General features: G+C 33.5%; 65 protein-coding genes and 3 tRNA genes (2 of these 68 only partly in view). 29 read left to right on the top strand and 39 right to left on the bottom strand.

The genetic code is table 11. The features are described 5' to 3' along the window. Both ACGLWY_RS00860 and ACGLWY_RS00855 read right to left on the bottom strand, forming a co-directional pair. Window positions 1-113, bottom strand: the start of a protein-coding gene (locus tag ACGLWY_RS00860) for a DEAD/DEAH box helicase (protein WP_396617799.1). 1759 nt of this gene lie to the left of the window's left edge; the window shows 113 of its 1872 coding nt (coding positions 1-113); it begins with the start codon at window positions 111-113; its stop codon lies off the left edge, out of view. A gap of 143 nt (window positions 114-256) precedes the next feature. After that, complete coding sequence (locus tag ACGLWY_RS00855; RefSeq protein ID WP_396617798.1) at window positions 257-1153, bottom strand: LysR family transcriptional regulator; 897 nt, start codon at window positions 1151-1153, stop codon at window positions 257-259. Window positions 1154-1251: 98 nt separating this feature from the next. Between ACGLWY_RS00855 and hutH the strand changes: the two genes are divergently transcribed. The 3 genes from hutH to hutI are packed head-to-tail and all read left to right on the top strand — an operon-like array spanning window position 1252 to window position 5982. Then, window positions 1252-2742, top strand: coding sequence for a histidine ammonia-lyase (gene hutH / locus ACGLWY_RS00850; protein ID WP_396617797.1), 1491 nt, complete (start codon window positions 1252-1254; stop codon window positions 2740-2742). A gap of 7 nt (window positions 2743-2749) precedes the next feature. After that, on the top strand, window positions 2750-4747 hold the full coding sequence (locus ACGLWY_RS00845; RefSeq protein WP_396617796.1) for a urocanate hydratase: 1998 nt from the start codon (window positions 2750-2752) through the stop codon (window positions 4745-4747). Continuing rightward, a complete protein-coding gene (gene hutI, locus ACGLWY_RS00840) occupies window positions 4747-5982 on the top strand; it encodes an imidazolonepropionase (protein WP_396617795.1) in 1236 nt (411 codons plus the stop codon). The genes ACGLWY_RS00845 and hutI overlap by 1 nt, the downstream gene beginning before the upstream one ends. A gap of 224 nt (window positions 5983-6206) precedes the next feature. On the opposite strand, the gene ACGLWY_RS00835 is transcribed toward hutI, so the two are convergent. The 6 genes from ACGLWY_RS00835 to ACGLWY_RS00810 form a co-directional block, all read right to left on the bottom strand. After that, window positions 6207-6581 (bottom strand): hypothetical protein, encoded by a 375-nt coding sequence (locus ACGLWY_RS00835; protein ID WP_396617794.1) that lies wholly within the window; start codon window positions 6579-6581, stop codon window positions 6207-6209. A 19-nt stretch (window positions 6582-6600) separates the two neighbouring features. Beyond that, the gene (locus ACGLWY_RS00830; RefSeq protein WP_396617793.1) at window positions 6601-7833 is read right to left on the bottom strand and encodes a M48 family metallopeptidase; all 1233 of its coding nucleotides are present in this window, start codon (window positions 7831-7833) and stop codon (window positions 6601-6603) included. A gap of 73 nt (window positions 7834-7906) precedes the next feature. Next, window positions 7907-8221 (bottom strand): GIY-YIG nuclease family protein, encoded by a 315-nt coding sequence (locus ACGLWY_RS00825; protein ID WP_396617792.1) that lies wholly within the window; start codon window positions 8219-8221, stop codon window positions 7907-7909. 56 nt (window positions 8222-8277) lie between these two features. Further along, window positions 8278-9075: a TrmH family RNA methyltransferase gene (locus ACGLWY_RS00820; RefSeq protein WP_396617791.1), complete on the bottom strand. Its 798-nt coding sequence runs from the start codon at window positions 9073-9075 to the stop codon at window positions 8278-8280. A gap of 29 nt (window positions 9076-9104) precedes the next feature. Continuing rightward, on the bottom strand, window positions 9105-10172 hold the full coding sequence (locus tag ACGLWY_RS00815; protein WP_396617790.1) for a DUF3810 domain-containing protein: 1068 nt from the start codon (window positions 10170-10172) through the stop codon (window positions 9105-9107). A gap of 45 nt (window positions 10173-10217) precedes the next feature. After that, window positions 10218-10907: a hypothetical protein gene (locus ACGLWY_RS00810; RefSeq protein ID WP_396617789.1), complete on the bottom strand. Its 690-nt coding sequence runs from the start codon at window positions 10905-10907 to the stop codon at window positions 10218-10220. A 167-nt stretch (window positions 10908-11074) separates the two neighbouring features. Between ACGLWY_RS00810 and ACGLWY_RS00805 the strand changes: the two genes are divergently transcribed. Next, window positions 11075-12538, top strand: a complete 1464-nt coding sequence (locus tag ACGLWY_RS00805; RefSeq protein ID WP_396617788.1) for an aminoacyl-histidine dipeptidase — start codon at window positions 11075-11077, stop codon at window positions 12536-12538. A 71-nt stretch (window positions 12539-12609) separates the two neighbouring features. Here ACGLWY_RS00805 and ACGLWY_RS00800 read toward each other — a convergent pair whose 3' ends face one another. The 8 genes from ACGLWY_RS00800 to ACGLWY_RS00765 form a co-directional block, all read right to left on the bottom strand. After that, window positions 12610-12975 carry a DUF2200 domain-containing protein gene (locus ACGLWY_RS00800; protein ID WP_396617787.1) on the bottom strand — a complete coding sequence of 122 codons (366 nt, stop codon included), beginning with the start codon at window positions 12973-12975 and terminating at the stop codon, window positions 12610-12612. 155 nt (window positions 12976-13130) lie between these two features. Further along, window positions 13131-13352 (bottom strand): membrane protein insertion efficiency factor YidD, encoded by a 222-nt coding sequence (gene yidD, locus ACGLWY_RS00795; protein ID WP_396617786.1) that lies wholly within the window; start codon window positions 13350-13352, stop codon window positions 13131-13133. Between the two features lie 187 nt (window positions 13353-13539). Continuing rightward, window positions 13540-15021, bottom strand: coding sequence for a cysteine--tRNA ligase (cysS, locus tag ACGLWY_RS00790; protein ID WP_396617785.1), 1482 nt, complete (start codon window positions 15019-15021; stop codon window positions 13540-13542). 78 nt (window positions 15022-15099) lie between these two features. Further along, window positions 15100-15225, bottom strand: coding sequence for a hypothetical protein (locus ACGLWY_RS00785; protein WP_396617784.1), 126 nt, complete (start codon window positions 15223-15225; stop codon window positions 15100-15102). A gap of 24 nt (window positions 15226-15249) precedes the next feature. Next, window positions 15250-15363, bottom strand: a complete 114-nt coding sequence (locus ACGLWY_RS00780; protein WP_396618613.1) for a four helix bundle protein — start codon at window positions 15361-15363, stop codon at window positions 15250-15252. 80 nt (window positions 15364-15443) lie between these two features. After that, window positions 15444-16121 (bottom strand): GTP cyclohydrolase I FolE, encoded by a 678-nt coding sequence (gene folE / locus ACGLWY_RS00775; protein ID WP_396617783.1) that lies wholly within the window; start codon window positions 16119-16121, stop codon window positions 15444-15446. Between the two features lie 255 nt (window positions 16122-16376). After that, window positions 16377-17897 (bottom strand): OmpP1/FadL family transporter, encoded by a 1521-nt coding sequence (locus tag ACGLWY_RS00770; protein WP_396617782.1) that lies wholly within the window; start codon window positions 17895-17897, stop codon window positions 16377-16379. 33 nt (window positions 17898-17930) lie between these two features. Further along, window positions 17931-19049 (bottom strand): hypothetical protein, encoded by a 1119-nt coding sequence (locus ACGLWY_RS00765; protein ID WP_396617781.1) that lies wholly within the window; start codon window positions 19047-19049, stop codon window positions 17931-17933. Window positions 19050-19148: 99 nt separating this feature from the next. On the opposite strand from ACGLWY_RS00765, the gene proS reads away from it, so the two are divergent. The 4 genes from proS (at window position 19149) to ACGLWY_RS00745 (ending at window position 21710) form a co-directional block, all read left to right on the top strand. Then, entirely contained in the window at window positions 19149-20627 is a 1479-nt protein-coding gene (gene proS, locus ACGLWY_RS00760) for a proline--tRNA ligase (protein WP_396617780.1), read from the top strand. Between the two features lie 172 nt (window positions 20628-20799). Beyond that, window positions 20800-20871: transfer RNA gene (locus ACGLWY_RS00755), tRNA-Glu, on the top strand. 28 nt (window positions 20872-20899) lie between these two features. Continuing rightward, window positions 20900-21151 (top strand): 30S ribosomal protein S20, encoded by a 252-nt coding sequence (gene rpsT / locus ACGLWY_RS00750; protein ID WP_117172286.1) that lies wholly within the window; start codon window positions 20900-20902, stop codon window positions 21149-21151. 205 nt (window positions 21152-21356) lie between these two features. Next, window positions 21357-21710, top strand: coding sequence for a hypothetical protein (locus ACGLWY_RS00745; protein ID WP_396617779.1), 354 nt, complete (start codon window positions 21357-21359; stop codon window positions 21708-21710). A gap of 404 nt (window positions 21711-22114) precedes the next feature. On the opposite strand, the gene rho is transcribed toward ACGLWY_RS00745, so the two are convergent. After that, window positions 22115-23788 carry a transcription termination factor Rho gene (rho, locus tag ACGLWY_RS00740; protein ID WP_396617778.1) on the bottom strand — a complete coding sequence of 558 codons (1674 nt, stop codon included), beginning with the start codon at window positions 23786-23788 and terminating at the stop codon, window positions 22115-22117. 197 nt (window positions 23789-23985) lie between these two features. Here rho and ACGLWY_RS00735 point away from each other — a divergent pair, with 197 nt between their 5' ends. Then, entirely contained in the window at window positions 23986-24396 is a 411-nt protein-coding gene (locus ACGLWY_RS00735) for a DUF4293 domain-containing protein (RefSeq protein ID WP_396617777.1), read from the top strand. A gap of 177 nt (window positions 24397-24573) precedes the next feature. Here the strand turns inward: ACGLWY_RS00735 and ACGLWY_RS00730 are convergent, their stop codons facing one another. Both ACGLWY_RS00730 and ACGLWY_RS00725 read right to left on the bottom strand, forming a co-directional pair. Continuing rightward, window positions 24574-25002: a peptidylprolyl isomerase gene (locus ACGLWY_RS00730; RefSeq protein ID WP_396617776.1), complete on the bottom strand. Its 429-nt coding sequence runs from the start codon at window positions 25000-25002 to the stop codon at window positions 24574-24576. A gap of 466 nt (window positions 25003-25468) precedes the next feature. Continuing rightward, the gene (locus tag ACGLWY_RS00725; protein ID WP_396617775.1) at window positions 25469-25960 is read right to left on the bottom strand and encodes a metallophosphoesterase family protein; all 492 of its coding nucleotides are present in this window, start codon (window positions 25958-25960) and stop codon (window positions 25469-25471) included. Window positions 25961-26034: 74 nt separating this feature from the next. On the opposite strand from ACGLWY_RS00725, the gene truA reads away from it, so the two are divergent. Beyond that, a complete protein-coding gene (gene truA, locus ACGLWY_RS00720; RefSeq protein ID WP_396617774.1) occupies window positions 26035-26778 on the top strand; it encodes a tRNA pseudouridine(38-40) synthase TruA in 744 nt (247 codons plus the stop codon). Beyond that, complete coding sequence (locus tag ACGLWY_RS00715; RefSeq protein WP_396617773.1) at window positions 26778-28547, top strand: ABC transporter ATP-binding protein; 1770 nt, start codon at window positions 26778-26780, stop codon at window positions 28545-28547. The genes truA and ACGLWY_RS00715 overlap by 1 nt, the downstream gene beginning before the upstream one ends. Here the strand turns inward: ACGLWY_RS00715 and ACGLWY_RS00710 are convergent. From ACGLWY_RS00710 to folP, 3 genes are all read right to left on the bottom strand, one after another. Continuing rightward, window positions 28544-29329, bottom strand: a complete 786-nt coding sequence (locus ACGLWY_RS00710) for a diadenylate cyclase (RefSeq protein ID WP_396617772.1) — start codon at window positions 29327-29329, stop codon at window positions 28544-28546. The two genes, ACGLWY_RS00715 and ACGLWY_RS00710, sit on opposite strands and share 4 nt — an antisense overlap. A 252-nt stretch (window positions 29330-29581) precedes the next feature. Further along, window positions 29582-30271, bottom strand: coding sequence for a hypothetical protein (locus ACGLWY_RS00705; protein ID WP_396617771.1), 690 nt, complete (start codon window positions 30269-30271; stop codon window positions 29582-29584). Window positions 30272-30353: 82 nt separating this feature from the next. After that, window positions 30354-31178, bottom strand: a complete 825-nt coding sequence (gene folP, locus ACGLWY_RS00700; protein WP_396617770.1) for a dihydropteroate synthase — start codon at window positions 31176-31178, stop codon at window positions 30354-30356. Between the two features lie 161 nt (window positions 31179-31339). On the opposite strand from folP, the gene ACGLWY_RS00695 reads away from it, so the two are divergent. The 7 genes from ACGLWY_RS00695 to ACGLWY_RS00665 all read left to right on the top strand — a co-directional run bounded on the left by ACGLWY_RS00695 (window position 31340) and on the right by ACGLWY_RS00665 (window position 37039). Beyond that, on the top strand, window positions 31340-31876 hold the full coding sequence (locus ACGLWY_RS00695) for a DUF1599 domain-containing protein (protein ID WP_396617769.1): 537 nt from the start codon (window positions 31340-31342) through the stop codon (window positions 31874-31876). A 230-nt stretch (window positions 31877-32106) separates the two neighbouring features. Next, complete coding sequence (locus ACGLWY_RS00690; RefSeq protein ID WP_396617768.1) at window positions 32107-33201, top strand: BT_3928 family protein; 1095 nt, start codon at window positions 32107-32109, stop codon at window positions 33199-33201. A gap of 125 nt (window positions 33202-33326) precedes the next feature. After that, window positions 33327-34403, top strand: a complete 1077-nt coding sequence (locus tag ACGLWY_RS00685) for an ABC transporter permease (protein ID WP_396618612.1) — start codon at window positions 33327-33329, stop codon at window positions 34401-34403. A gap of 34 nt (window positions 34404-34437) precedes the next feature. After that, window positions 34438-34926 carry a TlpA family protein disulfide reductase gene (locus ACGLWY_RS00680; RefSeq protein ID WP_396617767.1) on the top strand — a complete coding sequence of 163 codons (489 nt, stop codon included), beginning with the start codon at window positions 34438-34440 and terminating at the stop codon, window positions 34924-34926. A gap of 41 nt (window positions 34927-34967) precedes the next feature. Further along, complete coding sequence (gene tpiA / locus ACGLWY_RS00675) at window positions 34968-35717, top strand: triose-phosphate isomerase (protein ID WP_396617766.1); 750 nt, start codon at window positions 34968-34970, stop codon at window positions 35715-35717. Window positions 35718-35873: 156 nt separating this feature from the next. Then, a complete protein-coding gene (prmA, locus tag ACGLWY_RS00670; protein WP_396617765.1) occupies window positions 35874-36719 on the top strand; it encodes a 50S ribosomal protein L11 methyltransferase in 846 nt (281 codons plus the stop codon). 44 nt (window positions 36720-36763) lie between these two features. Then, window positions 36764-37039, top strand: a complete 276-nt coding sequence (locus tag ACGLWY_RS00665; RefSeq protein WP_117172268.1) for an ATP-dependent Clp protease adaptor ClpS — start codon at window positions 36764-36766, stop codon at window positions 37037-37039. Between the two features lie 157 nt (window positions 37040-37196). Here ACGLWY_RS00665 and ACGLWY_RS00660 read toward each other — a convergent pair whose 3' ends face one another. From ACGLWY_RS00660 to ACGLWY_RS00650, 3 genes are all read right to left on the bottom strand, one after another. After that, on the bottom strand, window positions 37197-37403 hold the full coding sequence (locus tag ACGLWY_RS00660) for a DUF2892 domain-containing protein (protein WP_396617764.1): 207 nt from the start codon (window positions 37401-37403) through the stop codon (window positions 37197-37199). 95 nt (window positions 37404-37498) lie between these two features. After that, entirely contained in the window at window positions 37499-37912 is a 414-nt protein-coding gene (locus tag ACGLWY_RS00655; RefSeq protein WP_396617763.1) for a DUF6691 family protein, read from the bottom strand. A gap of 4 nt (window positions 37913-37916) precedes the next feature. Beyond that, on the bottom strand, window positions 37917-38474 hold the full coding sequence (locus ACGLWY_RS00650) for a YeeE/YedE family protein (protein WP_396617762.1): 558 nt from the start codon (window positions 38472-38474) through the stop codon (window positions 37917-37919). Between the two features lie 119 nt (window positions 38475-38593). Between ACGLWY_RS00650 and ACGLWY_RS00645 the strand changes: the two genes are divergently transcribed. The 9 genes from ACGLWY_RS00645 (at window position 38594) to ACGLWY_RS00605 (ending at window position 44003) form a co-directional block, all read left to right on the top strand. Next, window positions 38594-38667, top strand: a tRNA-Arg gene (locus tag ACGLWY_RS00645). A gap of 606 nt (window positions 38668-39273) precedes the next feature. After that, the gene (locus tag ACGLWY_RS00640; RefSeq protein WP_396617761.1) at window positions 39274-39504 is read left to right on the top strand and encodes a DUF2188 domain-containing protein; all 231 of its coding nucleotides are present in this window, start codon (window positions 39274-39276) and stop codon (window positions 39502-39504) included. A 3-nt stretch (window positions 39505-39507) separates the two neighbouring features. Next, a complete protein-coding gene (locus tag ACGLWY_RS00635; protein WP_396617760.1) occupies window positions 39508-40773 on the top strand; it encodes a nucleotidyltransferase in 1266 nt (421 codons plus the stop codon). A gap of 31 nt (window positions 40774-40804) precedes the next feature. Next, the gene (locus ACGLWY_RS00630; protein WP_396617759.1) at window positions 40805-41236 is read left to right on the top strand and encodes a hypothetical protein; all 432 of its coding nucleotides are present in this window, start codon (window positions 40805-40807) and stop codon (window positions 41234-41236) included. Beyond that, window positions 41229-42281 carry a CBASS cGAMP-activated phospholipase gene (locus tag ACGLWY_RS00625; RefSeq protein ID WP_396617758.1) on the top strand — a complete coding sequence of 351 codons (1053 nt, stop codon included), beginning with the start codon at window positions 41229-41231 and terminating at the stop codon, window positions 42279-42281. Before ACGLWY_RS00630 ends, ACGLWY_RS00625 begins: the two co-directional genes overlap by 8 nt. Before the next feature lie 220 nt (window positions 42282-42501). Then, window positions 42502-42610: transfer RNA gene (locus ACGLWY_RS00620), tRNA-OTHER, on the top strand. 95 nt (window positions 42611-42705) lie between these two features. Further along, window positions 42706-43449: a ribonuclease HI gene (rnhA, locus tag ACGLWY_RS00615; protein ID WP_396617757.1), complete on the top strand. Its 744-nt coding sequence runs from the start codon at window positions 42706-42708 to the stop codon at window positions 43447-43449. Between the two features lie 156 nt (window positions 43450-43605). Then, window positions 43606-43884, top strand: a complete 279-nt coding sequence (locus ACGLWY_RS00610) for a hypothetical protein (RefSeq protein WP_396618636.1) — start codon at window positions 43606-43608, stop codon at window positions 43882-43884. Beyond that, window positions 43800-44003 carry a helix-turn-helix domain-containing protein gene (locus ACGLWY_RS00605; protein ID WP_396617756.1) on the top strand — a complete coding sequence of 68 codons (204 nt, stop codon included), beginning with the start codon at window positions 43800-43802 and terminating at the stop codon, window positions 44001-44003. The genes ACGLWY_RS00610 and ACGLWY_RS00605 overlap by 85 nt, the downstream gene beginning before the upstream one ends. On the opposite strand, the gene ACGLWY_RS00600 is transcribed toward ACGLWY_RS00605, so the two are convergent. From ACGLWY_RS00600 to ACGLWY_RS00535, 14 genes are all read right to left on the bottom strand, one after another. Then, entirely contained in the window at window positions 43996-44685 is a 690-nt protein-coding gene (locus ACGLWY_RS00600; protein ID WP_396617755.1) for a hypothetical protein, read from the bottom strand. The genes ACGLWY_RS00605 and ACGLWY_RS00600 overlap by 8 nt on opposite strands. Continuing rightward, a complete protein-coding gene (locus tag ACGLWY_RS00595) occupies window positions 44678-45199 on the bottom strand; it encodes a hypothetical protein (RefSeq protein ID WP_396617754.1) in 522 nt (173 codons plus the stop codon). Before ACGLWY_RS00595 ends, ACGLWY_RS00600 begins: the two co-directional genes overlap by 8 nt. 805 nt (window positions 45200-46004) lie before the next feature. Beyond that, complete coding sequence (locus tag ACGLWY_RS00590) at window positions 46005-46313, bottom strand: hypothetical protein (RefSeq protein ID WP_396617753.1); 309 nt, start codon at window positions 46311-46313, stop codon at window positions 46005-46007. Window positions 46314-46333: 20 nt separating this feature from the next. Then, complete coding sequence (locus ACGLWY_RS00585; protein WP_396617752.1) at window positions 46334-46849, bottom strand: hypothetical protein; 516 nt, start codon at window positions 46847-46849, stop codon at window positions 46334-46336. A gap of 18 nt (window positions 46850-46867) precedes the next feature. Continuing rightward, window positions 46868-47269 carry a hypothetical protein gene (locus tag ACGLWY_RS00580; protein WP_396617751.1) on the bottom strand — a complete coding sequence of 134 codons (402 nt, stop codon included), beginning with the start codon at window positions 47267-47269 and terminating at the stop codon, window positions 46868-46870. A gap of 92 nt (window positions 47270-47361) precedes the next feature. Continuing rightward, entirely contained in the window at window positions 47362-47517 is a 156-nt protein-coding gene (locus tag ACGLWY_RS00575; RefSeq protein ID WP_396617750.1) for a hypothetical protein, read from the bottom strand. A gap of 4 nt (window positions 47518-47521) precedes the next feature. After that, the gene (locus ACGLWY_RS00570) at window positions 47522-48310 is read right to left on the bottom strand and encodes a hypothetical protein (protein WP_396617749.1); all 789 of its coding nucleotides are present in this window, start codon (window positions 48308-48310) and stop codon (window positions 47522-47524) included. 8 nt (window positions 48311-48318) lie between these two features. After that, a complete protein-coding gene (locus ACGLWY_RS00565) occupies window positions 48319-48981 on the bottom strand; it encodes a hypothetical protein (RefSeq protein WP_396617748.1) in 663 nt (220 codons plus the stop codon). Between the two features lie 9 nt (window positions 48982-48990). Beyond that, window positions 48991-49746: a hypothetical protein gene (locus ACGLWY_RS00560; protein ID WP_396617747.1), complete on the bottom strand. Its 756-nt coding sequence runs from the start codon at window positions 49744-49746 to the stop codon at window positions 48991-48993. Window positions 49747-49754: 8 nt separating this feature from the next. Next, the gene (locus ACGLWY_RS00555) at window positions 49755-50138 is read right to left on the bottom strand and encodes a hypothetical protein (RefSeq protein WP_396617746.1); all 384 of its coding nucleotides are present in this window, start codon (window positions 50136-50138) and stop codon (window positions 49755-49757) included. Window positions 50139-50383: 245 nt separating this feature from the next. After that, on the bottom strand, window positions 50384-50887 hold the full coding sequence (locus tag ACGLWY_RS00550; RefSeq protein ID WP_396617745.1) for a hypothetical protein: 504 nt from the start codon (window positions 50885-50887) through the stop codon (window positions 50384-50386). Window positions 50888-50965: 78 nt separating this feature from the next. Further along, on the bottom strand, window positions 50966-51622 hold the full coding sequence (locus ACGLWY_RS00545; RefSeq protein WP_396617744.1) for a hypothetical protein: 657 nt from the start codon (window positions 51620-51622) through the stop codon (window positions 50966-50968). Window positions 51623-51640: 18 nt separating this feature from the next. Further along, window positions 51641-54154, bottom strand: coding sequence for a DUF4132 domain-containing protein (locus ACGLWY_RS00540; RefSeq protein WP_396617743.1), 2514 nt, complete (start codon window positions 54152-54154; stop codon window positions 51641-51643). 4 nt (window positions 54155-54158) lie between these two features. After that, complete coding sequence (locus ACGLWY_RS00535; protein WP_396617742.1) at window positions 54159-54551, bottom strand: hypothetical protein; 393 nt, start codon at window positions 54549-54551, stop codon at window positions 54159-54161. A 962-nt stretch (window positions 54552-55513) separates the two neighbouring features. On the opposite strand from ACGLWY_RS00535, the gene ACGLWY_RS00530 reads away from it, so the two are divergent. Further along, window positions 55514-55825 carry a DUF6660 family protein gene (locus ACGLWY_RS00530; RefSeq protein WP_396617741.1) on the top strand — a complete coding sequence of 104 codons (312 nt, stop codon included), beginning with the start codon at window positions 55514-55516 and terminating at the stop codon, window positions 55823-55825. 94 nt (window positions 55826-55919) lie between these two features. Continuing rightward, window positions 55920-57193: the 5' end (the start) of a CusA/CzcA family heavy metal efflux RND transporter gene (locus ACGLWY_RS00525; RefSeq protein WP_396617740.1), read on the top strand. The gene runs 3058 nt beyond the window's last position; the window shows 1274 of its 4332 coding nt (coding positions 1-1274); its start codon is at window positions 55920-55922; its stop codon lies off the right edge, out of view.

Genomic DNA, 57193 nt, shown 5'->3' with positions numbered 1-57193 from the left:
TCTAATAAAATGGGGATGGCTTTGTCTTGGACTTCGCTTGGTGTAGTAAAACCTAAATCGGTAATAGCTCGTAAAAGGTCGTCATTAAGACCTAAATCTTGAAATGTGTTCATTCTTGTATAAGTATTCGATTATTTTATGTGGTGTTACATAAGAAGCGAATCGACATACTTAAACCTAAACTTCTAGCAACACATCCTCACTCTGAGGAATTTAATTTCAAGCGGCAAAGGTAAACAATTATTTGGTATTTCAGCTATATTATGATTTCCTTATGAATTATAGCTAAAATCTTATTCAAAATGGGGTTTTGATTGTCTTTGTTCCAAATGACAGAAAGCGTGGTTCTTTGTGGAATTTTGCTCAGTTCAATAAATTTGATATTTGAATTATTCTCCGTTTGAAGTGATTTAGGTACAATGGAAATACCGAAGTTATTTTCAACCAATTTATAAATGGAATCCGCATGAATAGTGTTGTGCGATACTAAAGGATTAAAACCGTTGTCATCAAAAATTTCCATTACTTTTTCGTAATACGAAGCGCTGTATTCGGGGTCGAATAGAATAAAATGTTCCTCTTTGCACTGTGATAATGTTTTGAAATTTGAAGCATCAATAGGGTGGTTTTTAGGAAGCACTAAACAAAACGGTTCTTTGACAATAGAATGGATTTCTAAACCTCTCGGTACTTTTTCTAATCGCACAAAGCCAATATCGATGTCTTGAGCCAGTAAACCTTCAATTTGTTTGTTGTTGTCCATTTCCTTTAAGCTAAACAAAATATTAGGATGTGTTTTTGTGAATTTTAATAGTATCTCTGGAATTATTTGTTGCATCGCTGAACCTACGTAACCAAATTTTAAATGGCCATCTTTACCATCTTCAAGCAATTTAGCATGGTGCAAAATGGCATCTAAGTTTTTCATGTTTTTGGCAAGTTCTGTCTTTAAATACACCCCAACAGGTGTCAGCTTTACGTTTCGGTTATGGCGTTCAAAGAGTTTAACTCCAAGACTTTCTTCCATTTCTTTTATTTGTCTGCTCAATCCGGGTTGCGAAATAAAAAGCGTTTCGGCAGCTTTTCTAAAATGTAAATGCTCGGCAACTGCCAAAAAATATTTTAAATGCCTGAATTCTATTTGATAACTCATAGTTATTAATATAGTGAATAAATAGTATTATTAGGTATCAAATTTATCAATAATTTTGTATAGAAAGCATTTATAATTAACTATTTATAATAAAAACCATGTTTGTTTACGGAACGGATAGATTAACAGCAGATAAAGTTATAGTGATAGCCAATGGGTCACTAAAAGGCGTATTGTCCGATTATGTGATATCAAAAATTAATGCCAGTAGAAGAAAGGTAGAGATTATGGCGGCTTCTAGTAAAGCTATTTATGGCATTAATACGGGGTTCGGACCTTTGTGTGACGTGAAAATATCACCGGATGAAACCAGTTTGCTTCAAAAAAATCTATTAATGACGCATGCAGTTGGAGTAGGTGATCCCATTTCGAAAGAGTTATCAAAAATTATGATGATTTGTAAGGTGCATGCTTTAAGCAAAGGGTTTTCGGGCATTCGGTTGGAAGTTATAGAGCGTATTATCTATTTTATAGAGAATGATTTGTTGCCTGTTGTGCCCGAGCAAGGATCTGTTGGTGCTTCAGGTGATTTAGCACCTTTGGCCCACTTGTTTTTACCATTAATAGGCGAAGGTGAATTTTGGAAGGATGACACTATGGTGCCTGTAAAAAACGTTTTAACGGCACATAACTTAAAGCCTATACAATTAGCCGCCAAAGAAGGTTTGGCATTAATAAATGGTACACAATTTATATTAGCCCACGCCATCACCGGACTGAGTAAAATGGCATATTTGCTCGATTTAGCTGATGTTGCTGGCGCCATGAGTTTAGAAGGTTATCAAGGTAGCGAATCGCCATTCAAAGCGTTATTGCATAGCATCCGTCCATTTAAAGGGAATTTAGAAGTCGCGAAGCGTATGCGTATGTTGTTTAAAAATTCTAAAAACATAAAATCCCATAAAAATTGTGCCCGTGTACAAGATCCGTATTCGATGCGTTGTATTCCACAAGTTCATGGTGCATCCAGAAACGCTTATTACCATTTAAGTGAATTGGCAGAAATCGAAATGAATGCCGTGACCGATAATCCCATTGTACTGAGTGAAACCGAAGCGATTTCTGGAGGTAACTTTCATGGGCAACCGCTCGCCATGGCATTAGATTATTGTTCCATAGCCGCATCAGAATTGGGTAATATTTCCGATAGAAGATGTTATTTGCTTATAGAAGGAAAATATGGATTACCACGTCTACTAACAGCTAGTGGCGGTTTGAATTCTGGGTTTATGATTCCGCAGTACACCACCGCAGCTTTAGTAACCGAAAATAAGTCGTTGTGTTTTCCGCCTTCGGCAGATAGTATTCCAACCTCGTTAGGGCAAGAAGATCACGTATCTATGGGAAGCATTTCGGGGCGTCAATTCAACCAGATATTAGGCAATATTGAAAAAATATTAGCTATCGAATTAATGTATGCTGCCCAAGCGATGGAATTTAGGCGTCCTAATACCTTTTCTGAAATTATAGAGAACAATTTTAAAATCATTCGAAGCAAAGTAGCTAAATTAGAAGAAGATCGGATGCTTAAAGATGACATTAATGCATTAATTATGTTGGTTAAAAGTCGAAAAATCATTGTGAAATAGAAAGGCTATGACGTTTAAAGAACAACTATTACAAGGGATTCCAAATGAATTGCCATCAAAATACAACTATCCGTTAGATGCTAACAGAGCGCCTAAGCGAAAAGATATTTTAACAAAAGAAGAAAAGCAATTGGCAATACGTAATGCGTTACGCTATTTTCCTAAAGATTGGCATCAGGAGTTGGCGGTAGAATTTGCCCAAGAATTACAGGATTTTGGGCGCATTTATATGTACCGTTTTAAGCCAAGCTATAAAATGTATGCAAGACCCATTTCTGAATATCCTGCAAATGGTGCGCAAGCTGCGGCCATTATGCTTATGATTCAAAATAATCTCGATCCTGCTGTGGCACAACATCCTGAAGAATTAATAACTTATGGTGGTAATGGGGCGGTATTCCAAAATTGGGCGCAATATTTATTGACTATGCAGTATTTGGCACAAATGACCCAAGAACAAACGCTTCATATGTATTCGGGGCATCCTATGGGGTTGTTTCCATCATCTAAAAATGCCCCCAGAGTGGTAGTGACAAACGGGATGATGATTCCTAACTATTCTAAACCAGACGATTGGGAAAAATTTAATGCCTTGGGCGTTACACAATACGGACAGATGACAGCCGGTTCGTTTATGTATATTGGTCCGCAAGGCATTGTACATGGTACAACCATTACCGTTATGAATGCCTTTAGAAAGGTATTGCCTAAAACCGAAACGCCAGCAGGCAAAATATTTTTAACCTCAGGCTTAGGAGGTATGAGTGGCGCACAGCCTAAAGCAGGAAATATAGCAGGTTGTATTACCGTTGCAGCGGAAGTCAACCCTAAAGCAGCCATGAAGCGCTATGAACAAGCTTGGGTAGATGTGTTGGTTGATACGCTAGACGCTTTGGTTTTGAGGGTTAAAAAAGCCCAAAAAAATAGTGAAGTAGTTTCCATAGTATTTATTGGAAATGTGGTGGATGTTTGGGAACGCTTTTATGAAGAAAACATATTTATTCATGTGGGTTCCGACCAAACTTCGTTACATATACCGTGGACAGGTGGGTATTACCCTGTTGGCTTATCGTATGAAGCGTCCAATAAATTAATCGCTGAAGCTCCGGAAATATTCAAGGAAAAAGTACAAGCATCGTTGCGAAGGCATGCTGAAATTATTAACAAACATGCTTCAAAAGGTACGTATTTTTTCGATTATGGAAATGCTTTCTTGTTAGAAGCCTCTCGTGCTGGAGCCCATGTGATGGCTGCAAACAATATCGATTTTAAATACCCATCGTATGTTCAGGATATATTAGGGCCTATGTGTTTCGATTATGGTTTCGGACCTTTTCGTTGGGTCTGTACATCGGGTAAACCTGAAGATTTAGATAAAACTGATGGCATCGCGATGACCGTTTTACAGGAAATCATGAAAAGTGCTCCTGATGAAATTCAACTGCAAATGCAAGATAACATCACATGGATTAAAGATGCCAAAAAGAATAATATGGTGGTTGGCTCACAAGCCCGAATTTTATATGCCGATGCCGAAGGGCGTGCTAAAATTGCGGAAGCATTCAATAAAGCCGTTGCGAAAGGCGATATAGGTCCTGTGGTTTTAGGACGTGATCATCACGATGTAAGTGGTACAGATTCTCCCTATCGGGAAACTTCCAATATTTATGACGGTAGCAAATTTACCGCAGATATGGCCATTCATAACGTCATAGGTGATAGCTTTAGAGGTGCTACTTGGGTGTCTATTCACAATGGAGGAGGTGTTGGTTGGGGCGAAGTCATTAATGGTGGTTTTGGAATGTTATTAGATGGCAGCAAAGAAGCCGAAATACGTTTAAAAAGTATGATGTTTTTTGATGTGAACAACGGCATAGCACGCAGAAGTTGGGCGAGAAATGACGAGGCTTTGTTCGCTATTAAACGTGAAATGGCACGCACGCCCAATTTAAAGGTAACCATCCCAAATTTAGTAGATAATCAATTATTGGAAAACTTATTTTAATGCGAATACTATTCAAAAATATAAAAGAATTACTGCAAGTAAGGGACCGAAGTGTTTCGTTTGTTTCGGGTAAAGACATGGCCAAATTACCTTCCATAAAAAATGCTTATTTATTAGTTGAAAGGGGGCTTATTAAAGATTTTGGTGCTATGGCAAACTGCCCAAATATAGAAGCCGACCAAACAATTGATGCTACCGGGAAAATGCTGTTGCCAGCGTGGTGTGATTCACATACCCACCTTGTTTATGCAGGAAATAGGGAAAGCGAGTTTGTCGATAAAATAAAAGGACTTTCGTATCAAGAAATAGCTGAAAAAGGAGGAGGCATTTTAAATTCAGCAAAGACACTCCAAGATACTTCAGAAAACGATTTATACGAACAAAGTAAAATACGCTTAGAAGAAGTCATAGCCTTAGGGACTGGTGCTGTTGAAATTAAATCGGGTTACGGGTTAACAGTCGAATCCGAATTAAAAATGCTTCGTGTTATTAAACGTTTGAAGGATAATTACCCCATACCCATTAAAGCCACATTTTTAGGAGCACATGCCGTTCCGTTGGCGTATAAAAATAATAAAGCAGGCTATATAAAGTTACTTGTCGAAACCATGTTGCCACAAATTGCAGAAATGCTATTAGCTGATTATATCGATGTGTTTTGTGAAACAGGTTATTTCTCTGCGGAAGATACCGAACGTATTTTAGAAGCAGGAAAGCAGTACGGACTCATGCCTAAGATACATGTTAACCAATTCACATCTATTGGTGGCGTGCAAGCAGGGGTAAAGCATCACGCACTTTCTGTCGACCATCTTGAAGAAATGCGTGACGCAGATATTGAAGCACTAAAAAGCACCCATACCATGCCTGTGGCTTTACCAGGTTGCTCGTATTTTTTAAACATCCCCTACACACCCGCACGGAAAATGATTGATGCTGGTTTACCCTTGGCATTGGCAACCGATTATAACCCAGGTTCATCGCCATCAGGAAATATGAATTTTGTAGTGTCAACGGCCTGTATAAAAATGAAATTAACCCCCGAAGAAGCCATCAATGCCGCCACCATAAATGGTGCGTATGCTATGGGATTGGAAAACGAAGTAGGCAGTATAACCATTGGCAAACAAGCCAATTTAATTTTAACCAAACCCATCAATTCCTATAATTTTATACCATATGCGTTTGGTACAGATCATATAGAAAAGGTGTTTGTAAATGGGGCTGAAATATAATTTTTGGGCGTTTTAACACGCTTTACTCTTGTAATATTATTTCAATATTTGGTAATCGTGAATAAAAATATTTCAACTACTCGCTCCCTCCCGCGTCGGGGAGCTCAAACAGACCGCTTCAAATGCAAAGCATTCACGAATTCAATAATTTAAAAATATAAACGAATGAGTAATCGTTAACGTGATTTCTGTTTAATAGGAAATTGAGCGAACTGAGAACCGTATTATAAATTAGTTTGCTTTTCAATTTCAACATATTTTTCGTTAAACAAATAAATTAAAATTCCAATTGAAGCAAATATGATTTTATTCAATAAATCAGCAATTATTATTTCATCTCCAACGAATATTTTAAAAAGTTTTGCTAATAAAGATATACTATGGCTTATAATAATTACTATCGCCCAAACTTTTATTCCAAATTTAGCATGTTTATTTTCCGTTAAAATAAAAAACAAAACCGTCGCTTGAATTGTAATTGGAATTGAAGCGTTTAAATTTCCACTTATTAAATTGAAGATATTCCAACTCAATAATGAAATGAGGTAGCATATTAGTAATAGGTGAAATAATTTACTTTTGAATACTGTTTTTCCCATTTGTTATTAAAACCTAAAATTACTTCTTCAAATTCTTAATCCGTTCCAACAACGTGGGATGCGAATAATGCATAAATACATACGCAGGATGTGGCGTTAAATTACTTAAACTATTTTTAGATAGTTTTTTAAGCGATGTAATAAGGGGTTCCCCTTTGTAAGTATTTTTGGCATAATCATCGGCTTGGTATTCAAATTTTCTGGAGAATAGGTTCATGATTAATCCTGTAATTTCTGAAATTGGTGCGTACAGTAAACCAAAAGCAATCAGTCCCATATGAAAACTAGGGATTTCAACACCCAAAGCTTGAGACAATAATGGGTTAGAGATAAATAATGATAAAATATAAAGTGTTAAACCAGTCAATAAAATAGAAGTAAACAGATTAAAAATAATATGCTTCTTTTTATAATGCCCAACTTCATGCGCTAAAACGGCAACAATTTCTTCATCATCTAAATCGTTAATTAGTGTATCATAAAGCGTTACGCGTTTTTCACTACCAAATCCTGAAAAATAGGCGTTGGCTTTGGTGCTGCGTTTGGAGCCATCAATTACAAAAATTTTATCGAGCTTAAAACCAACGGATTGTGCGTATTCCGATATTTTATCACGTAAACTACCTGCTTCCAAAGGAGTTTGTTTGTTGAATAAAGGCACAATAAGTTTGGAGTAAAACATGTTCATAAACAAGGTGAAAACCGCCATCAATCCCCAAGCATATAACCAAAAGTAACTTCCTGTGGATTGGTAAAACCAAATAATTAAAGCTAAAATACCCCCACCAACAATAGCCATCATAAGCCAGCCTTTTAGCTTATCTAAAAAGAATGTTTTAATGGTTGTTTTGTTAAATCCGAATTTTTCTTCAATAACAAAGGTACTGTAATAGGAAAAAGGTGTGGTTATAATATCACTACCAATCATAATAATTCCGAAGAAAATCAAAGCAATAATTATAGGGTTGTTGCTATAGCTTCGGGCTATGTTATCAACAAATTCAAATCCATCAAGAAACAGGAAACCTAAGGTTAAAACTAAAGAAAATGAGGAAGTGATGATACCAAATTTGTAATTGGTAGCTTTATAATTTTGCGATTTTTTATATTCGGTGTCATCATAAACATCTTGTAAATCTTTCGGCAATTTGTCGTTAAAATGCTTGGCGTTTAAGGCGTCTAATATTTTATCAACTATAAAATTGATAACGATTATGGCGATGATGATGTAGAAAAGCGTATTTGCAGTCATAATTTATTTAGAATGAAATTTTAATATGTACTATAATAGAAACTATTTGTCACACTGAGCGCAGTCGAAGTGCTTATTTATCAAAATATTTGTAATGTGTAGCATTCCTACATTCTGCTAATATTTGGAGCATATCAAAGTCTCCATTTATCAAGGCTTCTTTTTTGGCACGAGTCCATTTTTTTATTTTCTTCTCAAAATATATAGCCTGCAACACATCATTAAACGTTTCGTAAAACTTAACTTCTGTTGGTTGTCGATTGTATGTGTAACAATCTTTGTTTTTCCCAAATATATGTTCATTTATTCTTTTATCTAAATTATTTGTAATACCTGTATAATAAGAGTCATCAGAACATTTTAGAATATAAACATAATATGAGTGCATTTTGTTTTGGTTTTGTGAGGTCTTCGACAGCGCTCAGACTGACATTGACGTAAATTTCACTTAAAATCCCGTTGTCTTTTAGCTTCAAAAATAAGAATACCTGCGGCAACCGATACATTCATGGAATCTATATCGCCTTGCATGGGGATGATAATGTTTTGAGTTGCATTTTCTAACCATTCGTCACTTAACCCAGTTGCTTCAGTGCCAACAACGATGGCCGTTGGTTTGGTGAAATCTTGCGTATGGTAGGTTACCGAAGCCTGTAAAGCAGCACAATAAATGTTGATGTTTTTTGATTTTAAAAAGGCTATAATTTCGCTAGTCGTTCCAGTGGCAATTTGATTGGTAAAAACGCATCCCACACTAGATCGGATAATATTTGGGTTGTACAAATCGGTTTTTGGGTTGGCAATAATTACGGCATCTACACGGGCGGCATCGGCAGTTCTTAGAAGCGCACCAATATTACCTGGTTTTTCGGGAGCTTCAGCAATTAAAATTAACGGATTTTTGTTATTTAATTTTAAACTTTCAATACCGTGATTTTTGCTTTTAGCAACCGCTAGAATACCTTCAGTGGTATCACGATAGGCTAATTTTTGATATACTTCGGCAGTAATTTCGATGGTGTCAAGTTGTCTGGTCGTTAAGTCGTTTAGTTGTTCAGAACTAATTATCTCTGGATTAAATAAAATGGTTTCTAATTCGTAACCCCCTTTTAGCGCAAGCGTCATTTCGCGTACGCCTTCAATTAAAAATAAACCACTTTTTTTACGCTCGCGCGACTTGTCTTTTAATTGGACCAGTTGTCGAATAAATTGGTTTTGTGTGCTAGTTATAATTTTATTCATACCAAACAAAAGTAATTTTTTTAATGAGTTTAAATACTAGTCTTTTCAAAATAATTAACCAACAAAGCCACAACATAGCTGTAACTTTCCATGCCTTTTGCTTGTTTATTGGCTTTTAGGTACGAACTGTATGTGCTTTTGAAAAGTGGTTCCAAAGGATTTTCGTAGTTGTCCCAAAAATCACGGGCTTCTTTATAATTATTTAAAACACCTCTATTTACGGTTTGGTATAGTTCGTCAAATAAGGGTTCGTCACGTTTTGCAATTTCATTTAGACAAAAACGAAGCGCAAAAGTATAGCCTGAGTAATTGAAGTAAATATCGTCGTGGTTTATGGCGGCTAAACAACCAATAAAATTAGCTTCGTTTTCGGCAGCAAAACCTAATTGATGTGCCATTTCGTGAGAAGTCGTTGTGGGAAACAAATAAACAGGAATCAGCGCATCAACTTGCGCTTCGTTTGTTAATGGATTTAAATACCCGCTAAAGCCCATGTAAGTTAAAGGGTAACTAAACAACGATTTTTTAGCACTTTTTGGGTGGTATTCTAAATTAGGGAAGGTGTTTTTTAAGTTTGTATAGCCTAAAGGGGCCATTCTTAGAATGTTTTTTTTACTATATGGGATGTCAATTTTTAAGGTGTCGCTTCCAGCTATTTGTGTGTAAATGCTATTTGATTTTTCAATTAGTTTTTTGGTGACGTTAACCAGCTGCTCGGTGGTGTATTCAGATTTTAAACCCAAACTTTTATGCAGTGGTAAGCGGTAATAATTCAGCCCCCAAAACATATGAAATGCAAAATAGATTATAGATACTGCACATACCACATCAACAATCCACAATTTCGTGTCTTTTATTAGGCGTTTTTGGTTTATATAAAACCATCTAATGATGTATATAATAGCCATTGCATATACTAAATCGCCAAACGAAAACGGTATCCAACCCAATGTGTACCTAAGCGCTTTAGAAATATAGGGATAAACACCTTCGCTGTAATATGGTTCTATAAATTCGGGATAATTTGATAACCATTTTACCAAAAGGTATTGCGGTATCAATAAAAATGCAATAATCGTTTTTGTGTTTTTCAGCATGTGCCAAAAATAAACAAATGTTCATTAATGACGATTGATATATTATTAGTATTTAAAAACAGGATAATCGTTTTGGCATTCTATAGATGTAGGCTGTTGTGGAACATCACATGTTGATGAAATGGACCATTTAATATTATATTGTTTTTCAGCTAAATTGTATGCTTCAACTTTTTGCAAAAATTGCACGGTATCAATTTCATTTGAATAAGCAATAAAACCTTGAGGACCACCACATGCTTTTGTTCCGTAGGGAGTAAAGCTCCAGTTATTAGAATCTGTACAAGAAATACTATGAGATAGTGTACTAATCTCATCAAACAAATTCATTAAATTTTGATGGTCTATTTCTTGTTCTGATAACTCTCTTTTAACAATTAATTGGTTATTATCGAGAGAAATAATTCTCCACTGAAAATTTCCAGGAAAATTTTCAAGAGATATTAATATAAGGGATTCTTGGCTTTTCCATGTTCCTTGATTATCATAAAAAGTTAGTGGAGGCGTTCCACACCAGCCAGATGTTCTTTGTATAAAAACAGAATTTTCCTTAAAAGATATACCTGGAGCATTTTCATTTAAACTTACTGCTCGTTGAAACGTTATAGTTTCATTGTCATAACTTGAATCAATCCAATTACCAATTAGTAAATTTTCCGAGTTTATATCTATTTCAGTATTACTTTGACAAGCTAATAGAAGAAGAGCGATTAATAAAGTGTATCCAGTTTTCATCTTTTATGATTCTTTATAACTAGATGATAAAAGAATTAAAAGGTTGCGTTAGCTTACATTGATCTTTGGTTTCTATAATAGGTAAATTAATAGTTAATGAAATTTATTAGATTTTCAAGGAACCTAAATTGTAATACTTACCTTTGTAAAACACTATTGGAAATATTATGAATTCAGAAATAAGACAACTTCAACCCACACAACTTTGGAATAAATTTGCCGATTTAAACGCTGTACCCCGTCCTTCAAAAAAAGAAGCGCGTGTTATTGCTTTTATTAAGGATTTTGGAAAAAATCTAGGATTGGAAACCATTGAAGATGCGGTTGGCAATGTTATTATAAAAAAGCCAGCAACATCTGGTATGGAAAACAGAACTACGATTGTGATGCAATCGCATTTAGATATGGTGCATCAAAAAAATAATGATACTGAATTCGATTTTGACACACAAGGCATTGAGATGTATGTTGATGGCGACTGGGTACGTGCCAAAGGAACTACTTTGGGCGCCGATAATGGTTTGGGTGTTGCCACCATCATGGCCATTTTAGAAAGCAAAGACATCCCGCATCCTGCTATTGAAGCGTTGTTTACCATTGATGAGGAAACAGGTATGACAGGAGCTATGGGCTTAAAAGGCGGCTTACTTTCTGGTGGTATTTTATTGAATTTAGATACAGAAGAAGATGATGAAATTGGTGTAGGTTGTGCGGGCGGTATTGATGTAACGGCAACTAGAGCCTATCAAGAAGAAGAAACGCCCGAGTTTAAAATCGGGTTTAGAATAACTGTTAAAGGCTTGCAGGGTGGTCATTCGGGAATGCAAATCCATGAAGGTTTAGGGAATGCCAATAAAATTATGAATCGCTTAGTGTTTGATGGTTTTGAAAACTTCGGACTGCGGATTTCTGAAATTGATGGCGGTAGTTTGCGCAATGCCATTCCCAGAGAAAGTACTGCTGTTGTTGCTGTTGATGCCATTCATGAAGAAACCTTTGTTGCAGAAATTAATGAGTTGGCAGAAACCATTAAAATGGAGCTAAAAACCATGGAACCCGATTTAAAAATAGAAGTTTCTCATTGTAAAACACCTAAAAGCATCATGGATTTAGGAGTTCAAGAAGGCTTTACTAGAGCTTTGTATGCAGCGCAAAATGGTGTGTATAGAATGAGTGCCGATATTCCGGATTTGGTTGAGACCTCAAATAACATCGCTAGGGTTGTGGTTAAAGATGGAGAGATTCATGTGGGCTGCTTAACACGCTCATCGGTTGAAAGCTCTAAAATGGATCTGGCAAATGCATTGCGTGCCACTTTTGAATTGACAGGTTGCGAAGTAGAATTTTCGGGTGATTATCCTGGATGGACACCCCATATGAAATCACCCATTTTGCAAGTGCTTTCTAAAATTTATAAAGACATGAATGGAAAAGAAGCACATGTAGCAGCGTGTCATGCAGGATTGGAATGTGGTATTTTAGGGCAAAATTACCCTAATATGGATATGATTAGTTTTGGGCCTAATATTAAAGGCGCACATTCTCCAGATGAACGTGCTCAAATTTCATCGGTTCAAAAATATTGGAAGTTTGTGTTGGAGATTTTGAAGAATATTCCAGTGAAAAACTAATTTTTCGTCATTCTGAACTTGTTTCAGAATGACGAAAAAACAATCACTTGTCTAATTCTTATCAAGTAGATTTAAGAACCTCGCAATATTTTGTCCATCTTACGTCCTTTTGCCAATTCATCTACTAGCTTATCTAAATACCTTACCTGTTGTGTTAATGGGTTTTCAATGTCTTCTATGCGATAGCCACATATCACGCCTGTAATGAGTTGTGCATTAGGATTTAAGTCAGCACTCTGAAAAAATTGTTCAAAAGTCACTTTTTTTTCAATGAGTTCCTGGAGTTTTTTTTCCTCATAACCTGTTAGCCACTTAATGACTTGGTGTAACTCATCTTTCGTTCTGCCTTTCTTTTCCACTTTTGTGACATAATGTGGATATACTGAGGCAAATGTCATTTTTGCTATACGCTCATCGTGATGGCTTGTATCATTCATAATAGTCGTATTGTTGTTAAACGAATATAATTGAATTTTTTTATAGAGTCAAGGAAGAAGGTTGATGAAAAAATGAATCATAAGTCTATGATTTCAGATCCTTACCATTCAAATATATGATGTGATTCTGAAACAAGTTCAGAATGACGCTTTTATCAAGGCACCGGGTCGTAACCCGAACCACCCCAAGGGTGGCAACTAAAAATACGTTTTATGGCCAACCATCCGCCTTTAAATAAACCATGTTTTTGTAAAGCTTCTTTGCTATAGTGCGAGCAAGTGGGTTGGTATCTACACGTTGCAGGCATTAGCGGCGATATAAGCGTTTGATACACTTTTATCAAAAACAAAAATGGTGCAATGAGTAGTTTTTTCAAAGTTGTTGTTTATTTGTTTGTCGTTTATTTGTTGAGTCGAAAGCATACCTAGAAGTTAACAATAAACAATTTTCCGCCGTACTTATTTATTATTATTTGTTTATGTTTAGCTGTTAAGTCGAAACTATCTTCAACAATTCAACAATTCAACGATTCAATAATTCAACGGTTACACAATTCAACAACATTAAGACAAACTAAAAGTCGTACCTTCTTTTCCATCTTTTAACTGAATGCCCGCTTCTGCCAATTCATCACGAATTTTATCCGATAAAGCAAAATCTTTATTTGCTCTGGCTTCTTGGCGTAATTTTATTAAAATAGCAACGGCACTTGATAGTTTATCGGTTCCTGACTCTGTTTTTGTGGCATTTTCAAGACCTAAAATATCAAACACAAATGCATCAATAGTAACTTTTAAAAGCGACAAATCTTCTGAATTTATAGTTTCAGAACCATCTTTAATTTGATTGATATATTTTACAGATTCAAATAAATGGGCAATTAAAATAGGTGAATTAAAATCGTCGTTCATGGCATCATAACAAGTCTGTTTCCATGCATTTATATTTATTGAAGATGTTTCAGAAGGTTTTAACTCCTCTAAAAGATTAATGGCGTCCATCAATCTATAAAACCCTTTTTCGCTAGCCAATAAGCCATCATCTGTTAAATCAAGTACGCTTCTATAGTGGGCTTGTGCCATAAAAAAACGAATTACACTTGGTGCAAATGCTTTACTAAAGAATTTGTTGTTTCCTGAAAGCAATTCATCTGGATTTACCGTATTTCCTGTGGTTTTAGACATGCGTTGTCCGTTTAACTCCAACATATTGGCATGCATCCAATAGTTGACAGGCGATAGCCCTTTTGCGGCTTCGTTTTGTGCTATTTCACATTCGTGATGCGGAAATTTTAAATCCATACCACCACCATGAATATCAAATTGGTCGCCAAGATATTTGGTGCTCATGGCAGTACATTCTAAATGCCAACCAGGGAACCCATCACCCCAAGGCGAAGGCCAACGCATAATATGTTGCGGTTCGGCTTTTTTCCAAAGAGCAAAATCTTGGGGATTTTTTTTATCACTTTGTCCGTCTAATTCGCGTGTGTTATGAATTAAGTCTTCAAGTTTACGCTTGCTTAGCTTTCCATAATCGTTGGTTTCGTTAAACTTATGAACGTCAAAATAAACAGAACCGTTTACTTCATAAGCATATCCGTTATTTATAATGTCTTTAATAAGTTCAATTTGTTCAATAATATGTCCCGTAGCAGTTGGCTCGATACTAGGTGGTAAAAAATTAAAAGTATTTAAAATACTATGAAAGTCTACGGTATAGCGTTGTACCACTTCCATAGGTTCTATTTGTTCTAAACGGGCTTTTTTGGTTATTTTATCTTCACCAGCATCGGCATCATTTTCTAAATGACCCGCATCTGTAATATTCCTCACATAGCGTACTTTATAGCCTAGATGTTTTAGGTAACGAAAAATCATATCAAAAGACATAAATGTTCTCACGTTTCCTAAATGCACATTGCTATAAACCGTTGGTCCGCAAACATACATGCCTATATAACCTTCGTTAATAGGTTTTAAGATTTCTTTATTACCTGTAAGTGAATTGTATATTTTTATTTGGTTGCTTTGGAATAACTGCATGGGTGGTAAGTCGTGAGTTGTTTGTTGTTAAGTCTTAATATACTATGATTTGAGAAAATGATTTCGTAAAGCGTTTATTTAGTTGGTTATAGATTTAACTTCAAATCTAATAATTTTATAAGTTTTTTCAGAAATAAATTCAAATTCTTTTGAAATAATAGCTTGGTTTAAAGGCTCTAAGGAAGCACTATGAGATAAAGCCATAACATGTACTTTATCTGTATTGCTTCATTTAGCTGTGCCTTCGACAATGTTTGGTGGAATTGAAACAGAACATTGGCGCATTTGAGAAATTAATCCGAATTTTTCAAATGAATAGTCATGCATCTTATATTGTTTAATTATTTGTTGTTTGTCGTTTAGTCGTTAAGTTGATTTTTAGTTACGACTTAACAACATACAACTAAACAACTCACCTAAATTTAAAACTTAGTTTCTAACTTGATGTAATCTAAAAATTCTCTACGCGTAGTTTCTTCTTTAAATTTTCCTCCAAATTCAGAGGTTACGGTGCTACTATCAACATCTCTGATACCTCTAGAATTTACGCATAAATGTTTTGCGTCAATCACACAAGCTACATCTTGGGTTTTTAAAACTTCTTGAAGTTCTTTTACAATTTGGATGGTTAAACGTTCTTGCACTTGTGGACGTTTTGCATAATAATCTACAATACGGTTCATTTTAGATAAACCAACTACCGAACCACTTGAAATATAAGCAATATGAGCTTTTCCAACAATTGGTAATAAATGATGCTCACAAGTTGAATAAACCGTAATGTTTTTTTCAACGAGCATTTCTCCATATTTATATTTATTATCGAAGGTAGAAGCGCTTGGTTTTTTCTTTGGGTCTAAGCCTCCAAAAATTTCTTTAACAAACATTTTAGCAACGCGGTTTGGTGTGCCATTTAAACTATCGTCTGTTAGATCTAATCCTAAGGTTTCCATAATGTGGCGCACATCATCCTTAATAATGTCTATTTTTTCTTCATTGGAAAGTTTAAAAGCATCACTACGTAATGGTGTGTCAGACGATGTTCCTATATGGTCGTCTCCTAAAGATTCGAATTCTTCTATGTTATTTTCAATTTTCATGTGTTGTTATCTATTGTTTTTATTTGTCACATGTTACATCCATATTATCCTAAGTTAGTAGATATCTATTTATCGTTATGGATGTTTCATCTATCAACTAAATCACAATTTTGGTCTGCAAAGATACGTTTTTGATTTACGATTTACGACTTTTGATTTACGATTTTTAATCTTCTAAGTGTTATCTATGTGATTTAAAAAGCAAAAAGCTTGAATTTTTAAAATTCAAGCTTTTATTATTTAAAAAAATAACTTTTATATATTGAAGCTTAATGATAATGTTACGTTAGAGTTTGTTTTGTCTATAACCGCTGCATCTGTTAAACCAACATTGTATAATGGTGTTTCGTTACTGCGATTTGATTGGTCGAAAGTTACATCAAGTTTGGTGTTTCCGAAATTGTAACCAATACCTAGCGAATAACCAGTTAAATCGCCAACGGTAACACCATCTTTGTATGGGCTCTCTTCAAAACGGTATCCACCTCTAAAACTAAATTGTTTTACTTTATATTCGCCACCAAGTCGGTAGGTAGAGGCATCTGTAAGTGTGTTGGCAATTAGGGTGTTTTGGTCTGTAAAAAAGCTATCAGATTCTGGTTTAAACTTTGTTTTACTGTAATCTTTTCTAGAATAATCAAAACTTAATAACCCTTGTGTGCCAAATACATAGGCTAAACTTCCTGTTAATTTTGAAGGCGTTTGGAGTTTGTATTGTGGGTATACGTTTACTGTTTGCGGATTAACAACTTGAGTAATATTAGAACCACCATCGTCTCTAACCGTAGCTAAGTATTGGGAGGTTTGCTCTTCAATAGTGTACCAAGTTGGTGAATCGAAGGCAACACCTAATCTAAACTCTGGACTTAATTTAAAAATCCCACCTAATTGAAAAGAGAAGCCATTACCAGAGGTAGATAAGTTGTTTTCAAATTCAATGCTATTTACAATAGAACCTGCGTTTGAGTTATTTTCGAATAATAATGTTGAGCGGTGAAAGTCAATAAAGTGTGAGTTTAGGTTCAATCCTAAATATAAATTGTCTTCATATTGAGCGGCCATATTAAATGAAATTTTCCCGTTATAGCCTGTTGACGCATACGAATAATTATGATTAAAAGTACCGTTAGCTAAATTTGAAAAATAAGTAGTATTAGCATCATCATCAGCATCAGGTTCTAAAATATAAGACTCAAAACCTAAAAAGGCTTGTTGATGGGCAAAACCGTAAACATTGCCAATGTCTGTATATGCATCAGCCAAAGATTCACCTGATAGAGCAGAAATTTGATCCAATCGTTTTCCGTCTGCATAATTTAAAAAGTATAGATCGATAGATTGATTGTTAGGGTTTGTTCCCCTAGCATTCCAATTATCGTCATAATTATTGGCTCTATCGTAAGCGACACCTATTGTGAATTTCCGCCAAGGCGAATTACTTCGGCTTTCAAAAACAAAGGCTGCACCACCTTGGCTTATATCAAAATTTGATTCGCTGCTGGTAGTAAAACCATTAAAGTATTGTGTGTCATTGTTAGTGTCAACATTTGATAAAGTAAAAGAAGCATGGCTTTGTGCAAATACAGCTGAACTTGCAGGGTTGATGCTAACAGCACTCATGTCGCCACCAAGGGCACCAAACGCACCGCTTAAGGCTCTAAAACGAGCGGTCCCTTGAATTTCATCTTGCGAGTAGCGTAACGCATCCGATATGTCTTGGGCGTTTAATGCAGACACAGATAGTATGCCTATAAATAGTAGGTTTAACTTTTTCATATGTAAATAGTTATTTTTTTGTTTTTTTAAGATTTATCTACGTCTTCCGCCGCCACTTGAAGAACCTGAACTTCTGCTGCTTCCAGAACTACCACTAGAAGATCTTGTACTACTGCCTGAAGAAGAACTAGAACTTCTACTAGGCGTATATGTAGAATTGCTTGAAGATGATCCAGAGTATGTTCTTGAATTATTACTATTTGAAGGCGTATAAGTGCTTCCCGAGCTTCGTCTTACTGTAGAAGAAGACGATCTGGTAGTAGAATTCGCTGAAGGTGTACTATAGGTTGTTCTTCTTTGGGTATTTGTATAAACACGTGTGCCGTTAGAATTGTTTTGTCTCGAATTATAGGTTGAAGTTGGCGAACTTGCATTTACACCGCTTCTTCTGGAAGTATTATACTTTGAAGTATTTCCAGAACTGTTAGTGCTGCTTCGTCTTGAAGTGCTATAATTATTGTTACTTAAACTTCTAGAGTTGGTACTGTAATTGCTGCCTCTTCTGCTGGCACTGTAGGCAACGTTACGTCTGCTATAATATCTATTATTGCCGTAATATCCGTAGTTATTATAGCCATAGTATCTATAAGGATTCCCATAATAGCTATAATAGCCCCAAGGGTTGAAAAATGCCCAACTACTATAAAAGCCTCCATAATAAGGAGCATGCCAATATGGATCGTAATAACCCCAGTTGTTCCAACCATAACCATAACCCCAACGGTTGTAATAAGGACTGTTCCACCAATAATTATTGAAACCAAAACCATAATCAGAATGAATATTTATAGTGACATTTGATTGGTCTTGTCCCCAACCCCCATAACCTTGGTAGTTGTTGTTTAAAGAATCATTTTGAATATAGTTGTTGCCTTCATAGGCATCTATATCGGTAAAAATCTCGTTATTAGACGTCATGTACTCTGTTTCCAAAGATTTATTCTTAAAGTAATTTTGATAATAATTACTATTTGAATTTTGAGGCACTTCAACAACGGTTTCTTCATACTGAACGGTTCTAGGTGTGCTACCATAAATACCATCATTATCTACGCCAACATATTGATACGAACCACATGAGTATAAGCCAAATACTAAGCTAAGAATAGCCAAGTATGGCATTTTTTTTATAAAGTAGGTATTTAATTGCATATCTCTTGATTTTTATTGTTGAACATAACAAAAATAGTTAGTTTTGCTGAACTATTTTTTTATTTAACATAAGCACAATATTTGTGCCAAAACATATATATGAGTAAAAAACTTACTAGTAGAGCAGAAGATTATTCCAAGTGGTATAATGAACTGGTTGTTAAAGCAGACCTAGCGGAGAATTCGGCGGTTCGTGGTTGTATGGTTATAAAGCCGTATGGGTACGCTATTTGGGAAAAAATGCAGGCGGAATTAGATAGAATGTTTAAAGAAACAGGACATCAAAACGCGTATTTCCCCTTATTTGTCCCAAAAAGTTTATTCGAAGCTGAAGAAAAAAATGCTGAAGGATTTGCTAAGGAATGTGCTATTGTTACACATTATAGATTGCAAGCCGATCCAGATAAACCGGGAAAATTACGTGTAGATCCTGAAGCAAAACTGGAAGAAGAGTTGATCGTGCGTCCAACTAGTGAAGCCATTATTTGGAATACCTATAGAAACTGGATTCAATCTTACAGAGATTTACCAATATTAATTAATCAATGGGCGAATGTGGTGCGCTGGGAAATGCGTACCCGTTTATTTTTGCGTACCGCCGAATTTTTATGGCAAGAAGGGCATACGGCACACCAAACTAAAGCAGAAGCCATGGCGGAAGCTAGATTGATGAACAATGTATACGCAACTTTTGCTGAAAATTTTATGGCAATTCCTGTGGTGCAAGGAGTGAAAACCGAAAGTGAACGTTTTGCAGGTGCCGATGAAACATTTTGTATTGAAGCGTTGATGCAGGATGGGAAAGCGCTTCAAGCAGGAACCTCACACTTTTTGGGACAGAATTTTGCCAAAGCTTTTGATGTTAAGTTTGCTAATAAAGAAGGGAAACAAGATTATGTATGGGCAACTTCTTGGGGTGTTTCAACACGATTAATGGGTGCTTTAATTATGACGCATAGCGATGATAACGGATTGGTATTGCCTCCAAGTTTGGCACCAAACCAAGTGGTTATTGTTCCTATATATAAGAGTGAAGAAGAATTTGCAGCTGTTTCAGAGGTTGCTAAAGGCATTTTAAGCGATTTAAGAGCCAAAGGGATTACAGTTAAGTTTGATGATAGAGATACACAACGTCCTGGAGCTAAGTTTGCCCAACACGAATTACAAGGGGTGCCATTGCGCATTGCTATTGGGCCAAAAGATTTAGAAAACGGTACGGTAGAGTTGGCTAGACGCGATACTTTAACGAAATCGGTAGTTGCTTTAAACGATTTAACCAGTACCGTTGAAAGTTTATTAAAAGAAATTCAAGAGGCTCTATTTAAAAAAGCATTGAATTTTAGGGATTCCCACATCACAGAAGTTAATAGTTTTGAAGAATTTAAAGATGTTTTAGAAAATAAGACAGGATTTATTTCGGCACATTGGGATGGTACAAATGACACAGAAGAGAAGATAAAAGAGCTTACTAAAGCAACAATTAGATGTATTCCTTTGGAAATGAAGGAAGAAGAAGGTGTTTGTGTATATTCTGGAAAACCTTCAAAAGGCAGGGTTTTGTTTGCAAAAGCATATTAAATAAATTTTTTTCAAAAAAGTTTGCACAGCTATTGTGACATTTAAAAATAGTTGTATTTTTGCATCCGCAATGGAAACGTTGTGAGTTATTTGAAAAAAGTGATGTAAATTTTTAAATTTTTAAAGTTGTAATTTTAAAAATTAAATTTATCTTTGCGCACTCAAAACAAATGGCCCGTTCGTCTATCGGCTAGGACGCCAGGTTTTCATCCTGGTAAGAGGGGTTCGATTCCCCTACGGGCTACAATTTTTAAAAAAAAATAAAGTATAAAATGGCAAATCATAAGTCAGCATTAAAAAGAATTAGAAGTAACGAAGCTAAGCGTTTGGTTAACAAATATCAGCATAAAACAACTCGTAATGCTATTAAAAAATTACGTGAGTTAACTGATAAGAAAGAAGCTGAAGCGTTATTTCCTTCTGTAGTTTCTATGTTAGATAGATTGGCTAAGAAAAATGTTATTCATTCCAATAAAGCAGCTAACCTAAAATCTGGTTTAGCTAAGCACATTGCTACGCTTTAAGAATGTTTTCTTTATAATATTTAAAAGCTTCTCAATATCGAGAGGCTTTTTTTATGAACTTTTTGAACCTAAAGCAGTGTATTTAGAATTATAAAAGTGGTTAAAATTATAAATGTAAAATCATAGAATAAATAGCGGTATTTGATTTCTAAAAATTTAAATTTGCAAATACAAATAATTAATTATTCACCTAAATATTACCCTTTTGGAAAATAAAGCAGCACTTAAGTTAATAGATAAAATTCTGAATGATCTTGATAAAACAGGTATCAATACAGATACATTAATTAGCGATATTAAAGAATTAAGAACTTATGCCTTGGAAGAGCAAATTCCGCTAGTAGTAAAGGTTCTTAGGCTAACTTATGAGCATATTGAAGAGAACGACTCGTTTTTGATTCCTATGCTTGTTGATGAAGATGATGATGTTGAAGTTGAAACAGAGAACGAACCTGTTGAAAGCTTGAAGTACTTAATAGCACTTATAAAAAACCTTAATAACAGAATAAATATATCTGACTTAAAAGAATATAGAGATCTTTTGAATCAATATAATTAACAATTAGCAATTAGCAATTAATAATTAATCCTGAGCGTTTGCTTGGGATTTTTTATGCTTTGAAGTGGATGTGAATTGTTGTTGGTTGGTTTTTAGGTTCTGGGTCTTGGGTCTTTGGATTGTGAAACGTAAAAGGGTAGTTGGTTAGGTTTTGCTGTTGGTTTGTTAAGTTTTAAATTCTGAATTCTGAATTCTGAATTCTGAATCAATCTGTCAATCGTCAATCGTCAATCGTCAATCGTTAATCGGAAAACAACTCTGTTTATAAATAAAAAAGCCTTAACAGAAATTTGCTAAGGCTTTTTAGGTTTAGTTTAATGTTTAGTTAGTTAGTTAGTTCCTTGTGATTGAAGGAATACTATTGTATTGAATACTTTGTTTAAGTTGAAAGTATTCGTTTAAAATTATCCATTCATGGATATTAAAAATTCTTCGTTATTTCTGGTTTGTTTAAAACGTTCGTTGATGAATTCCATTGCTTCAACAGGGTTCATGTCGGCAAGGTACTTACGCATTACCCACATACGTTGTATGGTGTTTTCATCTAATAGTAAATCGTCACGACGTGTGCTCGAAGATGTTAAATCGATAGCAGGGAAAATACGACGGTTCGATATTTTTCTATCTAACTGTAATTCCATGTTACCAGTTCCTTTAAATTCTTCAAAAATGACTTCGTCCATTTTAGAGCCTGTATCTGTAAGTGCTGTAGCGATAATGGTTAAAGAGCCGCCGTTTTCGATATTCCTGGCTGCACCAAAGAAACGTTTTGGCTTGTGTAATGCATTGGCATCTACACCACCACTTAATATTTTACCAGAGGCCGGTTGCACAGTGTTATAAGCTCTTGCTAAACGTGTAATAGAATCTAAAAGAATTACTACGTCGTGCCCGCATTCTACCAAACGTTTTGCTTTTTCAAGGACAATATCGGCAATTTTAACGTGCTCGTGTGCTTCTTTATCAAAGGTTGAAGATATGACTTCGCCACGTACATTACGTTGCATATCGGTAACTTCTTCCGGACGTTCATCAATTAGTAAAATCATTAAATATACCTCGGGATGATTAGCAGCAATAGCATTGGCAACATCTTTAAGTAACATGGTTTTACCTGTTTTTGGTTGCGATACAATCATACCACGTTGTCCTTTTCCAATCGGAGAAAACAAATCCATAATTCGCGTAGAAATGGTGCTTTGTTTTTCAGCTAAATTGAATTTTTCTTTAGGAAATAACGGTGTTAAATGCTCGAAAGACACACGGTCTCTAACAACTTCTGGTTTCTGTCCATTAATTCTTATTACTTTAATTAAAGGAAAGTATTTTTCACCTTCTTTTGGAGGACGTACGTTTCCTAAAACCGTATCGCCTTTCTTTAATCCGAATAAACGAATTTGCGATTGTGACACATAAATATCATCAGGCGATGATAAATAGTTATAGTCCGATGAGCGTAAAAAACCATATCCATCTTGCATAACATCTAAAACACCTTCACTTTCAATAATGGCATCAAATTCAAAATCTGGCTCGCGGTAACGGTTTCTGGTATCTTTATTTCCAGCATCCACATTAACATTGCCATTTTTTTGGTTTTTATGTTGATTTTGATTTTTTTGAGGTTGGTTTGGGTTGTGCTCTCTTTTTTGGTTTACCGGTTTTTGCTGATTGTCGTTTGGACGTTCGTTTTGAACTCTAGGTTTTGGTGGGTTAACAGGCTTGTTATCTTCTTTGGTTTCTTGAGGAGCTTTTTCTGTTTTTTCTATAGGAGCAACGGCTTTTTCAACTACAGGTTTTTGCTCTTGTTTTATAGGTGTATTTTTTATAGGCTTTATAACACGTTGCCTAGGTTTTTTAGGTTCCTTTTTTTCTGTTTTTTCTGTAGTATTAGCGGTAGGTTGTGGAATTGGTTCTACAACGGCTTCAACAGCTTTTGGGTTTGCAGCTTGGTGGTCTAGTATTTGGTAAACTAAATCCGCTTTTTTTAAAGAACGGTATTTTGGGACGTTCAATTTCTGCGCAATCTCTTGTAAGTCAGAGAGTTTCTTTTCGTTTAATTGTGAAATTTCAAACATTGATGTTTAATATAATATGTGTTTAGAATATAAATTAGAGTTATTCTGAAAAAAAATGAATTTTATTCTGAAGAATTAACAACCTCTACGTGTGGTTGTTGAGAATTAATACTGCAATTATACAACTTTATTTTAATTTTTTACATTTATTTTACAAAAGAAACTATTATTTTTGCCATGAAGTATTATAAATTTATATGTTACAACGCATTCAGACCGTATACCTTTTAATCGCAGCTATTGTATCTGGTGGGTTAATATTTGTATTGCATTTATGGGTTACAAATGAAGGCGTTATAGTATATGCAAAAGATAGTTTGTTGTATTTAGGCTTGTTTCTTGGGTCGGCATTACTATCTTTGATAACCATATTTAAGTATAAAAACAGGAAGTCTCAATTTATGTTGGGACGACTTAACATCATATTAAACTTTATTTTACTAGGATTTTTTGTGTATCAATCTCTAAATGTATCTGGAGAAACGGCGGTTTCTGAGAAAGGTATTGGGATGCTTCTCCCTATTGTTTCTATCGTGTTTTTGGCTTTAGCCAATAAGGCCATCAAAAAGGATGAGGATCTCGTAAAATCTGTAGATCGATTGCGATAAAACCTAATATCTTAGTAGTATTAGTGCGTTAAAACCCAAGGTGAAAGCTTTGGGTTTTTTTATGCCCAACCCTAACCTTGCTAAAAGGAAAGGGAAATCGGGTGTGCTTTTAAAAAATAAGACAAAAAAAAGTCTGGAGTTTTTCCAGACTTTTTTGACTTTTACCGAAGTAAAGGGCTATTTTATTTCAACAAGTTCTAAATCGAATATTAAATCTTGTCCTGCTAATGGATGATTAGCATCTATAATTATGTGTTCTTCATGAACTTCTGCTACACGAAACTGTATTTCAGAACCATCAGGGTTTTGTGAAGCTAGTCCCATACCAACTTCCGGAGTCATGTCCTGTGGTAATTGGTCTTTTTTTACTTCATGAAACAATTCTTTTTGTATATCGCCGTATGCTTCTGCAACAGGAATATGAATTGTTTTTTTCTCATTAACCTTCATGTCTATCATACCTTTTTCAAAACCAGGAATCAGCATACCTTGTCCTAAAGTTATTTCTAACGGTTCTCTTTCTAGTGAACTGTCAAAAACTTGACCATTGCTTAATTTTCCTGTGTAATGAACTTTTACGGTATCATTCTCTTTTACTTGACTCATAAATAATTATGTTTTCTATTTTTAAATTATAACAAAACTACAATTTATGAGGCGATTGCCATAATATTAGCTGATTAAAGCTAAGGTTTGGGAAAACATTAACATAAAATGAGGGGTAAAATAGAAAGAAACGTACTTTTAAATCAATAGTGTTCGATGAAAGGTTCAAGGCTTTGGTAAAAGATAAAGAGACAAAGAGACAAAGAGACAAAGAGACAATAGATAATAGACAAGAGAAAAATAGAAAATTAGAGAAAATTGTACGCCCCCTGATTTTTGAAAATAAATGGAATAAATTGACATTCAAATATTTATTTGCACTTTTGTTTTAATAATTGCTAAATGACAAATTATTACAAAAAGCAAGGCCACAAATTAGTATTCTCTTTTAAAACCATTACCACTGTGTTTGCAGATAATTATAAAAGTTTTATTGAATAACCGTGCTTTAAATAAGTATTGTAGATTATTTCTGAAATTCAATCACTTCCAGGTTATCAATTTTACTGCCATCAATGGTAAAACGTAACATGGTACGCACTTTATGAAAGCCATAGTTACCCACAGCACCAGGATTCATGTGTAGTAAACCAAGTTTTTTATCTGGCATCACTTTTAAAATATGTGAATGTCCACAAATAAAAAGTTGAGGCGGATTTGCTCGAATTTCATCACGAACCCGAATATTATAAGCTTTTGGATAGCCGCCAATGTGTGTCATCCAAATATCAACACCTTCACACATAAACCGATTGTTCTCAGGAAATTCACCTCTAATTTTAGCATCGTCAATATTTCCGTAAACAGCACGTAGAGGTTTTAGTTTTTTTATGGCATCGGTAACTTGTAAATCGCCAATGTCACCCGCATGCCAAACTTCATCAGCTTGTTTTACATATTTTAAAATGGCATCATCTATATAGCTGTGTGTATCGGAAAGTAAAAGTATTTTTGTCATATAAAATGTTAATCGTAAATCTAAAATCGTAAATCTGTTTATCTTTGCTCTTTCAACAAAAGTATAAAAACAAATTGCGATATTTTATAGAACTTTCTTATAATGGCAGTGCTTATCACGGTTGGCAAAATCAGCCCAAAGCCATATCAGTACAAGAAGTTATTGAAAACGCCTTGACTTTACTTTTGAAAGAAGCCGTTTCCATTATGGGAGCTGGTAGAACCGATACAGGCGTACATGCCAAACAAATGTTCGCGCATTTTGATACGGATGTCCATTTTGACGAAGTTGATTTGGTTTTTAAACTCAATTCGTTTTTACCAAAAGATATTGCCATTCATGATATTTTTAAAGTGAAATCTGATGCCCATGCACGTTTTGATGCTTTAAGTAGAACTTATTTGTATAGAATTACTTTAAAAAAGAATGTTTTTAATTTTGATTCTGCTTACTACGTAAAGCAGGATTTAGATGTTGATAAAATGAAAGAGGCCTCAAAAATTTTATGCCAGTATAAAGATTTTCAATGCTTTTCAAAAGTAAATACCGATGTAAAAACGTATTATTGTGACATTATGAAAGCGGAATGGTTTTTTGAAAATGAAGAACTTCATTTTGTTATAAAAGCCGATAGATTTTTACGAAACATGGTACGTTCCATAGTAGGAACCATGATAAATATGGGGTTAGGTAAAATAGAAATGGAAGATTTACATGCTATTATAAAATCTAAGAATAGGAGTGAAGCTGGTTTTTCGGTACCAGCGCATGCCCTTTATTTAATAGAAGTAGAATACCCCAACGATATAAAATTATAATGACTAAAGTGAAGGAAAATATTTTTGATTTTACATTATTCAAACGCCTGTTTCAATATATAAAGCCCTATCAAGTTATCTTTTTTAGCTTATTGGCTTTGGTTATTTTGTTGGCAATTTTAAGTACGGCAACACCTTACATCACCAAATATGCTATAGATAATAGTATTGAGGTTAAAGAGCCTAAAAGCTTTTTGTTTTATGTACTTATTATGTTTGCTGTTTTAATTCTGCAAACCGTATTTCAATTGGCGTTTATTTATTATGCGGCGTGGTTGGGGCAGAATTTGGTGATGGATGTACGTGTCAAACTGTTCAATCATTTGCTGAGTTTTAAAATGAAGTATTACGACAATTCTTCGGTAGGTGTTTTAATTACCCGAGCAGTGACCGATATGGAACGTATTGCCGATATTTTTGGACAAGGCTTGTTTACCATTTTTAGGGATTTACTCGCCATGATAGTTGTTTTTGGAGCGATGATTTACATTAACTGGCGATTGAGTTTAATCGTTTTTATTATGTTACCGTTACTCATGTATGCCACCCGAATTTTTCAAAAGTATATGAAAGTAGCCTTTGAAGACGTTAGAAATGAAGTGTCTAATCTGAATTCGTTTGTGCAAGAACGTTTAACAGGTATGAAGATTTTACAGATTTTTACACGTGAAGATATTGATTATAAAAACTTTATTGCTATAAATGAACGACACAAAAGGGGTTGGTTAAAAACAGTTTGGTACAACTCCATTTTCTTTCCTTTAGCCGATTTGGTGTCGTCCATAAGTATAGGATTAGTGGCATGGTACGGTGGTTTAAACATTGTTTTAAGAGGTACCGAAGTGTCCCAAGGCGATTTGATTGCTTTTGTTATGTTTATTCCTATGCTGTTTAGACCGCTGCGTCAAATGGCTGATAATTTTAATACGCTTCAAATGGGCATGGTGGCTGCAAATCGGGTCTTTAAGATTTTAGATACCACGTCACATATAGACGATACGGGTACACATGTCGCCGAACATTTTAAAGGCAATATCACTTTCCACAAGGTATTTTTTAATTATGTTGATGATGAAGATGTTTTAAAAGGTATTTCTTTTGATGTAAAATCGGGTGAAACCGTCGCTATTGTTGGAGCTACGGGTGCAGGAAAATCTACCATCATTAATTTGTTAAATCGTTTTTATGAAATTAAGGATGGTATTATATCCATTGATGGTATAGATATAAAACAAGTTACCTTAGCATCGTTGCGTACTCAAATTGCGGTAGTTTTACAAGATGTGTTTTTGTTTGCCGATACGATCTTAAATAATATTACCTTAAATAACCCTGAGATTACAGAAGAAGTAGTAACCCAGGCAGCCAAAGAAATAGGGGTTCATGATTTTATTGTCAGCTTACCGGGAGGTTACCATTATAATGTAAAAGAACGCGGTGTGATGTTGTCTTCGGGTCAGCGCCAACTTATTTCGTTTTTAAGAGCTTATGTTACAAATCCTAGTATTTTGGTGTTGGACGAAGCTACTTCCTCGGTCGATTCCTATTCCGAACAACTCATTCAAAATGCTACCGATAAAATGACTAAAGGCAGAACCTCTATAGTTATAGCGCACAGATTAGCCACTGTAAAAAAAGCAGATAGAATCATTGTAATGGATGCTGGTGAAATTGTAGAAGAGGGTACACATGCCCAACTTCTTAAAAAAGAGAATGGGTATTATAAGAATTTATATGAAGTGCAGTTTTTAAAAGAAGAAGTGGTTTAAGCCAAATCTTTCTTAATCATTAAATTTAGTTCTGTTGTATCTTCAAAAACAACAAACTCTCCATCTTTGAAGTATGAAATAGTTCCTGTTTCTTCACTAACTACAAGTGCCAAAGCATCGGTTCTTTCAGTAACTCCAATGGCTGCTCTGTGGCGTAAACCAAAACGTTTTGGAATGACTTTTTCATTATTTAAAGGCAGAATAACTCGAGTTGCTTTTACAATATTATTACTCACTATTATGGCGCCATCGTGTAAGGGGCTGTTTTTAAAAAAGATACTTTCAATAATAGGTTGCGTTACTTTTATATTCATTTCATCACCACTGGCACTTAAAAAGTCTAAGTTGTTGTTGCGCTCAAAAACAATTAAAGCACCTGTCTTTGAATTCCCCATTTTAATACAAGCTGATACAATGGCATCTACATTGGTTTCGTCACTAGTTTCGGTTTTTAAGAAACTAAACTGTTTGAAAAGTTTCCCTCGTTTACTAAAATTTGTGGATCCAACCATCAATAAAAACTTTCTGATTTCTGGTTGAAATACTACAATTAAAGCAATAATTCCCACTTTCATAAACCCACCAAAAATACCCGAAAGCAGCTCCATGTTTAAGAAATTGGTAAGTCGCCACACTAAATAAATAATGATGATGCCTATAAAAATATTAATGGCTACAGTGCCTTTAACCAATTTATAAATATAATAAAGTAGCAGTGCTACCAGAATAACATCTATAACATCAACTACAGAGAATTTTAGGAGGTCATTAAAAATTTCCAAGGCACATTGGGTTTTGGTAAATTTAGTAAAATATGATTAGAACTTGTCTTTACTTTTTTCAATTGGCTGCAAAATAATCTTTTTACCTCATATTTTACCTGTTTTTTACTCCGTAGCACTGCTATGCAACTCTAAAAAGGCTTCGATTGAGTAAAATTGCCATTGCGCTGGCTGGCCCGTTCGCTAAAATAACCCACTGGGTTATTTTTTCACGCTCCGTCCTGCTTCAATCAAAAAAATCAAGACGAGTTCTTAATTTGAGATGAATTCGTGGTTTGATATGGTAACATCTTTTGAATCTAATGTTGATGTTATGGATTTAAAAGTAATGTAATCTTGAAATGTTAAATATTGGTTGAAGCTTAAGATGATTTCGACGGTGTCCAATTCGTTTGCAAGTACAAATTCAATGTCTTTTATTAAATTGGATTTTTTTGAGACCAAAGTACTTAAATCGAAAAGCGGAAACTCTATGTAAATGTCGTCAGAAGCATTAAATTCAATTTTCATTTTGTTTGAAAAGTCTAAATTTGAATTTGTTGACACATAATCAAGAAATGACATGTTATGATAAACCACATCTGTAAATTCAATAAACCCTAAGTTCTTTTTGCTAGTATCATTGCAGGTAAAATAGTTTTTGGCATTGTCATTTTTGTGGCCAGCATTTTGTTTTTTCTCTTGTAAAAATGTAATATGCGGCATGACTTGTTTCAATGTTAAGCGTTTATCAACGTTTACTAACCAGTTAGTAGTACTTATCAAATTTTTTCTATTGAATTCTAGGCTATCTGGCAATGTTTCATCATAAAATAAATAAGCAGCAGATACATCATTAATTTCTGAGATTTCAGAATGGTTTATTTCTGGTAGCTGTACTATTTTATCTTTTCCGCATGAAAAGACAGATAGTAAAATAATAAGTAGTGATATGTTTTTCATGGATTTAGACGGTTAGATGGTTAGACGGTTAGATTGTTGGATGGTTAGATGGTTAAATGGATAGAATAAATAATTAAACGATTCAACAATTAAACGATCCAATTAATTTAATGGTTTCCATAGCTTCTTTTACATCGTGAACTCTTAAGATAGATGCCCCTTTTTGTAAAGCAATAGTATTTAAAACGGTAGTACCATTAAGTGCTTCGTTAGGGGTAGTTCCTAAGGTTTTATAAATCATAGATTTTCTGGAAACACCAACTAAAATTGGTTTTTCAATCATTTTGAATAACTCTAATTGATTTAGCAACTGGTAATTATGTTCTAACGTTTTTGCAAAACCAAAACCGGGGTCAACAATAATATCTACAATCCCTATGGCTTTGGCGGCTGCGATGCGTTCAGAGAAATAAAATAAAATATCTTTGGTTAAATTGGTGTAATTGGCGTGTTGTTGCATGGTTTGTGGCGTGCCTTTCATGTGCATCATAATATAGGGAACATGTAAATTAGCTACGGTTGGCAACATGTTTTCGTCTAGTTTTCCAGCAGAAATATCATTAATTAAAGCAGCTCCAGCTTCAATACAGTGTTTGGCAACATGGCTTCTAAACGTATCAATGGATATTAAAGCCTCAGGAAAGTTTTTTAAAACGACTTCAACTATTGGCAATATGCGTTGTAGTTCAACTTCTTCACTTACAAAATCGGCATTTGGGCGCGAGCTATATGCACCAATATCTATAAAAGTGACACCTTGGTTGAGCATTGATTCTACATGCTTTAAAATGGAAGATTTATTTTTATGAGCGCCTCCATCATAAAATGAATCGGGGGTAATGTTTAAAATTCCCATCACTTTTGGTGATGATAAATCAATGAGCTTTCCTTTACAGTTTATGGTCATTTTGCAGTTCTAAATTCCAGTTCTAAAGCTCAAAGTTAAGTTAAATATCTAAAAATTTGTGCGTACATGAAACATTAAACGCTAAACATGAAACTTTAAATTGTATAAACTTTGAACTTTAAACTATTTAAGCGAAATTTACGCAAAATTCATTTTATTACATGCAAGATACTTCAAAACAATACGATGCCGTCATTGATATCTGTAAAAGTTTATTCACAAAGAAAATGTCCGATTATGGAAGTGCATGGCGCATCTTGCGTTTACCATCGCTTACCGACCAAATATTTATTAAAGCGCAGCGTATTCGTGGGCTTCAGCAAAATGCCGTTAGAAAAGTTGATGAAGGCGAAGAAAGCGAATTTATAGGTATTATAAACTATTGCATTATGGCTTTGATTCAGTTGGAAAAAGGCGTGGTAGAGCAACCCGATTTATCAACCAAAGAAGCCACCGAATTGTATGAAAAGCATGTAGCCATTACCAAAAAATTAATGGAAGACAAAAACCACGATTATGGTGAAGCGTGGCGTGATATGAGAGTAAGTAGTTTGACCGATTTAATTTTGCAAAAACTATTACGCGTTAAGCAAATTGAAGATAATAAAGGGAAAACGTTGGTAAGTGAAGGTATTGAAGCCAATTATCAAGACATGATTAATTATGCTGTTTTTGCTTTAATTCATTTAAAAAAGTAATAGTTTGAAAGGAATGTGCCTTGAGCACAGTCGAAAGGTTTATATAGAAATCATGAAATCGTTATTAACTATAAGTTTTCGTAAGCAAGCACTTATGAAAGAAAGCGATAATATATGATTTTTAAAAACAATAAAAACCCATATATGAAACACCCATGAGAATAGCATTCACACATACGAGGATGATTATTTAGGGGGTTCCATCTGATCAAATTAAAATATATAAACAGATGAAAGTATTAGTAAGTATCTCAAGAATTTTAGTAGGTGTTTTATTTATTATTTCTGGTTTAATAAAGCTAAACGACCCACTAGGGTTTTCATATAAGTTACAAGAATACTTTAGTGTCGATGTTTTAAATCTTCCGTTTTTGGAATCTTATGCCTTAATGATCTCGGTATTAGTTGTTGTTTTTGAAGTGGTTTTAGGGGTGTTTTTAATTATTGGATACAAACCTAAGTTTACTGTTTGGAGTTTGTTGGCAATGATTGTATTTTTTACATTTTTAACCTTTTATTCGGCTTATTTTGATAAAGTTAAAGATTGTGGCTGCTTTGGTGATGCTTTAAAGTTAACACCATGGGAAAGTTTTACCAAAGATGTGATTTTATTGATTTTAATACTCATTTTATTTATTGGTATTAAACATATAAAACCTGTTTTCAGTAAATTAACAACCACGGTTTTCGCGCTTTTAAGCTTTATTTTTAGTTTTTGGTTGGGTTATCATGTGCTCATGCATTTGCCTGTGGTAGATTTTAGAGCCTACAAAATTGGAAACAATATTTTAAAAGGGATGTCAATTCCAGACGATGCGCAAAAACCAGTTGTAGAATATTATTGGAAGTTTAAAATTAATGGTGAAGAAAAAATTATCACCACCGATGGTTCGTATCCAGATGTTGAAGGCGATTATATTGGGGTTGATACCAAAGTTATAGATGAAGGTTACAAACCACCCGTGGTAGATTTTTCAATAGAAAGTGACGATGAAGATTTAACTCAACAGTTTCTTTCAGAAGAGAATCTTATCATTATTGTTTCATACAACTTAGAAAAAATGGAAAAGGCAGGTGCAGAAAAATTAAAAGTGATGACTGATGAAGCTATTAAAAAAGGATATCAAGTTATTGGCTTAACTGCATCAGGTAAAGAAGCAAAACAACAAATAAAAAAGCAGTACCATTTAAATTTCGACTTTTATTTATGCGACGAAAAAGCTCTTAAAACAGTGGTGCGTTCAAATCCGGGCATTCTAGAGTTAGACAAAGGCACTATCAAACAGAAAGTACATTGGAATGATATAGACGATTTAAAGTTATGAGTTAAAAGTTATGAGTTAAAAAGTTAAAAAGTGTTTCGACTACAAGCTTTCAACTGAAAAACCAAAACCCAAAACCCAAAACCCAAACACCAACAACCAAACACCAACAATCAAAAACCAAAAACCTGATTACCTATCTACTAAATAAAATTACATACGCATTACTCACTTTATTTGGGGTAGTTACTGTTATTTTCTTTTTGTTTAACGTGCTTCCGGGAGACCCCGCACAAATGATGTTGGGACAGAACGAGGGCAGCGAACAATTGGCCATTGTAAAACAAAAATATGGGTTCGATAAGCCGATAAGCATCCAATATTTTTATTATTTGAATGACTTGTCGCTCATATCCTTTCATTCAAAAGACGTTCAAGATTATACCTTTTTAAAAACAGGGAAATACTCAGCAGCAAAACTGTTTTCAATTGGTAATACAACAACCGTTTTGAAGTTCCCATATTTACGCGAATCGTTTACCAAACAAGGTAAAAAAGTAAGTGAGGTTTTGGGTGAAACACTCCCAAATACGTTTGTATTGGCAGTTTCTGCTATAATAATAGCTATGCTGGTTGGTATCTTTTTAGGCATTGTTTCAGCACTTTACAAAGACCGTTGGGTAGATAAAACCATACAGGTATTCAGTACGTTTGGTATGAGTGTGCCATCGTTTTTTAGTGCCATTTTATTCGCATGGTTTTTTGGTTTTGTATTGCATAAGTACACAAATTTAGAAATGACAGGTAGTCTTTACGAATTAGACGATTTTGGAGAAGCCAATCATATGAAGTTAAAAAACCTCATACTTCCTGCTATTGTATTGGGTATTCGGCCGTTGGCAGTCGTTATACAGCTTATGCGTAACTCGTTGCTGGAAGTCTTTAATCAAGATTATATCAGAACCGCAAGAGCAAAAGGCTTGAGCGAGTTTCAGATTATAAAAAGACATGCTGTAAAAAACGCCTTGAATCCAGTAGTTACGGCTATTTCAGGATGGTTTGCTTCCATGTTGGCAGGTGCTGTTTTTGTGGAGTATATTTTTGGTTGGAACGGACTTGGGAAAGAAATAGTAAATGCTTTAAATACTTTGGATTTACCTGTAATTATGGGTTCGGTGTTAATAATAGCGTTATTCTTCATAATTATTAATATTTTTGTCGACGTCATTTACGTTTGGTTAGACCCTAAGGTGAAATTAGAATAGTTCCTAAGTAGACAGAAACCCCATAAATAGAAAAATGAAAAAAATAAACTATATATTAATCTTCGTCTTAAGTATTTTAAGCTGTAAAGCCCAAGAAGCGTCTACTAAGTTTTCCGAGACTGCATTAAACGACACCTTTATTACATTAGATGGAAACTCAATAAGCTTTAAAGAAATTTTAGAAGCAAATCAAGGCAAAACCATTTTGGTTGATGTTTGGGCATCGTGGTGTAAAGATTGTATTGGTGGTATACCTAAAGTTAAAAATCTGCAAAGAGCCCATAAAAATGTGACCTATGTATTTTTGTCCTTAGATAAAAACCAGGAAGCTTGGAAAAAAGGCATTGAGAGATATAATATGCAAGGACAACATTATTTTATGCAATCTGGTTGGAAAGGCCCTTTTGGTGAATTCATTCAATTAGATTGGATCCCCAGGTATATGGTAATCGACCAAAACGGAAAAATAAAATTATTCAAAGCTATTGAAGCTGACGATAAAAAAATCAAAAAGATATTATAAAACTTAATAAAAACCCTTCAATAAAAAAAGGTAAATTAAAAATGAGACAACAAATTGTAGCAGGAAACTGGAAAATGAATAATGATTTAGCGCAAACCGAATCATTAATTAGTGCTTTAAAAGCTAAATCGAAAACATCAAATGCCGAGGTTATGGTTGCTCCAACCTTTACAAACCTTTTTCAGGCATTTCAATCATTAAGAGACACCGGCATCGAAGTCATTGCACAAAACATGCATTTCGCAGAAAGTGGCGCTTACACAGGCGAAATTAGTGCGAGTATGCTTAAGAGTGTTGGTGTAAAAACCGTTATTTTAGGTCACAGTGAGCGTCGTGAGTATTTTGGTGAAACAGATGCGATTTTAGCTAAGAAAGTAGATGCAGCTTTATCAAACGATTTGCGTATTATTTTCTGTTTTGGCGAAGTTTTGGCCGATAGAAAATCGGGTAACCATGAAAATGTTGTTGAAAGCCAAATTAAAAACGCCTTGTTTCATTTAGAATCTTCGGCATTTAAAAACATCGTGTTAGCTTATGAACCAGTTTGGGCTATTGGAACTGGCGAAACTGCAAGTCCAGAGCAAGCACAAGATATGCACGCATTTATCAGAAAAACGTTGAGCAATAAATATGGTGCCGCTGTAGCAAACAGTGTATCCATTTTATATGGAGGAAGTGTGAAACCAAACAATGCACAAGAGATTTTCTCAAAACCAGATGTAGATGGAGGTTTAATTGGTGGTGCAGCACTTAACGCAGACGATTTTTTTGCCATTGTAAACGCATTTTAAAAATGTAATCTTTTAGGCGTTACCCAAGGGTCGCGCTATACACTGTATCTTTTTGGCGCTTTTGGCGCCAAAAAGGATGCCGTTTCTATCGCTAACGCAAATTCGTGAACCGTGAATTGTGAGTCATAAATCAAAAATCGTAAATCAAAAAAACACATGTCAAACATCATTTATATAGGCTACGAGTTTAAAGTAACTCCACTTCAACCTGGAGTGGAAATTCTTATTGCAGAACTTGGTTATGCAGGTTTTGAAAGCTTTGTAGAAACCGAAGAAGGTGTTACAGCCTACATTCAAAAAGAGGAATGGAACGAATCTATACTTGATGATGTACAAATATTAAATTCCGAAGAATTTAAAATCGATTTTGCGTTCAACGAAATTGAACAAACCAATTGGAATGAAGAATGGGAAAAGAACTTCAATCCCATTGTGGTAGATAATATATGCTCAGTTCGTGCACCATTTCATGAAAAACCAAACACCCCATACGATATTATCATAGAACCCAAAATGAGTTTCGGTACAGGACATCACGAAACCACCCACATGATGATTCAGCATATTTTAAAAAACGATTTCACCAATAAATCGGTTTTAGATATGGGTTGTGGTACTGGTGTTCTAGCCATTTTAGCCGAAATGAAAGGTGCAAATCCCATAGATGCGGTTGATTATGATAACTGGTGCTATTTAAATAGTTTAGAAAATGTAGAGCGTAATAATTGTAAGCATATCACTGTAATAGAAGGTGATGCCAGTGTTTTAACAGGTAAAAAATATGATATAATAATAGCTAACATTAATCGTAATATTTTATTAAACGATATGGAAACTTACGTATCGTGTTTAAATAAAGGCGGTCTTTTATTTTTAAGTGGATTTTACAAAGATGATATTCCGGTTATTCAAGAAACATGTGAAAAGTACATGTTAAAATTTGAAGAAAAATTGGAAAGAAACCATTGGGTTGCCTTAAAATTTTTTAAATTAGTACATTAATTGGAACTTTCCTCTTCGGGAAGTGTCTGTAAGACAAAGGGATTATGAGTACTCAAGAAAAAACATTGGAAGAAGTACTACTAAAAGAAAAAGTACTTACCCAAAACGAGATTGTGTTATATAACGATGATGTCAATACTTTCGATCACGTTATAGATATGCTTATTTATGCCTGCGAACACACTGCAGAACAAGCAGAGCAATGTGCACTCCTTGTGCATTATAAAGGCAAATGTACTGTAAAAACTGGCTTGTACGATGATTTAAAACCACGTTGCTCCATGCTACTTGAAGCAGGATTAAGTGCCGAAATAGTTTAATGTTAACTTACTTTTATTCAGCGAATAACATATACTAAGAGACTGTTTATGTTTTTACTTTGGCTCTTTTATATGCCTTTTTCCACCATACATCAGTTATTTTTCGGTCCATAGTTATGTACCTCTCCCTTGCGGCAGCCTGGCTCCTTGGTCGCTGTTATTTCTTTGTTTTGCAAGTGTTTATTCCAAAGGGTGCATAAAGTGGACAAAAACTAAAAAAACTTGTTAATAAGAATATAATGGCTAAGGCTATTAAAATGTATGCAAAAGTGCCTTTAACAATATCTAAATAATATAAAAGTGCTATAACAATAGCAATTGCTACTCTTATGCCTTTATCTGTTGAACCCATATTTTTTTTCATAAATCTATAATTTTATAATTATAAAATTATAGAACGAAAATGGTTAGTTATATGACATTTGTCACATAAGCTTTAATTCTGTTGATTAGAGAAAATTAATGGGGAAGTTTGTCTTTTAAAAGGCCGTAAATAAAAGTACCTAAAACAGCGGCAGCAATTACAATTAACATGCTGTAAACACCAGTGCCCAATAATATATACATAGGTCCTGGGCAAGCACCGATAAGCGCCCAACCAAAACCAAAAATGGTTCCACCTACAATATATCTAATAAATCCATTTTCTTTTTTAGGCGCAAATATATTGGCTCCTTTGATGCTTTTTATATAGCCTTTCTTTGAAATTTGAAGAAATAGAATGCCACAGGCAATGGCAGTTCCTATAATACCATACATATGGAAGGATTGAAATCTAAACATTTCATAAATGCGATACCACGAAACGGCTTCAGATTTAACTAAAACAATACCAAAAAATATACCTACTAGTAAAAACTTAAAATATTTCATTTGCTTAAAAAATTAATGGTAAAATAAAGTTAGCCATTAGCAATCCGCCAATAAAAAATCCAATAACGGCAATGAGCGAAGGTTTTTGTAAGCTACTAAGCCCGGTAATGGCATGACCAGAAGTGCATCCGTTTGCGTATCGCGTGCCAAACCCTACAAGTAACCCGCCAATAACTAATAGCAATAACCCTTTGGGGGATTTTATGACTTCTAGGTCGTATATTTCAGTGGGGACTAAATGAGTGCCTGCATTTTCAAATCCCATTTGTTGTAATTCTGTAATGGTACTTGGGTTTAAATCGGTGATACTATCATTTGATAAATAATGAGTAGCAATAAATCCACCAATAATAGCGCCTGCAACAACTGTCAAGTTCCACAATTGGTCCTTCCAACTGAACTTAAAAAAATTAGAAAATTTACCAGCTCCAAGTACGGTACACATGGTTTTTAAGTTTGAAGACATGCCAAATGTTTTTCCAAAATAGAGTAACAATGACATAACAAGGGCGATAAGTGGTCCCGAGATATACCAAGGCCACGGATTTAAAATATAGTTCATACCTATTGATTTAATGCAAATGTAAATAGAAGTTTTTTAAGAATTAAAAATGAATTATAAAATTAAAATAAATTTGGTGGTATTTTAATAAAATTATTATATTTGCACCCACTTTAAAAGGCCTCGTGGCGCAACTGAATAGCGCACTTGATTACGGCTCAAGAGGTTACTGGTTTGAATCCAGTCGAGGTCACGAATAAATAGCACAATAAGAAAAAACGCCAAGTTTACTTGAGCGTTTTTTTGTTTGTAATATTTTCAAAGCGGAGCTTTGTCTGACGACAATTATACGGATCAAGTAATAATATACCGCAACTTCTGAAAAAACAGTTAAGGATGCCTTAAATGATGATAATAGGTCAAAAGAATTGGCTGAATGGAGAAAAGCTAATCCTAATACTTCTATCAATGACTTTTATAAATCAAAAAAATTGCCTGTCATATACTGACACTTAGAATAGAATCCTTGTCATGGTCATGTTTTTTAGCCTTAAAAAATAGCGTTTTATCGAAAATTCCGCATTGACACTCTGTGAATTCTGACAAGCTGTCATTTTAAGATTTTTTTAAGAATTTGGCATAGTGATTGAAACTTTCCAAAAAGAAAAAGTCCTAACCTCTGACCGATAGGACTTTTTTAAAGTTGATAGAGCGGTTGCTTAAAAAGGAAAAACCGCTCTTATTTTGTGTGGTGCAAATATAGCAATTATTTCTTCCTAACAAAATTTCCTATTTTTTCCTTTTTCGGTTAACGTTAGCCCCGATAAATGCTGACTTTATTTAAATGATTAATAGCAAGATGAAAAATTATCATTTAGTCCATGAGGACGACAAGTACAAATTGAAAAAAGAAAATGCAGAAAGAGCTTCTAAAGTAATTGACGCAAACAAAGTTGATGCCATTAAGCAATCACGAGATTTTATTGAATCCCAAGGAGGAGGTTCTTTGAGAATCCATAAAAATAAAGGTGGATTTCAGGAAGAAAGAACATATCCAAAGTCTATTGACCCTAAAAAAAGTAAAGGATAAATTATGGAACTACTATACAAAGTTGAGATAAATAAAATTTTAGAGGAATTAGGGAAAGAACTTGATATTTCTAAGAAAGAATATGAATCAGCCGTAAAAAGCTATGAAGCCGTTGGCGACTGGTTATGCAGGGATACGTCGGATTTAAGATTTTATAATCCTAAAATTCTACCTCAAGGTTCATTTATGTTAGGCACTGTTGTAAAACCTATATGTGAAGAAGATGATATTGATGTTGATTTAGTGTGTAAACTTGAAAGGAAACCTGATTCATGGACTCAAAAGGATTTAAAGGACAAAGTTGGAGATAGACTTAAAGCGGATGGTAATTATGATAGGATGATAAAAAAACATAAAAATGGTGAAGATTATGAAGAAGGTGGGAGAAGATGCTGGACATTAAAATACTCAGATGGAGCAGGATATCATATGGATATATTGCCTTCGTTTGCAGATGAAAACTTAACCGTTTTAATGGAAAAAGCATTTGCCATCGGAAGTGACTTAAACACTGACGAGTTGGCAATTAAAATAACGGATAAAGAGATGGATAACTATTCAACTGATAATAATGTTGATAATTGGTTAAAAAGCAATCCTTTTGGATATGCGAAATGGTTTCTTGATAAAGCTACAATAGACGTTAGGAAGTTGATAATGTTAAGTGAATCAGTTGATCCGATAAGAGCATATGAAAAAGAAAAGTTGCCTTTACAAAGAGTAGTTCAACTTTTAAAAAGGCATAGAGATATAATGTTTTCATCTGACGAATATGATAGTGAAAATAAGCCTATCTCTATAATAATAACCACGTTGGCAAGCAGGGCATATGATAAAAGCGATAATATAATTGATGCCTACACCAACATTGTTAGAAGAATGAGAGCATTAATTGAAGAAAGAGTAAATCCATATACTGGGCAGATTGAAAAATGGGTGCCTAACCCAGTAAATAGTGAAGAAAATTTTGCCGATAAATGGGGTGAAGTAAAACAAAAAGAGGATTATTTTTATTTATGGCTTGATAAATTAGAAAATGATTTAGGCATATTGCGAGATAATCAAGGAAAAGGATTGCAGTTCTTAAATGAATCTATGTCTAATATTTATGGAGAATTTGTAACGAACAAGGCTTTCGCTAATTATGGCAATATTAGTACTGAATTAAGGGAAGATGGAAAAAGAAAGATGGCAAAAGGCACTGGGGTATTAGGAACAATAGGGACAAATATACCTAAGCATAATTTTGAAGGGTATAATGCGGAGTAAGTTCTTTCGAAAAAGTAAAAAACAATTAGGAATGCCTGCTTATTTGCAATTGTTGGCTATTAAGCAGGATTTTCCTGATGTCAAGGTATTAAGAAAAAATTGGAATAGTTTCGAGATTGTGCTTAAGCTGCAACCTACATTATTGAGCGAAACGTACAATGTTAAAATTGTTTATAAGGATAACATGTTCGTAAAAATATTTGTCATTGATAAAGTGCTCAAAATAGCACCAAATAGAACAAAATTACCCCACGTTTATAATACTAAGGCTCAACAAATCTGTTTATATTCTCCTTCAAAGAATGAATGGAAATCTATTAAGCTAATATCAAATACTATAATGCCTTGGGCAAGTGAATGGCTTTACTATTATGAGTTATGGCTTCCTGAAGGGAAATGGTATGGAGGTGGACATGACGAATATCCAAATGAAACATTGGATAAAATATTGAAAGATGAGTAAAGAAAAATTTAAAATATTATCAATAGATGGTGGGGGGATAAAAGGCGTATTTCCTGCCTATTATTTAGCTTTAGTTGAACAAGAGTTAGCAAATCGGGAGGATGGAAAAACCAAAATTAAAGACCATTTTCATTTAATAACAGGAACTTCTACTGGAGGTATAATAGCCTTAGCATTATCACTTGGTATTCCAGCTAAAGAAATATATGATTTATACATAGAAAATGCAGGTAGCATTTTTATGAATAAAAAATATTCAAGGCTTGGAAAGATTTTATCTTTTTTTAAGCAAATTATTTGGTCTACCCATGAAAGAGACACTTTAGAAGATTTAGTTAGAAATAAATTTAAAGAATCTTTTAATGGTGAAGATGACCCTCGATTAAATGATTGCTTAACTCATGTGGCGATACCTATTTACGATTTAATTAAAGGAAACCCAAGTGTACTTAAATCTCCTTATCATCCTAATTTTAAGAGAGATTTACATATACCAGCTTTTAAAGCTGCTATGGCAACTTCTGCTGCTCCAACTTATTTCGACCCTTATTCAACTGAATACATTGATATGGAGGGTATGACAAGACCGTTTAGCAATAAAGTAGATGGTGGCATAATGGCTAATAATCCAACACTTGTTGGAATAATAGAAGCCTTAAAAGCATTTAATAAAAATTTAGAGGATTTAGAAGTTTTATCTTTAGGAACAGGATATAAAAAATATACAGAAGGAGATTCAAACAGAAAAAAATGGGGTTTGTTTTACTGGATGGTTAAGAATGGAAGAAAAAGACTTATAGACCTATTTATGCAAAGCCAATCGCAATTAGTAGAAAACTATATTAGCTTATTGTACCAAGGTATTGATAAAACCGAAAGAGATAATCCGAATTTTATTTATGATAGGGTTAATGTCAATTTATGTGAAGACGATTTAATCGAAATGGATGAAAAAGACCCTAAAAGAATTAAAAACTTTGCGGAATTGGCTATGGCTGAATTTCATGAAAATAGAAGTCATATTTTAAAAAGCCATTTTTATTAATTTTTGCTCATTGAAATAATTTTAAAAATATTAAGACCTTGGGGTTAAAGGTCACTAAGTCTATTGATTTAGCGATGCTCATAGTTAGGATGTTTTGGACTCCTTTTTTAGAGTGTTTATTAATAATTACAAAACGGAATATTATGAAAAAAATAGATAGCATTAAGAAAATTAATTTAAAGAAGACTATTTTAAGTATAGTTATAGGAGCTGCATTCGTGGAGAAGATTGGTCCAAGCTTCCTGACTATAAGCATTAGATGAACAATATGTTTTTTTGACCTTCCAAGACTGAATGCAGAGGGGGTTCGATTCCCCCTTTCTCCACCATTTTTAAATTTTTTTCGCTGAAACTTTGGCAGTCGATCAAATATGGTTTGTTAGTTGATAATGTTTAATTATTATTTATTGAATTATTATACCAAATGAAAAAATGGGATGAAATACCTGAAATAAAACTCTATTCAGATGGTGGGGCAGAACCCAACCCTGGAAAGGGTGGATTTGGAGTAATCTTAACCTATAAAGGAAGAAAAAAGGAGTTTTTTAAGGGGTATAAGCTTACCACTAACAATCGGATGGAGTTAATGGGAGTGATTTTTGGACTTGAACAATTAAAGACTAAATCTAATGTAGAGGTGTTTTCCGATTCAAGATATGTAGTGAATGGCATTACTAAAGGATGGGTAGAAAAATGGAAGGCTAAAAACTGGATGCGAACCCAAAATAAAAAGGCTCTTAATAGTGATTTGTGGGATAGACTTTTAAATGCAATTTCTAATCATGATGTAAATTTTAATTGGGTTAAAGGTCATGCAGGACATAATGAAAATGAAAGATGCGATGAACTGGCTAATATGGGTATTAAATCCGAAACTTTACATGATGATGATGGTTATGAACCAATTGAAGAGGAAAGAAATGTTGTGATAAAAAGAGATTATCCTAATAACAAAAAAATAAAAATAAATAATGAAGGTGATGAGTGCAGAAAATGTGGGGATTTAGTAGTTAAAAAAACGCCTAAAAAGAAGAAAATAAAATCTAATCAGTCTTACTATTTTGAATATTATTTATACTGTCCTACATGTAAAACAATGTATATGGTAGATGAAGCAAAAATACAAATAGGTAGTGCTAATAATCTTTTCGGAAATGATAACGTGTAAAATCTTGAATAATAAATATAAAATTCTTAACCGCTCAATAGGGCGGTTTTTTTATGCCTTAAAAAAATTAACAATGAATTAACCTATTTAGCCAAACGAAAAAAAAGCTGGCTGGTATTATATATAAAATGAATGTTTAATTAAAAATCAGTAATAATGAAATCAAACGAAAAAGTATTATGTGAAAATTTGAGAAACTTTAAAGTGCATTATTTAAACACTTCCAGAAAATTAAAAAAAGACTTGTTAAGGCTTCAGGAAGAAAACGAACGGTTGAAGTCTTTAGATGAGCTTCTAACTATTAATGAAGTTGAAGTAGAGTTTAAGAAGAATAGAAAAACTATTGATAGATGGAGGATAAAAGGTTTGAAAGTTTACCAATCTGGACATGGCAAATCTATTCCAATAAAAATTGGAGAAAGAGACGCTACCTAAGAAAATCAAAAGGGCTTACTCAAACCCAGTTAGCTCAATTAGTAGGGAAAGACAGGCAATATTTGTACAAAAGACACTTAAGGTGCTATTTGTCAAATTGTTTGTCCCTTTTTAATTAATAATCATTTCTATTTTCTCCACCAACATTTTGAATCGTTCTTCACGAATGAATGGGTGGATATGCATGGCTATAATTTCATCAGCTTGCGGATGGTTTTTAATGGCTTTCAGTTCCTGTTTGATATACTGTTTTACGTTTTTTTGACTTGTTAGTATGTCTTTTACAATGGTTGTTCTGTTGTCCAATAAATAGATGATATCTTCGAAATCGTGACTGCCATAAAAATCATTTTTCCCTCTGTCTTTAAATGCTTCTATTTTGGTTGCTAGGAAATAGGGGGAAGGTAATATATTTATGGTTATGCCTTCGGGAAGTTCTATTTGTTGTATAAACTTGAAACCCGGTTTGTACCATGTGTTTGAAATGCCGATACTACTGTCTTCTGCCGGCATGATGTCTATAGCAATATCTTGAAATTTATAAGAACATATGGATTGCCCTTGTGGATCCGGATAAAATCTGAGTTCTGCCAATCTTTCTTGCATTTGTGACCATTCGGTATAATTTGCCAAATTGATGGTCATGTCAATGTCAGAAGTTGGACGAATTTCTTCAGCTGCTGGGTCATCTGTATATAAGCTGATTATGGCACCACCAATAAAGACCATTTTTTCGTTCAGCTCTTTTAGTCCTTTAGCCACTTGTGCTACTAAGGCGAGATTGATGACTTTGTTATGCATTTTGAATCCTTTTTTCCAGTTCTTTTTTTGCTATTTCTTTTTCTCTAGCCCTTCCTACTCTAATAGCATCGACCATTGTTAGTAACTCATACAACTCTTTATCCTTTAATGAAGCTTCTACTGCAGTGTGGTATAATGGTTCTATGGCTTGGCCTCTCTCTTGTCCCTTGGCATAGGGCCAAACGTATTTGTCACTGGAATTGATTATTTTATTTAATGGCTCTGCTGAATGTGCCGTTAGCACACCTCTTACTATGGGGCCTGGGTGTTGTGGAAAAGCATAAGCTACACCATGAATCAAAAATTCTGTAAATGCTAATTTGTTAACTTTTTTTCTTGCACCATCAATCAAGCCTGCATATTTGGAACGGTTTAAGGATTGACTTACTTCCGATTGGCTTATTCCCAATTCTTGAGCAATCGTATGATGAAACCATGATTGTTTACCTAAAGCTATTATTTTTAGGAGTATTACGATGTCTTGAGGTTTCAAATTATTTCTGGATTGTTGCATATATTTCATATTGCGATATGCAATATTACATGTTAAATTTATAAAAACCAAGGATTTAATTAATTGTATTGCATATTGCGATATGCGATATTGATTATTAAAACATACTTATCTAGTTTCAAATGGGGTCAATAATTGGGACAAAAATTATTTCGAAACGGTTCGCCAAACATTTTTATATCGTATGTATTAGTCCCACTTCCTGCCATTTTAAATTTCACAAGGTTTTTTAATCCACTTCCGAGCCATCACTGTCCCTTTTTTTTTTTTTGGCAGCAAAACAACAAGATTCATTCTTGGACGACGGCATAAAGCCAGACTCCCTTCGTCTACGCTCAGGCTAAACTCGCTCGCTCTTTTTTATACGTCTAACCAAGCCTGAATATTGGATCACAACAGGCATCAAAAAAAGATAACAGCTGACGGCTCTACGGGAAGTAAATCAAAATATTACAAGGGTTTTTTCGGAGTAAGAGGAACTACCCAAATTTTTATTTTTTTAGTATTTATGAGGTCTTCATGTAGGCTTCCCTAAAAATTTGGGTAAGGCTACAGCATCTATAAATTTTAGTGACACCGAATTAGTCCCTTTTTAACATTTTTTTAACCATTTTAAATTAGAAAGGGGCTGTAGCTTATAAATATGAAAATTAGTAAAATACTATTTATTGTTATTTCTTTTTATAACATTGGTTCAATCCACTGATTCATTTCGTACACAGCGTTAAATACTGGAAATTGTTATTCCTTTAAGCATTGAAACTTTCATTTTTTGTTAGCCTAATTCGTTCTCTCTAGGATTTTATTAAGTGAAAGCCTTATAAATATCAATAAAATTGGCAATAATTACAGATATAAATAGCATAACAATCCCCAAATTTATTATTATTCCAATGATCTTTTTAGATGTATTTGGTTCTTTTAATCCTTGCAATGATTTTACAAATCCTACAATGGCAAATATCCCAATAAAAAAAGCCAAAGCGCCTATTAATAAAGAATAAATATAAGATGAAAGGGTGTTCAGAACGAGAGTAAATGCTATTAAAAGTATAATCAAGATTAATCCGATCATACTAAACTTAAAGCCCTGATGGGAATATTTATTATTCATCGTAAATGTTTTTAAATAGTTTATTCAAACAATCTTCTTTTTTCTCTTTCAATTTTCATGTAATCAATGATTGCAAGCCACATAATAGCGCTTGATAATATTTGATAATCGTCATTGATAATATGTAGAATTCGAAGAACAGCCCCAGGATATGCAACAACTACCCATAATAGTTTTAAATAATCAAGCCTTTTTTTAATGGGCTTTTTAATAAAGCTAAAGCAATAAATCAGTACACACAAAACAAACCCAATAGTCAAGATGATGTTATTGTAGGGCACATGCATTATTTTAAACAATGCACCAATAATGATAATTGCTATAACACCTTTGAATATTCTAAAATATTTAGTTCGGATAAAAGTACCGTTACGAATTAGCATAATAAACCCAGCGAATTCACTTATTGTAAGCCCAATAAAAGTCCAATATTCGACATCAGGACTATATGTGAATTTTGAAGCTAAAAACCCTATTAATGCTATAGCAAGACCTATAATTATGATCGAAACATAATTGTAATTTTTGGTTCTCATAAGTTTTGTAATTTGACGCTAAGAGTTTAAGCTGTTTAAATATATTTGATTTGCATCAAAAAAGTCTTTAATATCATCTCTTGTTACATTGTAAATGTTTATTTTAATTAAGTGTGAATATATATAATCTACATTCACTTCGGTATATATTTCTTTACCTAACTGCTCAAATTCTTCTTGAATATCAATAATTATTTCGACTTCATCCTTTTTAACCCTTTCTATTGTTTTGCGAAGTAAATTATTCCATATATAATTCGTTTTATCATCATATTCGGTTTCATTCATTTCTTCAGTAAAATCTATTCCTCCAGATAAGTTAACATGAATAGCTTCTAAGGTATATTTTATAGATTTAAATCCTCCCCACCAACCAAATAACAATGAAATTGACGTGTACCATATCGATAATGAAACCAAGACAAAATTATTCTTAATTGTATAGACCTTTGTATTACTATAAAAGCGAAAGAAGAGAAAGCCTATTGATACTCTGAAAATCTTGTATTTTATCATGGTTTAATTTCCTTTTTAACTTCAACGTTTCGATTGTAAATATCAATAAGGTACTGTTTCATCCATATTGAATTCTCTTTGCTAGGATTAAGAAAGTACGAATCATTCAAAAATTCTTTTAAGTTTAAAAAATTAAATAAATCTTTTTCCATTTGTCTAAATCTTAATAATCCTCTTTATTAATTTTTCAACTCTAATAATATCGTTTAAAGAAATGAGTTTAAGTGTTTTTATGAATAGATTATTGTTGTCAATTTCGATTTCTAACCCTTTTTCTTTTTCGAAAATTTCCAAAATTCGTTTAATGTGTATAATACTATAGCTTTTTTTTAAGGTAAAACATTCATAATGGTCAGATTTAATTTCGTCGTCATTTCTAATGAGGTCAAATATTTTTTCAGAAGATGATTTCTCCCTAAAAAAGTAATGTCCAGATATATCGTTTATTTTAATCCAAAACATTAAATGAGACTCTTTGTAATAACCAGATAAATTTAATTCAACAGAAGGCAGAAAAACGATACCCGCTTCAAATTCAAATGGATCGGAATATGTCCAGTCATCATAATTGGTTAATGTCTTAGTCCCTTCTAAGATATTGAACTGTTCATCTGTTAATTTAGTTTTCTTATATTCCTTACTCCCCCTTAAATAGTTTAATGCTATTTCGGCTTGTTTCGCTTCTTCACTTGGTAATTTGTCTAATTCATCCTCTGGGATAGTATTAAACTCATTATCGTGAGCTATCCAATGACCAGACTCAGCTTGTTCTAAAGTTAATTTAACACCAGTTTCTGGATCAATTATAAATTCGTCTTTCAAGCTTTCTTTTAGTTTCTTGTCATATTCTCTTTCTGTAGGTGTTTTGCTGAAAACACATAAGACTACAACAAGAGTGGCTAAAAAAAATCCAACAAACAAAAAAACATCTTCTAAACTATCCAATTGTCCCTTTATTTAAGTTTACTATTAGTTTTTACTTCTATTACCATCTCTATTTTCTCATCTGATAATTTATGTGAACTTGATGGTTTGGAATATAGATAATGTGTTCTGCCTTCAAAATTCCCTAATCTAAGATATTCAGAAGCCAAACCGTTAGACTCATTAAATCTTAGATACGAGCAGCTATCTAGCCACTTTATTCTATTTGTAGTTTGAGAATCAAAAGTTTTAACAATTTCATAATCTTTATTGTTTTCATTATATCTTATTATTGTATCGTAGTTCTGCACTATAAATGTTCCATATTTTATTTTATGACATTCTTTAAAATCAACAGTAAACTCAATATTTTCTTTTTCTAAAATTGAATTATAATGGTCACTAGGGATATAAAAATAAAATTTATAAACACTCACAACTATAGGTATTATAAACCCAAATAAGAACCTCCCTATATTAAAACCAGCTAATCCTATTGCTAGATTTGTATTATTCTTTAACATTCCTATTACTATTCCATAAAGCCCTAAAACCCCTAAAGAAATTCCTAATATATTTAATATCTTACTTTGAGATATTAAGTTAGCATTAGCACCTAATGTTATGAATAAATAGAAAAACAATCCAAATATTGCAGGTAAAAATATATTTTTAGAGAGATTGCTTTTCAACTTCAGTTATTATTCTTTTAAAGATTTAGACATACATTTCTCTTCTATTAATTTAGCATTTTCACTTTCTTTAAATTCATCTTCCATAACTTCAGTAAGAGGAAATTTTCTATATTCTTTAACAACGCAGTCGCAGTATGTATTTACATCAATAATTTGTTCAAATTCTGTACCTTCAAATTGTTTTTTCATATTCTTTTTCATAGAATTTGCAAGATTATCAGTCCATTGCATTTCGATTGAAGTTATACAGCTTTCAATATCCAACTCAACTAATTTATCGTTATCATTCAATTCTTTAATAATTTTATCAAACTCACCCATTTCAAGGTCTTTTTCATACTTTTCCTTTGATTCTGGGTCATTAGTTATTTTTTCGGCCAAACAAATGCAATAATCCTCTCTTGCATTCTCTTTAGGTATCATTTTAACACTACCATTTATGCATTTACTAATTGGAATTTTAATACCATTTATAGTTTTAAAATTGGTTGGTATTATGTATGACATTAAACTAAAAAATGTAACAATGCTAAAAATCAAAAATGAGAGCCCAAAATACTTCAAGAATTTCAAAGATTTGAATTTAAGTTTGGTTTTAGAAAAACCGCTTCCTATTAGCCAAGTACATAGAAGCAAAATAAGTAGTATCGGAATAATAATTCCTATGATATAGCGAGAACCTAACTGTCTGCTAGCATCAACGTATTCCTTTCCCGCTCCATAAAGTAAAAGAAAACCAAATATTATTTTAAGTCTTTTCATATTGATAGTTAATTGTTTTTGCTCAATGATTTTCTTTTATTCAAATACATTAAAAGACCCAATATAATAATTGGAATTATCACGCAAATGACTACAGAAGCTTGAATATAATTAAGCCCTATTACATCAAACCAGTTTAAAAAATCAACTGACTTGTTAAATAATAAAGTTGAGAATTTTTCAAAATCGGAAACAATTAATATTGTCAAAAGAACTATAGCTCCAAATCCTATTTTAAGATAATTCGTTTTAGAAATCCTTTCAAGCATGTAAATAAATATTGACGGAACTATTATGAAATAAACAACTATATTAATTTCATGGTATGTTAGACCTGTAATTTTTGAAATCCATTTTAGAATATCGTATACTACTTTAAATATTTCGTTCATTTTTTATTAAACATGAGTAAAAAAATTATTAATAAAACAGGAACACAAAATATAAAAATAAGACCATAACTTTTTACTAAAGTTATTGCTGTTATAACCGTTATTAGAAAAGCTAAAATTTGAAGTACTCCTCTCTTAATGTTTTTTTCATAATATCCATCCACTAAAAAAATAAACAAAGGAATTATCGCTATAAATTCAAAGTAAATCATTTATATTTCACTAGGTTAGTTTTGTAGAATATATTAATCAACGTTATTTTTAGTGCCAATTTCATTGATGATTTCATCTCTCATTTTTGGTTTGAAATTATAGTAGATATTTGCTTTTCTAAGTAAAAAAGGAATACAAATTCCAGCTCCAATAACTAATAATGAATAGCCATCAAATGGTTCTGATACCAAATATTGAGGTATTAATGGATTAACTGGTCTTCCTATAAAGTTTAACATATAATATCCTATTTCTAAAACTACTAATGTAGAAATGACAATAATCACATTATCCATTATAAGTTCCTTTGTGCTAAAATTTCTTCTTTTTGAATTAAGAATTATAGCCGCAATTGGGATTGCTGATAGGAGTAAATAATCGAATGAATTAGTAGAAAACCCAATATAGTAATCAAACTCGCCAAATTTTCTTTTAAAAAATGTTTGTAATACAAAAGGATTCAAATTCATATATATGAATATTAAAATAGAAACTAGTGCGCTGAGAATTTTTATCTTTTTTGGAATTTTTTTCATTTGTATTTAATTGCGAACCCTTAAAAATATTGTCTAAAGAAACGAGTTTAGTGTTTTTGTATCAATTATAATTAGTTTTTAAATTGAACTAAAAGCTCTAATAATTAAAATTACTGGAAAAATAATAAGCCCAATATAAAATATATACATGCCCTGTTTTCTGTCTTTTTCTGTATACGAATAAACTTTTTGCCCATTAGGCAACGTCTTTTTTGAAGTCCAAAGAAAATAGCCAATTACCAAGCCTAAAAAACCTCCTAATAAAGAAAATAAGTATCCAGCAAAAATCCATGGCTTTTGATTGCCTTCAGGCTTAGCTAACTCTTTCAACCTTTCATTTTTTAAAGAGTTTAACAAATCTTTATCAACCGACTTTCCTCTTTTTTCAAGAATTTTTTGAGCAAGTGTATAATCAAACTTACTCCATTCGTCAGACTTTAAAAGGATTTCATATAACTCTTCGTTTGTAAACTCAAATAGATAATAGTCTTTATCCACTTCATCCATCAAAGTTTCGGCATTCTTTTCAAGAATTTCTTCTGCCTTTTCAAAATCTGATTGTTTAATTCTTATTTCAATTTCATTTCGAAGTGTATTGCCGGCGAATGTTACATCTACAGGAGGTACGTTATCATCAAGTATAAAATCAATTCCCTGTTTGCCTAATTCTATTGCAAGTTCATTTGCCTGCTCTAAAGTTGGGAATTTTCTAAATATCGAAAATTGTTCTTTCATATTAATCTACATATATAATTAGCGATTCTCAATTTGACTCATTATTGTTTTATCTTTAATCTTGTCATCATTCGCCAACATAAAAGCTTTACTTAATATGGTTGACAAGGTTGAATCCCCTTCAAACGGTAAAAATATGTCTTCATTTTTTTTCGACCTATCCGCAACGATACATAAATACTGATCATTGGGTTTCATTAAAATATTACCACTTCCCATATGAATTTTATAGGTTCGCAATTTTCCTTTAACAACTAAAAAATTTCCCTCAAAGCTGCACGCTTTTTTTATGTGAAGTTTAGGTATTAAGTTTTCGAGCAAAGCCTTTCGTTCGATACCGCTAACGGCAAGTTCCCCAAATGAGAAATTAGACCAATACCCATGAAATCTTTCTTCGCCTCTATCTCTCCAATTAGGGTCAGCTCCAATACTTGTGACACCTACAAACAGATCAACATCCCTCATAGATTCAGAAAACACAATTGCAGGCACATCAATCATGTTAATTTGATTACTTTCATCATAAAAACGAACTTGGTCGGTCTGCAAATAATTAAAAATTCCCATGTCATTTGCCGAATCATGAACCCCTTCGGTTTCAGTCCAAAACTCTACTTTATACTTCCATGAAGGAATGGTCAAAGTAGGTGTGTTATAGGAATCCCATTGACCTTGAAGTTGATATCGCCACCCTCGTTCTCTACATAAGGCATTGAAAATATGCTGTCTGATGACATGGGCCGCAAATCTGTTAGAATAAGAATTCGTGGTATTTTCTGCATCTGTGACAATATAGACTTCACGGTGCGCCTGTTTAAAGGGTTGTTTCACTTGGTTTTCAAATAACCAGTCTCGCCATAATTTTACTTCTTCAACACTGGAAATTACTGGATGCCATAATTCAACCATGGATTCTTCAAAATCAATATTTACAGAACCATGGGCATTCACAAATTTATTGTTGTGAAAAATGGCACTTGTAGTTTTTTCGTCTATGGTAAAGTTCCAAATAAGCTTTGTTCCAAAAAAAGCCAAGAGCTTATTATCTAAGTATAATTCTTTCCATTGTGAAAATTGCCACTCTCTTTTACTTAAAAATATTTTTTCTATTCTATTTCGCTGTGCGCTAAGATTTGATTGAATATCCTTAAGTTGTCTCTTTAATTCATTTAATTCCGTTGAAAAATTATCTTTAACATGTTTAGGAACAGTCCTGATTAATTTTCCGTTTTCATTCTCCCATAATAGGGTAACCGTATTACTATCTATAATTTTTATTATTCCTTTATAGGAATCAAACTCTCTAATTATTTGATAGTCATTATCTAAATTAAAGGCCTGAACAGCAAGCTCTTCAATCTCATCCATTGTTTTGCCTTCAGCCTCGGCAACTCTAACAATTGCTTTTGTAATTAATGATTGTACGGATGGATATTTAATCTTCATTCTAAATTTCGTAAGTCTAGAAACCCCATCTTTATATGGCAATTTTGAAAAAGCATAAATACAAGCATTACCTAGCTTGACACTAACAGCTCCATGACCTGGTAATTTTTTAAAACTCCATAAGCCTAAATCTTCAATCGTTTGATTTAAATCATCATCTTTCAGCAATGAACTTAACCATATAGTTGAACGTAATAGTTGGACGTTTTCGTCTGAAATAAAACTAAACTCATAAGATTTGTTCTTATGTATTTCTTTTAATAATTGTATTACAATATCAATCCAAGAAATACAGGTTGTAATCAACAGCATTTTGCCAATTAGTGCTATTTGGCTTTCTGAATCTTTGAGCCATGCTTGGGTAGGATTGCTTTTCTCTGTTCCTTTAGAAAAATGATTTAATAAAGCAATAAAAGCAGTTTGTTTCTCTCCTTTAAACTCCTTAGTCGTTTCAATAATTGTTTTACCCAATTTATCTTTGGAACTAACAGAAAATGCTTTAGGACCTTCTTTAATACTAGCTATTCTATTAATGATTTTAGCATCATCGGAATAAATATAATTCTGCCTCAAAAATCTATTTTCAATTAGAGTAAGGCTTTGGTTCAGTTTTGACGTTAGACCATTATCCTTAATTGCCTTTTCAATGGAACTTAAAAGCGGTGTAAAAGCCCATTCAGAAGTATTGATGTAACCTTTCTTTTTCAATACTATATCATTACTTAGTTCCAATAATTCATCTTGACTAAAGTTTATTTCTGAAGAACGCATCAATAAACTAAGTAATTTGGAAAATACATCATTAACAAAATATGATTCTTTAGCCCATATATTGTTGACCCCTCTGTAATTAATATTTTTATAATAAATCAATAAGCGAATGGTATCCTTTTTAAATGCCTCTGTCTGTGCTTTAAGAATTTTATAAGTTTCAAGTTTACTCAACTGTATTGAATAGCCTTTTTTTAGTCGAATAGATTCATTGACGAGTTCACTCAAAAATAAATGCACCTCATTATCAAATGATACTGGTTTTTGTGTTTCGCTATTATGGGAACCAAATATTCTATTAAAAAAATTCTTCATATACTTACCCTCCAACCAAAGGAGTCAACTTTAAAAAACTAATAGATGTTTCTGAATTAACAAGAATCTCTCTATCATAATCCGTGATTTGTTCATCATCAACTATTACAAAAAAACCATTATTCAAAAAAGCATCAAGAGCCACATAAACCTGTCGCTCACCATCGATAGGGGTTCTTTTTTTAACTCGAAATCCATTTAATGTTTTCTCAGCTTCACTTGGTTGGATCAATCCTTTGAAATACTCAGGTTTTGATTTGTTATAAACCTTAACTTCAGTTAAAATGCGAGTCGTGATTATTTCTTTCAATGTGGTTCTTTCATTTTCAACCATAACCCTAATTTCATTTAGGATGTCTCCAGAGGCAGTTTCGTCTTTTATTGTAAGTGTGGTCATAATTTATGGTTACTATATTAGAAGAAACTGTTTCGCTTATATTAAAAAAAAGCTTCTATTATTTAACTTGACTAATCTAATAAATTTATGCGAAATATAAGGCAATAATTAATTTAGTTACTTACACAGATTTCGTTTCTGTCATAGTAGTTAGATTTTTGTTTCCATAGATATAACAGAATCCATAACAATCTATCAGCACATTCCCACTACATTCCGTAAGCTCCATTTCGGGAAAAGCGCTTCATTAAAAAGGTCTTGGACACAAGCCCAAAGTTTAGAATTTCCATTCCGTCATTCTTGCTGAAAAACGCAAGATACTACATTCCTAATCCCAAATTTTGGGCTTAAGTCCGCTTAATAGGAATTCCATTATTCCATTGAGTCCCACTTCCTGCCATTTTAAATTTCACAAGGTTTTTTAATCCACTTCCGAGCCATCACTGTCCCTTCTTTTTTTTGGCAGCAAAACAACAAGATTCATTCTTGGACGACGGCATAAAGCCAGGCTCCCTTCGTCTACGCTCAGGCTAAACTCGCTCGCTCTTTTTTATACGTCTTACCAAGCCTGAATATTGGATCACATCAGGCATCAAAAAAAGATAACAGCTGACGGCTCTACGGGAAGTAAATCAAAATATCAGATTATGAAATCATATCAAAATATCCAAAAAGGAAGTGGCACTAAAAAAAAATCAAAAAAGAAAAACGCTTCTGGATACAATAATTAAATAACCCTTAAACAACATAATAATTATATCCTTTAAAATTTTATCCAGTTTACAGCTATCGCATTTGGGATGGAGATAAATTAAAAAAAAACAGTATTAAAAAAATTATAATCAAGAAAGTATTGGGTGATCATACGTAATTTCATGAAGAAACACTTTGCTTTATAGGTTCGGTTTTGCTTTTTAAGTTTTGCACATCCAGTGCATCCATTTATTTGTATATTTGTGCAAATGAAATTATTAGCATTTATATTATCAATCTATATCTTCGCGCTTAATTTAGCACCTTGTGAAGACAACGCTACATTTGATAATGAATCTAAAACAGAAGCTTCACAGGACATTGGTGACGACCATCAACATCAAGACGCAGACTTATGTTCCCCTTTCTGCCATTGCCACTGCTGCCCTATATATGTTACAGACTTTGCTATTACGGACTATACCATAGCAACAGTAACTATTTCTACAGAAGTATTTTTTCATTGTCACGGATTAGAGAAAGATTTTAATTCGTCTATTTTACAACCACCACAAGTTTAATAAATACCTGCGAAGGCAGGTATCTTATAAATTATTGTTGCCCATTTTAATTATGGACAAATTATCATTATTTATAATTCATTAAACTTTTTCTATGATTAACAAAATCATTGATTTTTCAATCAATAACAAATTCATCATTGGTTTGTTTACGCTTACCATTATTGTCGCTGGTATTTGGAGTATAACCAAAGTACCTATAGATGCCGTTCCAGATATTACAAACAACCAAGTACAGGTCATCACACAAGCACCCAATTTAGGGACTGAAGATATTGAGCAAATTGTAACCTACCCAGTAGAAGTAGCGATGAGCAATCTTCCTAATGTAATCGAAATTCGTTCCATTTCGCGTTTCGGTTTATCGGTAGTTACTATTGTTTTTGACGATGATATGGGTACCTATTTACCACGTCAATTAGTGGCTGAAAAACTAAACGAAGTCAAAGAGCAAATTCCTGCTGGTTTCGGCGTACCCACCATGGGACCTATTACTACTGGTTTAGGCGAAATTTATCAATACACACTAAAAGTACAACCCGAGTTTAAAGACACTTACTCAATCACCGAATTGCGTACCATACAAGATTGGATTGTACAACGCCAAATGGCCATGGTTGAAGGTGTGGTTGAGGTAAATGCAATAGGCGGAAAAATAAAACAATATGAAGTTGCCGTAGATCCCAATGAGTTAAAATCCATAGGGTTAACCATAACCGATGTGTTTGAAGCATTGGAAGCAAATAATCAGAATACAGGTGGTGCTTATATCGAAAAAAATCATCAAGCTAATTTTATTCGTGGCGAAGGTTTGGTGCGAAATCTGGATGATATTAAAAAGACGGTTGTAAAAACCATTAATAGTATTCCAATAACCATTGGCGATATTGCTAAAGTGCAGTATGGTTCAGCCATTCGTTATGGTGCACTAACCCAAGATGGCGAAGGCGAAGTTGTTGGTGGTTTGATAATGATGCTAAAAGGCGCAAATTCCAATAATGTTATAGAAAATGTAAAACAAAGAATAGCCGAAATCCAAAAATCCTTACCCGAAGGAGTAGTAATTGAGCCACTTTTAGATAGAAGTAAACTTATTAGCGAGACCACTTCTACCGTGGTGACTAATCTTATAGAAGGCGCACTAATAGTCATTTTTGTGCTTATATTTCTTTTAGGAAATTGGCGTGGTGGTTTAATTGTAGCATCTACGATTCCCTTGTCCTTATTATTCGCCTTTATTTTAATGAATGTTTTTGATGTTTGGGCAAACCTAATGAGTCTAGGTGCCATAGACTTTGGTATTATTGTAGATGGTGCGGTCATTATTGTAGAAAGCACCGTGTTTATAATTGCTTCACAAGTATTAAA

This window comes from Mariniflexile sp. HMF6888 (assembly GCF_044335535.1).
Taxonomy (GTDB): domain Bacteria; phylum Bacteroidota; class Bacteroidia; order Flavobacteriales; family Flavobacteriaceae; genus Mariniflexile.
The sequence above is the reverse complement of the archived record's forward strand: the minus strand, read 5'-3'. Positions and strand labels throughout refer to the sequence as shown.

What these genes read in the sequence shown, in the direction of transcription:
- ACGLWY_RS00855 (WP_396617798.1), bottom strand. Translation starts at nt 1,153, where the DNA reads ATGAGTTATCAAATAGAATTCAGGCATTTAAAATATTTTTTGGCAGTT.
- hutH (WP_396617797.1), top strand. Translation starts at nt 1,252, where the DNA reads ATGTTTGTTTACGGAACGGATAGATTAACAGCAGATAAAGTTATAGTG.
- ACGLWY_RS00845 (WP_396617796.1), top strand. Translation starts at nt 2,750, where the DNA reads ATGACGTTTAAAGAACAACTATTACAAGGGATTCCAAATGAATTGCCA.
- hutI (WP_396617795.1), top strand. Translation starts at nt 4,747, where the DNA reads ATGCGAATACTATTCAAAAATATAAAAGAATTACTGCAAGTAAGGGAC.
- ACGLWY_RS00835 (WP_396617794.1), bottom strand. Translation starts at nt 6,581, where the DNA reads ATGGGAAAAACAGTATTCAAAAGTAAATTATTTCACCTATTACTAATA.
- ACGLWY_RS00830 (WP_396617793.1), bottom strand. Translation starts at nt 7,833, where the DNA reads ATGACTGCAAATACGCTTTTCTACATCATCATCGCCATAATCGTTATC.
- ACGLWY_RS00825 (WP_396617792.1), bottom strand. Translation starts at nt 8,221, where the DNA reads ATGCACTCATATTATGTTTATATTCTAAAATGTTCTGATGACTCTTAT.
- ACGLWY_RS00820 (WP_396617791.1), bottom strand. Translation starts at nt 9,075, where the DNA reads ATGAATAAAATTATAACTAGCACACAAAACCAATTTATTCGACAACTG.
- ACGLWY_RS00815 (WP_396617790.1), bottom strand. Translation starts at nt 10,172, where the DNA reads ATGCTGAAAAACACAAAAACGATTATTGCATTTTTATTGATACCGCAA.
- ACGLWY_RS00810 (WP_396617789.1), bottom strand. Translation starts at nt 10,907, where the DNA reads ATGAAAACTGGATACACTTTATTAATCGCTCTTCTTCTATTAGCTTGT.
- ACGLWY_RS00805 (WP_396617788.1), top strand. Translation starts at nt 11,075, where the DNA reads ATGAATTCAGAAATAAGACAACTTCAACCCACACAACTTTGGAATAAA.
- ACGLWY_RS00800 (WP_396617787.1), bottom strand. Translation starts at nt 12,975, where the DNA reads ATGAATGATACAAGCCATCACGATGAGCGTATAGCAAAAATGACATTT.
- cysS (WP_396617785.1), bottom strand. Translation starts at nt 15,021, where the DNA reads ATGCAGTTATTCCAAAGCAACCAAATAAAAATATACAATTCACTTACA.
- ACGLWY_RS00785 (WP_396617784.1), bottom strand. Translation starts at nt 15,225, where the DNA reads ATGGCTTTATCTCATAGTGCTTCCTTAGAGCCTTTAAACCAAGCTATT.
- folE (WP_396617783.1), bottom strand. Translation starts at nt 16,121, where the DNA reads ATGAAAATTGAAAATAACATAGAAGAATTCGAATCTTTAGGAGACGAC.
- ACGLWY_RS00770 (WP_396617782.1), bottom strand. Translation starts at nt 17,897, where the DNA reads ATGAAAAAGTTAAACCTACTATTTATAGGCATACTATCTGTGTCTGCA.
- ACGLWY_RS00765 (WP_396617781.1), bottom strand. Translation starts at nt 19,049, where the DNA reads ATGCAATTAAATACCTACTTTATAAAAAAAATGCCATACTTGGCTATT.
- proS (WP_396617780.1), top strand. Translation starts at nt 19,149, where the DNA reads ATGAGTAAAAAACTTACTAGTAGAGCAGAAGATTATTCCAAGTGGTAT.
- rpsT (WP_117172286.1), top strand. Translation starts at nt 20,900, where the DNA reads ATGGCAAATCATAAGTCAGCATTAAAAAGAATTAGAAGTAACGAAGCT.
- rho (WP_396617778.1), bottom strand. Translation starts at nt 23,788, where the DNA reads ATGTTTGAAATTTCACAATTAAACGAAAAGAAACTCTCTGACTTACAA.
- ACGLWY_RS00735 (WP_396617777.1), top strand. Translation starts at nt 23,986, where the DNA reads ATGTTACAACGCATTCAGACCGTATACCTTTTAATCGCAGCTATTGTA.
- ACGLWY_RS00730 (WP_396617776.1), bottom strand. Translation starts at nt 25,002, where the DNA reads ATGAGTCAAGTAAAAGAGAATGATACCGTAAAAGTTCATTACACAGGA.
- ACGLWY_RS00725 (WP_396617775.1), bottom strand. Translation starts at nt 25,960, where the DNA reads ATGACAAAAATACTTTTACTTTCCGATACACACAGCTATATAGATGAT.
- ACGLWY_RS00715 (WP_396617773.1), top strand. Translation starts at nt 26,778, where the DNA reads ATGACTAAAGTGAAGGAAAATATTTTTGATTTTACATTATTCAAACGC.
- ACGLWY_RS00705 (WP_396617771.1), bottom strand. Translation starts at nt 30,271, where the DNA reads ATGAAAAACATATCACTACTTATTATTTTACTATCTGTCTTTTCATGC.
- folP (WP_396617770.1), bottom strand. Translation starts at nt 31,178, where the DNA reads ATGACCATAAACTGTAAAGGAAAGCTCATTGATTTATCATCACCAAAA.
- ACGLWY_RS00695 (WP_396617769.1), top strand. Translation starts at nt 31,340, where the DNA reads ATGCAAGATACTTCAAAACAATACGATGCCGTCATTGATATCTGTAAA.
- ACGLWY_RS00690 (WP_396617768.1), top strand. Translation starts at nt 32,107, where the DNA reads ATGAAAGTATTAGTAAGTATCTCAAGAATTTTAGTAGGTGTTTTATTT.
- ACGLWY_RS00680 (WP_396617767.1), top strand. Translation starts at nt 34,438, where the DNA reads ATGAAAAAAATAAACTATATATTAATCTTCGTCTTAAGTATTTTAAGC.
- tpiA (WP_396617766.1), top strand. Translation starts at nt 34,968, where the DNA reads ATGAGACAACAAATTGTAGCAGGAAACTGGAAAATGAATAATGATTTA.
- prmA (WP_396617765.1), top strand. Translation starts at nt 35,874, where the DNA reads ATGTCAAACATCATTTATATAGGCTACGAGTTTAAAGTAACTCCACTT.
- ACGLWY_RS00665 (WP_117172268.1), top strand. Translation starts at nt 36,764, where the DNA reads ATGAGTACTCAAGAAAAAACATTGGAAGAAGTACTACTAAAAGAAAAA.
- ACGLWY_RS00660 (WP_396617764.1), bottom strand. Translation starts at nt 37,403, where the DNA reads ATGAAAAAAAATATGGGTTCAACAGATAAAGGCATAAGAGTAGCAATT.
- ACGLWY_RS00655 (WP_396617763.1), bottom strand. Translation starts at nt 37,912, where the DNA reads ATGAAATATTTTAAGTTTTTACTAGTAGGTATATTTTTTGGTATTGTT.
- ACGLWY_RS00650 (WP_396617762.1), bottom strand. Translation starts at nt 38,474, where the DNA reads ATGAACTATATTTTAAATCCGTGGCCTTGGTATATCTCGGGACCACTT.
- ACGLWY_RS00640 (WP_396617761.1), top strand. Translation starts at nt 39,274, where the DNA reads ATGAAAAATTATCATTTAGTCCATGAGGACGACAAGTACAAATTGAAA.
- ACGLWY_RS00635 (WP_396617760.1), top strand. Translation starts at nt 39,508, where the DNA reads ATGGAACTACTATACAAAGTTGAGATAAATAAAATTTTAGAGGAATTA.
- ACGLWY_RS00630 (WP_396617759.1), top strand. Translation starts at nt 40,805, where the DNA reads ATGCCTGCTTATTTGCAATTGTTGGCTATTAAGCAGGATTTTCCTGAT.
- ACGLWY_RS00625 (WP_396617758.1), top strand. Translation starts at nt 41,229, where the DNA reads ATGAGTAAAGAAAAATTTAAAATATTATCAATAGATGGTGGGGGGATA.
- rnhA (WP_396617757.1), top strand. Translation starts at nt 42,706, where the DNA reads ATGAAAAAATGGGATGAAATACCTGAAATAAAACTCTATTCAGATGGT.
- ACGLWY_RS00610 (WP_396618636.1), top strand. Translation starts at nt 43,606, where the DNA reads ATGAAATCAAACGAAAAAGTATTATGTGAAAATTTGAGAAACTTTAAA.
- ACGLWY_RS00605 (WP_396617756.1), top strand. Translation starts at nt 43,800, where the DNA reads ATGGAGGATAAAAGGTTTGAAAGTTTACCAATCTGGACATGGCAAATC.
- ACGLWY_RS00600 (WP_396617755.1), bottom strand. Translation starts at nt 44,685, where the DNA reads ATGCATAACAAAGTCATCAATCTCGCCTTAGTAGCACAAGTGGCTAAA.
- ACGLWY_RS00595 (WP_396617754.1), bottom strand. Translation starts at nt 45,199, where the DNA reads ATGCAACAATCCAGAAATAATTTGAAACCTCAAGACATCGTAATACTC.
- ACGLWY_RS00590 (WP_396617753.1), bottom strand. Translation starts at nt 46,313, where the DNA reads ATGAATAATAAATATTCCCATCAGGGCTTTAAGTTTAGTATGATCGGA.
- ACGLWY_RS00585 (WP_396617752.1), bottom strand. Translation starts at nt 46,849, where the DNA reads ATGAGAACCAAAAATTACAATTATGTTTCGATCATAATTATAGGTCTT.
- ACGLWY_RS00575 (WP_396617750.1), bottom strand. Translation starts at nt 47,517, where the DNA reads ATGGAAAAAGATTTATTTAATTTTTTAAACTTAAAAGAATTTTTGAAT.
- ACGLWY_RS00560 (WP_396617747.1), bottom strand. Translation starts at nt 49,746, where the DNA reads ATGAAAAGACTTAAAATAATATTTGGTTTTCTTTTACTTTATGGAGCG.
- ACGLWY_RS00555 (WP_396617746.1), bottom strand. Translation starts at nt 50,138, where the DNA reads ATGAACGAAATATTTAAAGTAGTATACGATATTCTAAAATGGATTTCA.
- ACGLWY_RS00550 (WP_396617745.1), bottom strand. Translation starts at nt 50,887, where the DNA reads ATGAAAAAAATTCCAAAAAAGATAAAAATTCTCAGCGCACTAGTTTCT.
- ACGLWY_RS00545 (WP_396617744.1), bottom strand. Translation starts at nt 51,622, where the DNA reads ATGAAAGAACAATTTTCGATATTTAGAAAATTCCCAACTTTAGAGCAG.
- ACGLWY_RS00540 (WP_396617743.1), bottom strand. Translation starts at nt 54,154, where the DNA reads ATGAAGAATTTTTTTAATAGAATATTTGGTTCCCATAATAGCGAAACA.
- ACGLWY_RS00535 (WP_396617742.1), bottom strand. Translation starts at nt 54,551, where the DNA reads ATGACCACACTTACAATAAAAGACGAAACTGCCTCTGGAGACATCCTA.
- ACGLWY_RS00530 (WP_396617741.1), top strand. Translation starts at nt 55,514, where the DNA reads ATGAAATTATTAGCATTTATATTATCAATCTATATCTTCGCGCTTAAT.